At 67.0% G+C, this 57671-nt stretch carries 47 protein-coding genes (2 of these 47 cut by a window edge); 22 read left to right on the forward strand and 25 right to left on the reverse strand.

Going from position 1 to position 57671, the window contains the following annotated elements; translation table 11 throughout:
- Positions 1-509 carry the start of an ABC transporter ATP-binding protein gene (locus VH569_RS21020; RefSeq protein ID WP_109096235.1) on the reverse strand. It extends 559 nt beyond the left edge of the window, so the window shows 509 of its 1068 coding nt (coding positions 1-509); it begins with the start codon at positions 507-509; its stop codon lies off the left edge, out of view.
- A gap of 112 nt (positions 510-621) precedes the next feature.
- Positions 622-1812 (reverse strand): extracellular solute-binding protein, encoded by a 1191-nt coding sequence (locus tag VH569_RS21025; RefSeq protein ID WP_174470668.1) that lies wholly within the window; start codon positions 1810-1812, stop codon positions 622-624.
- 632 nt (positions 1813-2444) lie between these two features.
- On the opposite strand from VH569_RS21025, the gene VH569_RS21030 reads away from it, so the two are divergent.
- Both VH569_RS21030 and VH569_RS21035 read left to right on the forward strand, forming a co-directional pair.
- Positions 2445-3506 (forward strand): hypothetical protein, encoded by a 1062-nt coding sequence (locus VH569_RS21030; RefSeq protein WP_423317609.1) that lies wholly within the window; start codon positions 2445-2447, stop codon positions 3504-3506.
- Positions 3507-3654: 148 nt separating this feature from the next.
- Positions 3655-4539 carry a hypothetical protein gene (locus VH569_RS21035; protein ID WP_423317610.1) on the forward strand — a complete coding sequence of 295 codons (885 nt, stop codon included), beginning with the start codon at positions 3655-3657 and terminating at the stop codon, positions 4537-4539.
- A gap of 332 nt (positions 4540-4871) precedes the next feature.
- On the opposite strand, the gene VH569_RS21040 is transcribed toward VH569_RS21035, so the two are convergent.
- Both VH569_RS21040 and VH569_RS21045 read right to left on the reverse strand, forming a co-directional pair.
- Complete coding sequence (locus VH569_RS21040; RefSeq protein ID WP_423317612.1) at positions 4872-5693, reverse strand: hypothetical protein; 822 nt, start codon at positions 5691-5693, stop codon at positions 4872-4874.
- A 179-nt stretch (positions 5694-5872) separates the two neighbouring features.
- Entirely contained in the window at positions 5873-6064 is a 192-nt protein-coding gene (locus VH569_RS21045; RefSeq protein ID WP_423317614.1) for a hypothetical protein, read from the reverse strand.
- Between VH569_RS21045 and ppc the strand changes: the two genes are divergently transcribed.
- Both ppc and VH569_RS21055 read left to right on the forward strand, forming a co-directional pair.
- Entirely contained in the window at positions 6063-8834 is a 2772-nt protein-coding gene (gene ppc / locus VH569_RS21050; RefSeq protein WP_423317616.1) for a phosphoenolpyruvate carboxylase, read from the forward strand. The two genes, VH569_RS21045 and ppc, sit on opposite strands and share 2 nt — an antisense overlap.
- A 293-nt stretch (positions 8835-9127) precedes the next feature.
- Positions 9128-9319 (forward strand): hypothetical protein, encoded by a 192-nt coding sequence (locus tag VH569_RS21055; RefSeq protein WP_423317618.1) that lies wholly within the window; start codon positions 9128-9130, stop codon positions 9317-9319.
- A gap of 102 nt (positions 9320-9421) precedes the next feature.
- Here the strand turns inward: VH569_RS21055 and VH569_RS21060 are convergent, their stop codons facing one another.
- Positions 9422-12058: a methyl-accepting chemotaxis protein gene (locus VH569_RS21060; protein ID WP_423317620.1), complete on the reverse strand. Its 2637-nt coding sequence runs from the start codon at positions 12056-12058 to the stop codon at positions 9422-9424.
- Between the two features lie 336 nt (positions 12059-12394).
- Between VH569_RS21060 and VH569_RS21065 the strand changes: the two genes are divergently transcribed.
- The 3 genes from VH569_RS21065 to VH569_RS21075 are packed head-to-tail and all read left to right on the forward strand — an operon-like array spanning position 12395 to position 18634.
- The gene (locus VH569_RS21065) at positions 12395-13567 is read left to right on the forward strand and encodes an FIST signal transduction protein (protein ID WP_423317621.1); all 1173 of its coding nucleotides are present in this window, start codon (positions 12395-12397) and stop codon (positions 13565-13567) included.
- 4 nt (positions 13568-13571) lie between these two features.
- Positions 13572-17507, forward strand: coding sequence for a PAS domain S-box protein (locus tag VH569_RS21070; protein WP_423317623.1), 3936 nt, complete (start codon positions 13572-13574; stop codon positions 17505-17507).
- A complete protein-coding gene (locus VH569_RS21075; RefSeq protein ID WP_423317625.1) occupies positions 17504-18634 on the forward strand; it encodes an HD-GYP domain-containing protein in 1131 nt (376 codons plus the stop codon). The genes VH569_RS21070 and VH569_RS21075 overlap by 4 nt, the downstream gene beginning before the upstream one ends.
- Before the next feature lie 27 nt (positions 18635-18661).
- Here the strand turns inward: VH569_RS21075 and VH569_RS21080 are convergent, their stop codons facing one another.
- The gene (locus VH569_RS21080; protein ID WP_423317627.1) at positions 18662-18859 is read right to left on the reverse strand and encodes a hypothetical protein; all 198 of its coding nucleotides are present in this window, start codon (positions 18857-18859) and stop codon (positions 18662-18664) included.
- A 384-nt stretch (positions 18860-19243) separates the two neighbouring features.
- Positions 19244-20056, reverse strand: a complete 813-nt coding sequence (locus VH569_RS21085; RefSeq protein WP_423317629.1) for a DUF2076 domain-containing protein — start codon at positions 20054-20056, stop codon at positions 19244-19246.
- Between the two features lie 377 nt (positions 20057-20433).
- Here VH569_RS21085 and VH569_RS21090 point away from each other — a divergent pair, with 377 nt between their 5' ends.
- Genes VH569_RS21090 through VH569_RS21100 form a run of 3 tightly spaced genes read left to right on the forward strand, consistent with a single transcriptional unit; the run spans position 20434 to position 23388 of the window.
- Entirely contained in the window at positions 20434-21114 is a 681-nt protein-coding gene (locus VH569_RS21090; RefSeq protein WP_423317631.1) for a chemotaxis protein CheX, read from the forward strand.
- A complete protein-coding gene (locus tag VH569_RS21095; protein WP_423317632.1) occupies positions 21095-22990 on the forward strand; it encodes a PAS domain S-box protein in 1896 nt (631 codons plus the stop codon). The genes VH569_RS21090 and VH569_RS21095 overlap by 20 nt, the downstream gene beginning before the upstream one ends.
- Positions 22987-23388 carry a response regulator gene (locus VH569_RS21100; RefSeq protein WP_423317634.1) on the forward strand — a complete coding sequence of 134 codons (402 nt, stop codon included), beginning with the start codon at positions 22987-22989 and terminating at the stop codon, positions 23386-23388. The genes VH569_RS21095 and VH569_RS21100 overlap by 4 nt, the downstream gene beginning before the upstream one ends.
- A gap of 48 nt (positions 23389-23436) precedes the next feature.
- Here VH569_RS21100 and VH569_RS21105 read toward each other — a convergent pair whose 3' ends face one another.
- The 3 genes from VH569_RS21105 to VH569_RS21115 all read right to left on the reverse strand — a co-directional run bounded on the left by VH569_RS21105 (position 23437) and on the right by VH569_RS21115 (position 29129).
- A complete protein-coding gene (locus tag VH569_RS21105; protein WP_423317636.1) occupies positions 23437-25245 on the reverse strand; it encodes an ABC transporter ATP-binding protein in 1809 nt (602 codons plus the stop codon).
- A 294-nt stretch (positions 25246-25539) separates the two neighbouring features.
- Positions 25540-27654, reverse strand: coding sequence for a YgiQ family radical SAM protein (locus VH569_RS21110; RefSeq protein ID WP_423317638.1), 2115 nt, complete (start codon positions 27652-27654; stop codon positions 25540-25542).
- A 230-nt stretch (positions 27655-27884) separates the two neighbouring features.
- Positions 27885-29129, reverse strand: coding sequence for a TCR/Tet family MFS transporter (locus VH569_RS21115; RefSeq protein WP_423317640.1), 1245 nt, complete (start codon positions 29127-29129; stop codon positions 27885-27887).
- A gap of 248 nt (positions 29130-29377) precedes the next feature.
- Between VH569_RS21115 and VH569_RS21120 the strand changes: the two genes are divergently transcribed.
- Entirely contained in the window at positions 29378-30817 is a 1440-nt protein-coding gene (locus VH569_RS21120) for a ferredoxin reductase family protein (protein ID WP_423317642.1), read from the forward strand.
- A gap of 254 nt (positions 30818-31071) precedes the next feature.
- Here the strand turns inward: VH569_RS21120 and pstB are convergent, their stop codons facing one another.
- The 7 genes from pstB to gloB form a co-directional block, all read right to left on the reverse strand.
- On the reverse strand, positions 31072-31869 hold the full coding sequence (gene pstB, locus VH569_RS21125; protein ID WP_423317692.1) for a phosphate ABC transporter ATP-binding protein PstB: 798 nt from the start codon (positions 31867-31869) through the stop codon (positions 31072-31074).
- 68 nt (positions 31870-31937) lie between these two features.
- Positions 31938-32819: a phosphate ABC transporter permease PstA gene (gene pstA, locus VH569_RS21130; protein WP_423317644.1), complete on the reverse strand. Its 882-nt coding sequence runs from the start codon at positions 32817-32819 to the stop codon at positions 31938-31940.
- Between the two features lie 5 nt (positions 32820-32824).
- Positions 32825-33808 carry a phosphate ABC transporter permease subunit PstC gene (gene pstC / locus VH569_RS21135; RefSeq protein WP_098735253.1) on the reverse strand — a complete coding sequence of 328 codons (984 nt, stop codon included), beginning with the start codon at positions 33806-33808 and terminating at the stop codon, positions 32825-32827.
- 108 nt (positions 33809-33916) lie between these two features.
- Positions 33917-34984 (reverse strand): phosphate ABC transporter substrate-binding protein PstS, encoded by a 1068-nt coding sequence (pstS, locus tag VH569_RS21140; RefSeq protein ID WP_423317694.1) that lies wholly within the window; start codon positions 34982-34984, stop codon positions 33917-33919.
- A 200-nt stretch (positions 34985-35184) separates the two neighbouring features.
- Positions 35185-37794 carry a methyl-accepting chemotaxis protein gene (locus tag VH569_RS21145; protein ID WP_423317646.1) on the reverse strand — a complete coding sequence of 870 codons (2610 nt, stop codon included), beginning with the start codon at positions 37792-37794 and terminating at the stop codon, positions 35185-35187.
- Between the two features lie 283 nt (positions 37795-38077).
- Positions 38078-38683 carry a glutathione S-transferase N-terminal domain-containing protein gene (locus tag VH569_RS21150; RefSeq protein WP_423317648.1) on the reverse strand — a complete coding sequence of 202 codons (606 nt, stop codon included), beginning with the start codon at positions 38681-38683 and terminating at the stop codon, positions 38078-38080.
- A 38-nt stretch (positions 38684-38721) separates the two neighbouring features.
- The gene (gene gloB, locus VH569_RS21155; RefSeq protein WP_109051237.1) at positions 38722-39489 is read right to left on the reverse strand and encodes a hydroxyacylglutathione hydrolase; all 768 of its coding nucleotides are present in this window, start codon (positions 39487-39489) and stop codon (positions 38722-38724) included.
- A 54-nt stretch (positions 39490-39543) separates the two neighbouring features.
- Here gloB and VH569_RS21160 point away from each other — a divergent pair, with 54 nt between their 5' ends.
- Complete coding sequence (locus VH569_RS21160; RefSeq protein ID WP_423317651.1) at positions 39544-40353, forward strand: class I SAM-dependent methyltransferase; 810 nt, start codon at positions 39544-39546, stop codon at positions 40351-40353.
- Here the strand turns inward: VH569_RS21160 and VH569_RS21165 are convergent.
- Entirely contained in the window at positions 40338-41564 is a 1227-nt protein-coding gene (locus tag VH569_RS21165) for a methyl-accepting chemotaxis protein (RefSeq protein ID WP_423317652.1), read from the reverse strand. The genes VH569_RS21160 and VH569_RS21165 overlap by 16 nt on opposite strands.
- 168 nt (positions 41565-41732) lie before the next feature.
- Between VH569_RS21165 and VH569_RS21170 the strand changes: the two genes are divergently transcribed.
- Together VH569_RS21170 and VH569_RS21175 are read left to right on the forward strand one after the other, a co-directional pair.
- Positions 41733-42296, forward strand: a complete 564-nt coding sequence (locus VH569_RS21170) for an RBBP9/YdeN family alpha/beta hydrolase (RefSeq protein ID WP_423317654.1) — start codon at positions 41733-41735, stop codon at positions 42294-42296.
- 74 nt (positions 42297-42370) lie between these two features.
- On the forward strand, positions 42371-43411 hold the full coding sequence (locus tag VH569_RS21175; RefSeq protein WP_423317656.1) for a 4-(cytidine 5'-diphospho)-2-C-methyl-D-erythritol kinase: 1041 nt from the start codon (positions 42371-42373) through the stop codon (positions 43409-43411).
- A 28-nt stretch (positions 43412-43439) separates the two neighbouring features.
- On the opposite strand, the gene VH569_RS21180 is transcribed toward VH569_RS21175, so the two are convergent.
- The 3 genes from VH569_RS21180 to VH569_RS21190 all read right to left on the reverse strand — a co-directional run bounded on the left by VH569_RS21180 (position 43440) and on the right by VH569_RS21190 (position 46181).
- Positions 43440-43757 (reverse strand): hypothetical protein, encoded by a 318-nt coding sequence (locus tag VH569_RS21180; protein ID WP_423317658.1) that lies wholly within the window; start codon positions 43755-43757, stop codon positions 43440-43442.
- Between the two features lie 5 nt (positions 43758-43762).
- On the reverse strand, positions 43763-44845 hold the full coding sequence (locus VH569_RS21185; protein WP_423317659.1) for an ABC transporter substrate-binding protein: 1083 nt from the start codon (positions 44843-44845) through the stop codon (positions 43763-43765).
- 109 nt (positions 44846-44954) lie between these two features.
- The gene (locus VH569_RS21190) at positions 44955-46181 is read right to left on the reverse strand and encodes a Bcr/CflA family multidrug efflux MFS transporter (RefSeq protein WP_109051242.1); all 1227 of its coding nucleotides are present in this window, start codon (positions 46179-46181) and stop codon (positions 44955-44957) included.
- A gap of 260 nt (positions 46182-46441) precedes the next feature.
- Between VH569_RS21190 and VH569_RS21195 the strand changes: the two genes are divergently transcribed.
- A complete protein-coding gene (locus tag VH569_RS21195; protein WP_423317662.1) occupies positions 46442-47449 on the forward strand; it encodes a BMP family lipoprotein in 1008 nt (335 codons plus the stop codon).
- 7 nt (positions 47450-47456) lie between these two features.
- On the opposite strand, the gene VH569_RS21200 is transcribed toward VH569_RS21195, so the two are convergent.
- Positions 47457-48650 (reverse strand): pentapeptide repeat-containing protein, encoded by a 1194-nt coding sequence (locus VH569_RS21200; RefSeq protein ID WP_423317664.1) that lies wholly within the window; start codon positions 48648-48650, stop codon positions 47457-47459.
- A 281-nt stretch (positions 48651-48931) separates the two neighbouring features.
- Between VH569_RS21200 and msrB the strand changes: the two genes are divergently transcribed.
- The 4 genes from msrB (at position 48932) to VH569_RS21220 (ending at position 51782) form a co-directional block, all read left to right on the forward strand.
- Positions 48932-49348: a peptide-methionine (R)-S-oxide reductase MsrB gene (gene msrB, locus VH569_RS21205; RefSeq protein ID WP_423317666.1), complete on the forward strand. Its 417-nt coding sequence runs from the start codon at positions 48932-48934 to the stop codon at positions 49346-49348.
- A 268-nt stretch (positions 49349-49616) separates the two neighbouring features.
- Complete coding sequence (locus tag VH569_RS21210; RefSeq protein ID WP_423317668.1) at positions 49617-50153, forward strand: hypothetical protein; 537 nt, start codon at positions 49617-49619, stop codon at positions 50151-50153.
- A 28-nt stretch (positions 50154-50181) separates the two neighbouring features.
- On the forward strand, positions 50182-50811 hold the full coding sequence (locus VH569_RS21215; protein ID WP_423317670.1) for a hypothetical protein: 630 nt from the start codon (positions 50182-50184) through the stop codon (positions 50809-50811).
- A 140-nt stretch (positions 50812-50951) separates the two neighbouring features.
- Positions 50952-51782, forward strand: a complete 831-nt coding sequence (locus tag VH569_RS21220) for an alpha/beta hydrolase (protein WP_423317672.1) — start codon at positions 50952-50954, stop codon at positions 51780-51782.
- Here VH569_RS21220 and VH569_RS21225 read toward each other — a convergent pair whose 3' ends face one another.
- Positions 51783-52478 (reverse strand): response regulator, encoded by a 696-nt coding sequence (locus VH569_RS21225; RefSeq protein WP_109051248.1) that lies wholly within the window; start codon positions 52476-52478, stop codon positions 51783-51785.
- Positions 52479-52682: 204 nt separating this feature from the next.
- Here VH569_RS21225 and VH569_RS21230 point away from each other — a divergent pair, with 204 nt between their 5' ends.
- Together VH569_RS21230 and VH569_RS21235 are read left to right on the forward strand one after the other, a co-directional pair.
- Complete coding sequence (locus VH569_RS21230) at positions 52683-54089, forward strand: PLP-dependent aminotransferase family protein (RefSeq protein ID WP_423317674.1); 1407 nt, start codon at positions 52683-52685, stop codon at positions 54087-54089.
- A 197-nt stretch (positions 54090-54286) separates the two neighbouring features.
- Positions 54287-55006 (forward strand): hypothetical protein, encoded by a 720-nt coding sequence (locus VH569_RS21235; protein ID WP_377807800.1) that lies wholly within the window; start codon positions 54287-54289, stop codon positions 55004-55006.
- Between the two features lie 12 nt (positions 55007-55018).
- Here the strand turns inward: VH569_RS21235 and VH569_RS21240 are convergent, their stop codons facing one another.
- Both VH569_RS21240 and VH569_RS21245 read right to left on the reverse strand, forming a co-directional pair.
- The gene (locus tag VH569_RS21240; protein ID WP_376965414.1) at positions 55019-55687 is read right to left on the reverse strand and encodes a LuxR C-terminal-related transcriptional regulator; all 669 of its coding nucleotides are present in this window, start codon (positions 55685-55687) and stop codon (positions 55019-55021) included.
- 167 nt (positions 55688-55854) lie between these two features.
- Positions 55855-56892 carry an OmpA family protein gene (locus tag VH569_RS21245; protein ID WP_423317677.1) on the reverse strand — a complete coding sequence of 346 codons (1038 nt, stop codon included), beginning with the start codon at positions 56890-56892 and terminating at the stop codon, positions 55855-55857.
- 218 nt (positions 56893-57110) lie between these two features.
- Between VH569_RS21245 and VH569_RS21250 the strand changes: the two genes are divergently transcribed.
- Positions 57111-57671, forward strand: the 5' portion of a protein-coding gene (locus VH569_RS21250) for an MBL fold metallo-hydrolase (protein WP_423317679.1). The gene runs 531 nt beyond the window's last position; only the first 561 of its 1092 coding nucleotides appear in the window; the start codon lies at positions 57111-57113; its stop codon lies beyond the right edge, outside the window.

The raw sequence follows: 57671 nt of genomic DNA on the forward strand, positions 1-57671 counted from the left end.
TTGGACAGCGGTTCGTCCATCAGCACCAGCGGCGGCTCGACCACGATGGCGCGGGCGATGGCGACGCGCTGCTGCTGGCCGCCCGACAGCTGGCCCGGCAGCTTTTCCGCCTGCGATTCCAGCCGCACCGCCGCCAGGGCGGCGTCGACCCGTTTCTCCAGTTCCGGCTTCGGCACGCCGCGCATGCGCAGGCCGAAACCGATGTTCTTGCGCACGGTCATGTGCGGGAAGAGGGCGTAATTCTGGAAGACCATGCCGAAGCCGCGTTCTTCCGGCCGCAGCACGTCGACCCGCCGGTCGTCCAGCATGATGCGCCCGCCACTGACCGGCAGCAGGCCGGCGATGCAGTTCAGCGCGGTTGTCTTGCCGCATCCCGACGGGCCGAGCAGGGCGATGAACTCGCCCCGCTCGATGGTGAGGTCCAGCCCTTTCAGCGCCGTGAAGGCGTCGAACTCCCGCCTCACTCCCTGAAGGTGCAGTTGCTTGAAGGTGGTGGCTCCGACGGTCATTCCGGGGTCCTGTGGCTGGATGGGGCGCTGTCTTCGGAGGGTCCCGTCGCCCGGTGCCGGGCGGAGGGACCCTCCGTTTCACGTCGTCGGCGGGTGCGCGGTCACTTGCCCGTCACTTGCCCTTGCGCGCGCCGATCTCCTCGTCCCAGCGGCGGAAGGCCTGCACCAGCTTGTCGGCGGCGAGCGGCAGTTCGATGGGGTGGTCGGCGATCAGCTTGTCGTAGGTCGGGCGGCCGAACTCGGCGATGGCGTCCTGGCTCTCCTTCGGCGCCATGGCGAGCGTCACGCCCTTCACCGCCGGGCCCGGATAGAAATAGCCCTCGTCATAGGTGTAGGCCTGCTGCGCCGGTGTCAGCAGATGGTTCATCAGGTCCAGGAGGACGGCGAGCTTTTCCGCCGACACGCCCTTGGGGATGCACATGTAATGGGCGTCGGCGACCCAGCGGAAATTCTCCACCGCGAAGACCTCGGCCGACTTCGGCACCACGCCGAGCACCCGCGGATTGATGTCCCAGCCGGTGGTCGACACGATGATGTCGAGCGACCCTTCGCCCAGCGCCTTCATGGTCGGCGTGGTGCCGCCCGGATAGGCCTCGATGGTCTCGCCCAGTTCGCGCAGGTAAGCCCAGGTCTTTTCCCAGCCATTGACCGGATCCTTGGGATCTTTGTCGCCCAGGATGTAGGGCAGCCCCATCAGGAAGGTGCGGCCGGGACCGGAGTTGGCCGGGCGGGCATAAGCGAAGCGCTTCGGATTGGCCTTCGCCCAGGCCAGCAGCTCCGCCGCCGTCTTCGGCACCTGCTTCACCCGTTCAGGCGCATATTCGAACAGCGGGCCCGACGGGTAGTAGGTGACGACCACGCCCTGGCCTTCGGCGAGACCCTGCATGCGGGCGGCCGGCTCCAGATAGATGTCGGACAGCTTCGGCAGGTCGCCGGCGCGGTCCGGCAGCAGATTGACCCACAGCTTCTGGTCGATGCCGGCGGACAGCACGTCGGTGCCGGTCAGCACCAGATCGATGTCGACCCGGTTGGCGTCCTGCTGCGCCTTCAGCTTGCCGGGGAGTTCCGGCGCCGGCGCCTTGGAGAAGACGATGCGCGAAGCCCAGTCGGGCTTGGCCTTGCGGTAATTCTCGATGGCCTTCTGGGTCAGCGCCAGATTGCCGGCGACGTCCACCACATTCAGCGTGACCGGGCTCGCCGGCTTCGGCAGGGCCGCGAACACCGGCCGGCCGGTCGCCAGAAGCCCGGCGGTCCCGGCGGACGCCGCGAGGAAGCCGCGTCGTGAAATCCCGTGGTCGATCATAGGTTTCCTCCCGTTTCTACGTATTTTCAAATTGCGGTGGTTCGAGCTGCGGCGGACATACTGAAGCGGCCGGGAAGCCATGGCGGTTTGCCTGACGGGACCGGTCGGAAAGCTGGATAGCGGAAGATGCGGATAATTTGTTCCTAGTCCGAATGCTAGTATGGTAGTACCGGCTCCGCAAGCGGAAACTCGTATGGTAGTAGCTTGTCGTGTCGGGTGCGGCGGGGGAGAGCGCAACTCCCGTCCGATGGCCGTTGAGTGCCGCCGCCTCCTGCAATGGACCGCCGCCGCAATGTCAAGCTGTGGAAACAATTGCGGATTGGCGTATGAGCGCTCCAAATTCGTCTGCTGGTGTGCTATGGCTTGATATCGGTCGAATTTCTGTATCGCTTCGATGACAGAGTCTAAATCCCAGAAGGTTTGTCTGGTGAAACTATACAGCAAAGATAAATTTATCCTTTGGATAAGTCCGTCAAAATACGAATGAAGTAAGAGAAGATTTTAGATTTTGATTTCCGGTTTTGCCAAAAATCAAGGCGATTGTTCATGCTGCGATAGAGCTTGTATCTTTCTATGCGATTCCCATTCCATTTGTGGTGCAGATCGGATCTTGATGGTTTGGATATGGATAAATGACAACGATTCCGAAAATATTTAAAGAAAAAATAGATGGTTCTCTTGGAAAATTGAAGGCCATTCTTGAAAGAAAAGAACCAAAAATCCTTTTCTTCACGGAGAATGATTTTTTATTTCCCAAAGATTTTGATATAGATTTTTGTGACTCTTATTGCGGGGCGGCAATTTCATCTAATCAATCAATTTTCGACGATCAAAATTTTGATTTTGATATCGTAATTTTGTGCAGCCACCTAAAGAGTGAAGAGATACTCGCCTGGAAGCTGCAAAGCATGCCGGGGCAGCCTTTTATCGCCCTGTGGGCATGGGACAATCATCATGAGCCCACCCTCAACAGCCGGGCGGCTATGATCGCCGATGCGGTGTTTCCCGCCCATTGGTTCGCACATAAAGACATGGCAAATGCAGCCACCCTCATAGCGCCGCACCTTCCGCTTTGTGTAACGCAATGGAGCAGCGTCTTCCTGGCGTCGATGGAGGAGAGAATCGTTGCTGCCGGGCGATGCGACAAATTATATGGCGGTTTCTTCAACCATGCGGATGCAAAAGAAAGGAACGGCTTGATCGCGTCGTATCGGGAACGATATCCCAATGAGCACGTATTCACTCTCGGACTCGATAAAAGACCAGCGTATTTTTCATTTAGCCAGGAGCAAAGATTGCTCGATTGGTCCTCCTACAAGGTCAGTGTGATTCTTCCCTTGAGAAACGACATTTCACAACGGCTGTTCGATGCTCTGGCATGTGGTCTGATTCCCATCGTTCCGCCTGAATTTCCCGATCTTGATCTGGTGATTTCACGACACGACCAGCACTCTCTGCCGATCATCCGGATGGAAAGCTATTCCGTCGAAGGCATTGCGGATGCCCATACCCGCGCATTGAAGCTGTTCGATCGGGACGGCAAACAAGGTGTGATGCGCAGGCATCGGTTCGCCCGCGACAATCACGGATTGCGCAACAGAATAGATCGATTGGTCAGCCTGTTCCGCCAGGGCACGGCGTTTTCAAGAGTTCAAATCAGCTTCGAAAATGGAATCCATATATACTTGAAATGAATTTGGTAAGTCCCCACGAAAATCGACATGATGCTTGGCAGTATGATTGGCAGCATGGTGTTAATGTACGGTCTTCGGCTCGAAGAGTACGTAATTGCCGTGGCATCATGATTCTAGACAGCCTTCCGCACGCGGCGATGGACTTTCCATGATCATTCTCCTGACGACCCCGGAACACCAATACACACTTCGCAGCATTGCCGAAGGCCAGTTCGGCGTGCCGGTTCCGGACATCAGGAGCCTGACTTACGATCAGGTTCTTGCGGCATCCACGTTGCCGAGAGTCACCTATGTTTTCGCGGATCTCGAACGGCTTTCGACATCCCGCCTGAGACGGGCCGCCGGCCTGTACCGGAAATTGCGGGATCTTGGCGTGCGCTGCTTGAACGACCCGGCCTGCGCGATGAGCCGCGTGGAACTCCTGACCAATCTCAGCGAGAAAACCGGCAATCCCATCGAGGTCCATCGGGCGGACATGCGTCCCAGGCCATCGCGTTTTCCCGTCTTCCTGCGCCTTGAAGACGAGCATGAGATGCCGTCGGACACGCTCTATTACAGCCAGAGCGAACTCGACGAGGCTCTTGCCGCCCAACGCCGGGATGGAGTGCCTTTGCGGGGCCTTCTCGTCCTGGAAAAGGTCGATGCAACGTACAATGGCACCCTGTGGGCCAAATGGGGCAGTTGGCGGATCGGGGACCGGATCGTCGTGGAGCATATTGCCGTCGAAGACCGGTGGATGGTCAAGTATGGCCGGCACGATTGTCTTACGGAAGATATCGTCTCCGACGAGTTCGACGCCGTATCGACCAATCGGTTCGAACCCCTGCTCAAGCCGGCGTTCGAGACCGCCGGGATCGAGTATGGTCGCGCGGACCATGCCGCCACACCGGATGGAGCGGTGGTGTTCGAGATCAACACCAACCCGTTTCTCGGCAACTATGTGCCGGACCCCTGGCTGAAACGTCGTGACACTCAGATGCTGGCGAGACAGCGCTGGAGCGAGGCGATGCAAGTGATCGACACGCCGTGCTGACTGCCCGCTGAGGAGGCTTCCATGATGGACGGTCATTGCGGAGCCATGGCGAGCCATGGCCCACAACTTCAACCTGTATGCGCGAGGCGAAGCAGGTCAGAAGACGGTATTATCAAGAAAAAAGCGGCGAAGGGGGCGGCGGCGGCGGGGGCGGGCCAAGAGGCAGATCGGTCTCGATGGAGAAAGACATGCTTTCCATTCCTAAGTTATAGGGTCATTTCAAACGAAGGCTGAGCAGGAACATCCTTCGAGACGACGATAATCATTGCTCCAGACGTTCCCGTCAAGATTGTGTATTCTGGATTGGACGGAAATTTGTTGTCGCGTTCTCGTTACGCAGGCGCGTCCCAATCCGCAACGTCCGGCTTTACCGGATGATGGATCATGTTGCTCTGGCCGAAGCCGCTCGGGTCCTCGGCAAAATAGCGCGGGCGGGAGGGGCGCCATATCAGGGTGCCCGGTTGCAGGCATTCGTCCTGCGGGGTGTTCTCGTAATTGGTTCCGCGCCGGTCGGGCGGACAGAGCGGACCCTGCCCGCCGATGTCTTCGACGGTGAACCCGCCGGCGAGCGCGACGGTCGGCAGGGTGAACTCGTAATGGCCGCGCCAGCCGGCGACGGACATGATCAGCCCATAGGTCCGCGCGAAATGGCGGGACAGGCGCATGATCGGGTGAAACGCCCGGTGGGCGAGGTCAGGGCTGACCGACGCCGGCATCGCTGCCGACTGCCAATAGTACCAATCGCGACTTGCGGCGAGCGGCTGGACGGTCGTCGTCAGGAGATCGGACGCGTTCCGGCTGAACTGGTCGAAAAGCTGCATCCAGTCGCCGGAATAATCGACGTCGTATTCGACGACCCAGACGAAATCGGCGTCGAGGGACAGGACGCAGGGAATGATCGCCACATCCAGGTAGCCCCGCTGAACGCCGCCATGCGCCGCCATCTCCCGATAACGGGCCGGCATGCAGGAGTCCGGCGGCCGATAGGCGAAATCGATCTGCGGTTCCGCCCGGTTGTCCGGATTGAACATGAAATGCCAGTCGATCATGTGCCCGGTCTGATCGACGAGGTGCCGGAAATGCCGCTCGATCCGTTCGGAACGGACATGACAGACGAACAACCCGGCGACCTTGAAGGGAGGAACGGGCTTCATCGCTTGCCTTGGTTCTCCGGTCTGTGAATCGGCGGAATCCCGCCGGCTCATAGTATGGGTCGGACGCCGGCCATTGGAAGGAAATCATGGGCTTGGTGCCGGCACACTGCCCAACCGAGCCGTGTCCCCAGGCAGGGAAGAGAGGTGGAGCGGACATGGGATATGCGACGTCGCATTTCTCAGCGCTGCGACTTATGGAAATTATCTCGCACCAGCACACGGACGGTTGAAACTTCCGACAGAATCGGCATGCTGTCGCCGATGGTCTGACCACTTCGCGTGCAGGGGATGCCTCCTGCCCGAAAAATGATCATCCTCGTTCGCGCATCGACCCGTATCCGTCCATCCTCGACCAGGAAACCGTCGCCCATGTCCGCCATCCTGCTGCAGGAAAGTTCCGAGACGAAGGACCAGCCGCTCCGCGAAGACATCCGCCTGCTGGGGCGCATCCTGGGCGACACCGTCCGCAGCCAGGAAGGGGAGGCGGTGTTCGACATCGTCGAGCGCATCCGCCAGACCTCGATCCGCTTTCACCGTGAAGAGGACCAGGGCGCCCGCAAGGAGCTGGAGGCGATCCTGAACAGCCTGTCGCCGCCGCAGACGGCGCGGGTGGTGCGGGCCTACAGCTTCTTCTCGCACCTCGCCAACATCGCGGAGGACCAGCACCACATCCGCCGCACCCGCGCCCATGCGCTTGCCGGGTCGGCGCCGCGCGAAGGCACGATGGACCATGCGCTGGACGAGGCGGCGAAGGCCGGCATCACCACCCAGCAGCTGAAGGAGTTCTTCGACGGCGCGCTGGTCAGCCCGGTGCTGACCGCCCACCCGACCGAGGTGCAGCGCAAGAGCATCCTGACCGTGCAGATGCAGGTCGCCAAGCTGCTGGCCGAGCGCGACCATGGACCGATGACGCCGGAGGAGGAGGACACCAACCTCGAATCGCTCCAGCGCGCCGTGCTGACCCTGTGGCAGACCGCGATCCTGCGCGCCACCAAGCTGGCGGTGACGGACGAGGTGGCCAACGGCCTGACCTTCTACGACTACACCTTCCTGCGCGAGATGCCGCGCTTCTACGCCCAGCTGGAAGACCACCTGCGCAAGACCGACCCGTCCTGGACGACGACGGAGCTGCCGTCCTTCCTGCGGATGGGCAGCTGGATCGGCGGCGACCGCGACGGCAACCCCTTCGTCACCGCCCCCGTGCTGCGCCAGGCGATGCGGATGCAGAGCACCCGCGCCCTGCAATTCTATCTGGACGAGCTGCACACGCTGGGGTCGGAGCTGTCGCTCAGCACCCGCGTCATCGACGTGTCGGAGCCGCTGCGCCAGCTGGCCGAGCGTTCGCCCGACTCGTCGCCGCACCGCAAGATGGAGCCCTACCGCCGCGCGATTTCCGGCATCTATGCGCGGGTCGCCGCGACGCTGCGGACGCTGGACGGGCTGGAGGCGCCGCGCCACGCCGTGGGCGACGCGCCGCCCTACCAGACCCCCGCGGAATTCCGCGCCGACCTCGACATCATCGACCGCTCGTTGACCGTCAACGGCTCGGCGGCACTGGCGAAGGGCCGGCTGCGTCACCTGCGCCGCGCCGTCGACCTGTTCGGCTTCCATCTCGCCAGCATCGACCTGCGCCAGAACTCCGACGTGCATGAGCGTTCGGTGGCGGAGCTGCTGTCCTTCGCCGACGCCGGCGTCGATTACACGGCGCTGTCGGAGGACGAGCGGATCGAGGTCCTGGTGCGCGAGCTGGACACCAACCGCCCGCTGGCCTCCAGCTACGCCGACTATTCCGAAGAGACCAGTTCCGAACTGGACATCCTGCGCACCGCCGCCGAAGCCCGCGTCCGCTTCGGCACCGATGCGGTGGTGAACTGCGTCATCTCCAAGACCGACGGCGTGTCGGACATCCTGGAGGTTGCCGTCCTGCTGAAGGAAGCCGGGCTGCTGCGGCCGAAGGACAAGGCGCTGGACCTGAACATCGCCCCGCTGTTCGAGACCATCGGCGACCTGCGCAACTGTGCCGCCACCATGGACCGGCTGCTGTCGATCCCGGCCTACCGGCGCTTCCTGGAGAGCCGCGGCAATCTGCAGGAGGTGATGCTCGGCTATTCGGACAGCAACAAGGACGGCGGGTTCATGACCTCCGGCTGGGAGCTGTACAAGGCCGAGATCGCGCTGGTCGAGGTGTTCGCCAAGCATGGCGTGCGTCTGCGGCTGTTCCACGGTCGCGGCGGCTCGGTCGGTCGCGGCGGCGGCCCCAGCTATCAGGCGATCCTGGCCCAGCCGGCCGGCGCCGTGCAGGGCGCCATCCGCATCACCGAGCAGGGCGAGGTCATCGCCGGCAAATATTCCAACCCGGAGGTCGGCCGCCGCAACCTGGAAACGCTGGCCGCGGCGACGCTGGAAGCCACGCTGCTACATCCGGAATCGGCCGCCCCCTGCACCGACCTGTTCCTCCAGACCATGGAAGAGCTGTCGGAGCACGCCTTCAAGGCCTATCGCGGGCTGGTCTACGAGACTGAGGGCTTCGAAAAGTATTTCTGGGAATCGACGGTGATCGGCGAGATCGCCAACCTCAACATCGGCAGCCGCCCGGCCTCGCGCAAGAAATCGACCAGCATCGAGGATCTGCGCGCCATTCCCTGGGTGTTCAGCTGGGCGCAGTGCCGCCTGATGCTGCCGGGCTGGTACGGCTTCGGGTCGGCGGTGAAGGCCTATCTGGCCCAGCATCCCGACGGGATGGAGCGGCTGCGCGCCATGCACCGCGATTGGGGCTTCTTCAGCACGCTGCTGTCCAACATGGACATGGTGCTGTCCAAGTCGAACATCGCCATCGCATCGCGCTATGCCGGGCTGGTGTCGGACCCGGCACTGCGCGACGCCATCTTCACCCGCATCCGGGCGGAGTGGCAGGACAGCATCGACGCCCTGCTGGCGATCACCGAGCAATCGGCCCTGCTGGAAAAGAACCCGCTGCTGGCGCGGTCGATCCGCAACCGCTTCCCCTATCTGGACCCGCTGAACCACGTCCAGGTCGAGCTGCTGAAGCGTCACCGCACCAGCGACAGCGGCGAGCAGATCGCCCGCGGCATCCATCTCACCATCAACGGCATCGCCGCCGGCCTGCGCAACAGCGGCTGATCTCCCCGCCGTTTTCTTGCCGCAGCGCAGCGGCGGGCGACGTTCCGCCGCATGGTTGCCGACAAAAACGCCCTTCCTCCACCGCGAGGAAGGGCGTTTTATGTTTGCGGACGAACGGCTTGGTCCGTCTTGTCCTTTTCTTGTGCGATGCACGATCAACTCTTCGGCATCGCAAAACAAAGCTCGGTTTTCGGTGTTGAGGCCAAAATAAGTCACGACAGATCTGCCTAAAATCACAGTTGATCGTCGATGAGTATTTTGATACCTCATGCCTCCCCGAGAGGAGAAATGGTATGACCACTCAGTCCCAGCAGCAGCAAATGGCCCAGCCGCCTCAAGAGCGGGCGACCACCGGCACCCAGGGCAACCGCAACACCCAGGGCGGCGGCACCGACACCCATGAGGAATTCTGCGGCGGCGCCTGCGGTGCCGGTGCCGGTGCCGCGGTGATCTGGCGCCCGATCACGGTCGAGACCCGGCGCTGACCAGCGACGGTCTTCGCATGAGAAAAGCCCCTCTCCGCTGACGGGAGAGGGGCTTTTCTCTTTCGGTTCTGTTTTTGGTTTTCGGCGGCCCCGGCGGCCCGATCAGCCCGCCCGCATGCGGTTGACCAGACTGTCGACCTGCGAGCCCAGCGAGCGCACCTCGTCCGCGACGGTGGAGGAGGCGGTCAGCACACGGGTGGCGGACTCGCCCGACTCCGCGGCGGCGCGGGCGACGCTGTCGATGTTGCGCCGGACATGCTGGGTGCCGTCTGCCGCCTCGCCGACATTGCGGGCGATCTCGCGGGTGGCCGCACTCTGCTGTTCGACCGCGGCGGCGACGGTGGCGGCGATCTCGTTGATCTCGCGGATGGTGCCGGCGATGGAGCGGATCGCGTCCACCGCATCCTGGGTCACCGCCTGCATCGCCTGGATCTGGCTGGAGATCTCCTCCGTCGCCTTGCCGGTCTGGTTGGCGAGGCTCTTCACTTCACTCGCCACCACGGCGAAGCCCTTGCCGGCTTCACCGGCGCGGGCAGCCTCGATGGTGGCGTTCAGCGCCAGCAGGTTGGTCTGGCTGGCGATGTCGTTGATCAGTTGCACCACCTCGCCGATCTTGTTGGCCGACTGCGACAGGCCCTCCACCGTGCGGTCGGTGCGCTCCGCCTCGGTCGCCGCCTTGCGGGCGATCTGGCTGGAGGCGTGAACCTGGCTGCCGATCTCCTGGATCGAGGCCGACAGCTCCTCGGTCGCGGCGGCGACCGCCTTGACGCTGCCTTCGGCCTGCTGGGACGTGCTGGCGGCGGTCGCCGCCTCGCCGGTGGTGGCCTCGGCGTTGCGGCTCATCCGCTGCGCCATATCCTGCATCTCGCCGGCGGCGCGGGCGACGCGGTCCAGCACGCCGCGCACGCTGCTTTCGAAATTCTCAGCCATCTCGACCATGGCGCGACGGCGCTCGCCGGCGGCACGGCCGCGTTCGGCCTCGGCCCGCGCATTGGCGGCATTCGCCTCGTTGGCGGTGTCGCGGAAGACCATTAGGGCGCGGGTCATGTCGCCGATCTCATCCGAACCGGCGGCGGGGATCGGCGCGTTCAGGTTGCCGGCGGCAATCGCCCGCATGGCATCGGACAGCTGGCTGAGGCGCGCGACGATGTTGCGGCCGACCACGAACCAAGCCAGTGCCGCGGCGCCGATCAGGCTGCCGACCGCGAACAGGATCAGCATCTTGCGGCTGGCCGACAGCGCATCGGTGGCTCCGGCGGCGGCGGTGTCCGCCTCCTGCTTCATCGCGGCGATCTGGCCGTCGACCATGCCGGCGAACTGCTTGGCGATCTGGCGGTTCTCCGCCAGCACCTTCTCGTTCTCCGCAGCGGCGTCGAGTTCGGAGCGGCGCAGCTTGAACAGGCTGTTGTCGCCCTTGCCGAAGCCGGCCAGCAGTTCGGCACTCTTCACCAGCTTCGGCAGCCCGTCGTCGCCGGCGGCCTGGAGCGCCTTCAACCGCTCCTCCATCGCCTTGGCGGCGGTGGTGAAGCGGGTTTCCAGCATGGCCAGCCGGTCGGCGCTGGGCGCCTGCGTCGCCTCGTTCAGCGCGCCGACGGTGGCGGCGGCGTAGGTCGACAGTTCCAGATATGTGCGGAAGCGGGCCAGACCGTCGCCCAGCAGATCCTGCATCGAGTCCCGGGTCTGCGAACGGATGTTGACGCTCGACAGCTTGATCTCGGCCTTCAGCCGCATCAGCGGCGATTCCATCTGGTCCAGCAGAGTGGCCTGCCGGCGGGCGGCATCGGCCAGGACCTCGGTCGTCTTCTGGCGGATGGCGTCGCGCTCGGCGCTGCCGGCCGGCAATTCCAGCGCCTTGCGGCGCATGTCGAAGACGCCGTCAGCACCGTCGCCCAGCAGGAAGAAGGCATCCAGCCCGTCCGAGGTCTCCTTGCTCAGCCGGCTGCCGATCTGGGCGGTGGCGCTGACCATGCGGGCGGCCGCTTCCAGATAGTTCTGCTGGAACTGGGTGACGGCGAAAGCAGTTTCAGCGCCACCTGTGCGCGTCAGTGCTTCCGATGCAAGGCCGAGATCGCCGCGCACCTCGTACATGGTGATCAGCGAGCGGATGGCGTCGCCCAGCGAATTCATGTCGCGCTCGGTGCTGCTGTCCAGCGTCTCACCCTTGCTGCGCAGCGTGGCGCCGGCCCGCTCGGTCAGCGGGGCGAGGTTGGCGAGGAAGGCGTCGTAGGACTTGGCCAGATCGACCGCCATCGTCTCGCGCGTGCCGCGGACGGACAGGCGCAGGTTGGCGGCGGCGTTGCCGCGCTCCAGCGTCGCGATCAGCCCCTGGGTCTTGGTGCGCAGGTCGCCGATCCGCGGATCGCCGGACCGGTGGCTCGCCAGTTCCTCCACGAGGGCGCCCAGCGCCTTGCCGTTGCCCATGATCTCGCCATAGACACGCTCGCGCTCGCTCTGGCTTTCGGCGGCGGCGAGCACCGGAGCGGCGGCGGCGATGCCGCTGCTCTCACCGGACAGGCGCTTCGCCAGCTCCATCTCCGGCAGGCCGGTGCCGACGATCTGCGTCAGCGGCCGTTCCACCGCCGAGAAGGAGGTCAGCCCGACCATGCTGGCGGCGACCGTCATGCCGGCCATGCCGGCGAAGGCGAGCAGAAGCTTGCCGCGCACGCCCAGCCTGCGGCCGCCTGCGGCACCGGTTGGGTGGTGGGGCATCGAGGTGTCGTCGCGCGCGTTCATCGTCATATGCGTCCTGCTCCCCGGAAAGTGCGTCCGCTCTGGGCTTTTTTGCCCGTTTTGTTCGTTGCTGCCGGCTGCAAACCGCTCCCCCGCTCCCAGGGACTGTTCCGATCCACACTGCTTGGCAGGTCAACCATACCGCAGTGTGGTTGACAGATCCTTACGTGGGAACTCTCATTTTCTGCCTTCGCCGGTCATAATCCGATCGTCACACCCTGTTCGGATGGTGACTTCGGCGTGCGTCATTATGACCATCCGCAGCCCACGAACGTTATAGGGCCTCTTCCCGTTCCCAGCCGCATGATAGTCTCTGACTGGAAGTGATCGACGATGGGGAGAGGCATGCGGGTCTGGCAGTCGGCGTTTGCACCTCCCGGGGCGGAGCTGTCTCCGCAGTCCGCCGATCTCGTCCTGGTTTTCGGTTCCGTCGACATCTTCGACAGTCCAGGCTTTGCCAGCCGGCTGACCGCCGCCTACCCCGACGCGATAACGGTGGGATGCAGCACGGCGGGTGAGATCGCCGGGGACAGCGTCCTCGACGGTTCCTGCATCGCCACCGCCATCCGCTTCGGCAAGGGCACCGCCGTCACCGCCACGGAGGCCGGCATCGCATCCGCCGACGACAGCCAGCGCGCGGGCGAGGCGCTCGGGGAGGCGCTGACCGCCCGGCCGGGCCTGTCGGGGGTGCTGCTGTTCGCCCGCGGCGTCGGGGTCAACGGAAGTGCGCTGATCGACGGGCTGTCGTCGCGCCTGCCGTCCGGCGTGCCGGTATCGGGCGGGCTGGCCGGCGACGGCGGTGCTTTCGTTCGCACGCTGGTGCTGGGGCCGTCCGGCGTGTCCGACGGGCGGGCGGTGGCGGTCGGGCTGTATGGCGATGCCGTGCATCTGGGCCTCGGGTCCGTCGGCGGCTGGGAGCCGTTCGGGCCGGCGCGCAAGGTGACCAAGGCGGTCGATAACCTGCTGCTCCAGCTGGACGGCGAGCCGGCGCTGAACGTCTACAAGCGCTATCTCGGCGATTATGCCCGCGACCTGCCGGCATCCGGCCTGCTGTTCCCCTTCGAGCTGCTGAACGGAAACCATGATTCGGTCGGGTTGATCCGCACCATCCTCGGCATCGACGAGGCGGCCGGCGGGCTGATCCTGGCCGGCACGGTGGAGGAGGGCTTCTATCTGCGGCTGATGCATGCCAGCACCGACGGGCTGGTCGACGGGGCGGAACAGGCCGGCGCCATCGCCGCCGCCGCCAGTGCCAGCGCCATGACGATCGACGCGACTGCCGAAATGGCCGCCAACATGGCAGGAGACCGGCTCGCCCTGCTGACCAGCTGCGTCGGGCGCAAGCTGGTGATGGGCGACCGGGTGGAGGAGGAGGTGCAGGCGGTGGCCGACCGGATGAGGCCCGGCACCGTGCTGGCCGGCTTCTACTCCTATGGGGAGATCGGACCGATGCGCGATCTGGTCGATTGCCGGCTGCACAACCAGACGATGACGGTCGCCCTGCTGACGGAACGCTGACCGCATGCATCGCCTGCTGCAAAGCCAGTTCAAGCGGGTGCTGGGCCTGCCGACCGCCGAGGCGGCGGACTCCGTCCTGGCGGAGTTGAAGGCGCTCGCCGGCACCGCCGGCCTGTCGGCGGAGGCGGCGCGGATGCTGGAGACGCTGCCGGCGCTGTTCACCCGCATCGGCCAGAGCTATGAGCAGGCCGACCGCGACCTGACGCTCCGGGCGCGCAGCCTGCAGCTGAGTTCGGAGGAACTGGCCGACACCAACGAGCGCCTGCGGCGCGAGGCGGCGGCGCAGGCCCATGCCATCCGCCGGCTGCGCGGCATCGCCAACAGCCTGCTGCGGGCGGACGGCCATCCCGAACTGCCGGATGCGGCCGACAGCAGCCCGACCGACAGCCTGGAACGGCTGAGCCAGCTGATGGCGGGGCTGGTGGAGGAACGCTCCGCTGCGCAGCGGGCGCTGGAACAGCAGAAATTCGCGCTCGACCAGCATGCCATCGTCAGCATCACCGACCACCGCGGCATCATCACCTACGCCAACGACAAATTCTGCCAGATCAGCGGCTTCCCCCGCGAAGAGCTGCTGGGCCGGTCGCATCGCATCGTCAATTCCGGCCACCACCCCTCCGGCTTCTTCGCGGAGATGTGGCACACCGTCATGGACGGGCAGGTCTGGCACGGCGAGATCTGCAACCGCACCAAGGCGGGCGAGGAATATTGGGTGGCGGCGACCATCGTCCCGCAGCTGACCGCCGACGGCCAGCCGCACCAGTACATCGCCATCCGCACCGACATCACCGAGCGCAAGCGGATGGAGGCGGAGCTTGAGGACAGCCGCCGCTTCCTGCAAAGCATCACCGACAGCATGGGCGAGGGCGTCTTCTCGCTGGACCGCAACGGCTTCTGCACCTTCCTGAATCCGGAAGCCGAGCGGCTGCTCGGCTGGTCGCTGGAGGAGCTGCGCGGCATCACCCTGCATGATGCCGTGCATTACAAGGACGGGCAGGGGCGGCCGGTCGCCGGCAAGGACTGCACCGTCCTCAACAGCGTCCGGCTCGGCGAGATCCACCGCTCGGAAACCGATCATTTCGTCCGGCGCGACGGCACGATTTTCCCCATCGCCATCACCGCGGTGCCGCTGCGCGAGGATGGCCGCATCGTCGGCTCGGTCACCGTCTTCCAGGACATCACCGAGCGCCAGCGCATGCTGACCGCCTTGCAGGAGAGCGAGGAGCGGCTGACGGTGGCGCTGGACGCGTCCATCACCGGGCTGTGGGACTGGAACCCGGTGACGGACCATGCCTATTTCTCCGACCTCTGGCTCGGCATGCTCGGCTATGCGCCCGGCGAACTGCCGGGCAGGGGCGCCACCTGGCTGGCGCTGCTGCACGAGGGCGACCGCGACCGCGTGCTGGCGACGCTGGAGGATCATGTGGCCGGTCGCGCCCCGGTCTATGAGGTCGAGTTCCGCATGCGCCACAAATCGGGCGCCTGGGTCTGGATCCTGTCGGCCGGCAAGGTGACGGATCGCGACGCCGACGGGTTGCCGACCCGCATCACCGGCATCCACAAGGATGTGACCGACCGCAAGCGGACCGAGGACGAGCTTGCCCGCGCCAAGGAGGAGGCCGACCGCGCCAACCGGCAGAAGAGCGATTTCCTGGCCAACATGAGCCACGAGATCCGCACGCCGATGAACGCGGTGATCGGCCTCAGCCACCTGATGATGAAGACGGAGCTGACGCCGCGCCAGCGCGATTACCTCGACAAGATCCACGCCTCCTCGCGCAGCCTGCTCGGCATCATCAACGACATCCTCGACTTCTCGAAGGTCGAGGCCGGCAAGCTGACGATCGAGACGATCCCGTTCCACATCGGCGACGTGTTGCAGGAGGTGGCGACCGTCGTCCTGCCCAAGGTGCGGGAAAAGGGGCTGGAACTGATCGTCGACCTGCATGGCGGCGTGCCGGGCACCCTGGTCGGCGACCCGCTGCGGCTGGGTCAGGTCATCCTGAACCTCGTCTCCAACGCCGTGAAGTTCACCGAACGGGGCGAGGTGGCGGTGACGGTCGGCGGGCGCATCGGCACCGCCGACGATTACCGGCTGGAGGTGGAGGTCTGCGACACCGGCATCGGCATGTCGCCGGAACAGGCCGCCGCCCTGTTCCGCCCCTTCACCCAGGCCGACAGCTCCACCACGCGGCGTTTCGGCGGCACCGGGCTGGGGCTGGCGATCTGCCGGCAGCTGGTGGAGCTGATGGGCGGCACCGTGTCGGTGGAAAGCCGGCCGGGCGAGGGCAGCATCTTCCGCTTCTCCATCCGCTGCCGGGTCGCGGCCGGCGACACCACCGACGACCGGCTGCCGTCCGACCTGATGGACCGCCGCGTGCTGGTGGTCGACGACAGCGACGCCGTCCGCTCGATTTTGACCGACATGCTGGAACGCTTCGGCCTGACCGTCGAATCGGTCGGCGACGGCTTGGCGGCGCTGCGCCGGGTTGAAGAGGGGCAGACCGGCATCGGGCCGCCGGTGGAGCTGGTGGTGCTGGACTGGCGCATGCCGGAACTGGACGGGGTGGAGACGCTGCGCCGCCTGCGCGCGTTGCCGGGCGCCCAGCCGCCTGTGGTGATGACCACCGCCTACGGCGCCGACGGGGTGCAGGGGGCGCTGGACTGCGCGCTGGAGAACAATGGCGCGGCCGGTCCCGACCGGCCGGTCACCGCCGTGCTGGAAAAGCCGGTGACGCCGTCCGCCATGTTCGATTCGGTGATGATGGCCTTGGGCGGGGCTGCGGCCCGGCCCGCCGAGTCCGCGCGCCGCGTGCATGATCCGGCCCAATCGACGGAGCTGTCGGCGCTGGTCGGCCGCAGCGTGCTGCTGGTGGAGGACAATCTGGTCAACCAGCAGGTCGCCTGCGGCCTGCTGGAACTGGTCGGCATCGAGGCCACCGTCGTCGGCAGCGGCGAGGAGGCCCTGCAATGCCTGCGCGAGGTGAAGTTCGACCTCGTGCTGATGGATGTGCAGATGCCGGGCCTCGACGGCTACGAGACGACGCGGCTGATCCGGCGAAAGCTGGAGTTGTCGAGCCTGCCCATCGTCGCCATGACCGCCCACGCCATGGCCGGCGACCGCGAGCGCTGCCTCGATTCCGGTATGAACGACCACGTCTCCAAGCCGATCGACCCGGAGACACTCTATGCCGCACTCGCCCGTTGGCTGAAGCCGGTGCGCGGACTCGGCGGCGGCGCGGCGGCGGCCACCGGAAATGCCGCGATGCCGGCGGTCTCCGCGGTGTCGGCCGCCCAGGCGCTGCCCGACAGCCTGCCGGCCCTCGACCTCGCGGTCGCCCGGCGCAATGTGAACGGCAACCTTGCCCTGCTGCGCCGGATCCTGATCGATTTCGCCGCCACCCACGAGGGAGAGGCGGTGCGGCTGTCCACCGCCGTTTGCGAGGGCCGCTGGAAGGACGTACTGCGGCTATCCCACACCTTGAAGGGCACCGCGGCCACCATCGGCGCCATGGAGCTGTCCGAACTGGCCGGCCGGGTGGAAGCCGGCGCGATGACGGTGCCGCCGGCCGTCGAGGACGGCCTGCTCGACCGGCTTGCCGACGCCCTTGCGCGGGTGGTGAAGGGAATCGGCACCCTCGGCCGGCCGACTGCGGACATCACCCCGCAGCCCGAACCGACGACACCGGCCGGCCTTCCGCACGACATGCTGCGCGCGGCGCAATCGCTGTCCGACCGGCTGGGCGGCCTGCTGATCGCCGGAGATCCGGAAGCGGGCGATCTGGCCGATGCGCTTGCCCGTATGCTGGCCGGCAGCCCGGTGACGGCCCTGGCCGAGCGGGTGAACCGCCATGCCGGCGCCTTCGATTTCGACGACGCCTCCACTGCCCTGACCGAACTGCGCGACCGCCTGCGCGATTTGAGAGAGACCGCGACATGAGCCTGCCGCACCCGGTCGGACAGCCGAACGGCGACAAGCCGCGCATCCTGATCGTCGACGACGAGCCGATCAACCTGAAGGTCATGGCCGATCTGTTGCGCGACAGCTACAGCCTGATTGTGGCGAAGGATGGCCCGCAGGCACTTGCCCGTCTGGCCGGCGACCCGCTGCCCGACCTGATCCTGCTGGACGTGATGATGCCGGGCATGGACGGGGTCGAGGTTTGCCGGAGGCTGAAGGGTGACGCCCGTACCCGCGGCGTGCCGGTGATCTTCATCACCGCCATGGGGCAGGTCCATGACGAGACCCGCGGGTTCGAGGTGGGTGCGGTCGATTACATCACCAAGCCGATCTCCCCGCCGGTGATGCTGGCGCGCGTCCGCACCCACATCGCGCTCCGCGAGGCACAACGCGCGCTTGCCGACCAGAACCGGCAGCTGGAGGATCGTGTGGCGGAACGCACCCGCGACCTGCTGCGCGCCCAGGACGCCACCATCCGCGCCATGGCCTCTCTGGCGGAAACCCGCGACAACGAGACCGGCAACCACATCCGCCGGACCCAGAACTATGTGCTGGCGCTCGCCCTCCATCTCAGCCGCGACCCGCGCTATGCCGGCCAGCTGGACGAGGAAACCATCGAGCTGCTCTACAAATCGGCGCCGCTGCACGATGTCGGCAAGGTCGGCATCCCGGACTCGATCCTGCTGAAGCCGGGCAAGCTCAGCGACGACGAGTTCCATGTGATGAAGACCCACGCGGCCCTGGGGCACGACGCCATCTTCGCCGCCGAGGGGCAGGCCGACCTCGCCATCGCCGGCGGAAGCTCGTTCCTGCGCATCGCCCGCGAGATCGCCCACGGCCATCACGAACGCTGGGACGGCACCGGCTATCCCCAGGGCCTGGCGGGGGAGGCGATCCCGCTGTCGGCCCGCCTGATGGCGGTCGCCGACGTGTACGATGCGCTGATCAGCCGCCGCTGCTACAAGCCGCCCTTCCCGCACGAAAAGGCGGCCTCGATCATCCGCGAAGGCAGCGGCAGCCATTTCGATCCCGCCGTCGTCGCCGCCTTCAACGCCCTGGAGGACGAGTTCACGGACATCGCCAGCCGCTATAAAGACGAGGAATGAGAATCGGGCGCTGTGCGGCGCCCATCCTCAGAACAGTTCGATCTCGACGTCGCGCCGGCCGATCACCGCAGCCTCCTGGCCGTCCGAGTCCAGAATGTGGATCGGATCCCCGTCGCAATCGTCCGACATCGCCTGGGCGATCTCAAGCAGTTGAATCGGCAGCCGCATACGGCCATTCGGCAACCGGTCGGCGCGGCAGGGGGCGATGGTGACGGTGATGGCCATGGAGGGTGTTTCCGTTTGAACTGAACCGCGACCAAGGGAGCAAGGCTCATACCAAAGTAGGACGGTAAAGCTCTCGATCAGGGAAAGACCTTATGCGTGCGGAAGGCTGGGCAGCCACGCCGCCATGATCGGCCCCTTCCACCGCTCACGGATCGTGTGCCTGTTAACCATGGCTCTGATCGTCAGGAGAAGGCCGTCGCCCGACACTGCATTCTGCGACGCAACAGGCAATCGCAGACTGCAGAATCGCGAGCCGGACCGGACCTGCCCGTAGCCCTAGAGTTTGTCTGATGCTTATTGAAGCACCAGACAAACTCTAAGCTTTTGGTTTTCCGTGTGATTCACGCTTCAAGCGATTCCGCTTGAACCGATCACACTCTAGGCTCAGACCCAGGAATCGTCCCCGCCGCTACCGCCATCGTCAAAGGACGGATCGTCGTACGATACATCGTCGGCCGGCGGCGGATCAGGCGCATAGGCGGCGTCCTGCGCCGTGTCGCCGCCCGCATCGCTTTGCGGGCCCTGCTCGTCGCCGTAGTAGTTGTTGGTGATTACCGTCTCGTTGATCGTCTCACCGGCCATGGGCTGGGCCATCGCCGTGCCGAAGGGTCCGGGCGAGTGGTGCAGCAGGGAGGAGATGGCGCTCGCCGCCAGCATTCCGCCGGCCACGCCCGCCGCGGTCTGCGCCGCACCGGCGAAGAATCCGCCGCCGCGCGGGGCCATGCCCGGCTGCGGGAAGGGGGAGGGGCTGTATTGCTGCTGCGGATAGGCGGCACCCGGCGCCGCACCCCAGGGGCTGCGCCCGGCGGCCGGCTGTTGCTGTGGCTGCCCTTGGGGCTGCCCCTGGGGTGCCTGCGGATAGGAGGGGGCAGGGGGAGGTTCGGCCCCACGGCCCCACGGGCTGCGTCCGATGCCGAGCGCGTTGGACAGGAAGCTGCCGCCGGACTGGGCCGGCTGGGCCGGACGCTCGCGCAACTGGCGCTCCAGTTCCTCGATCCGGGTCTGTGCCGCGGTCAGCGCCTGCTGCTGCACCAGGACGGTCTGCGCCATGTAGTAGGACGACAGCGGCTGGTCCTGAACCGACCGGCGGATGAAGTCCTCCGCTTCGGTGTCGCGCGGCTGGGAGGCCTGCTGGGACTCCACATCGCGCAGGCGGCGGAACAGGTCGGACAGAAGCGTGCGTTCCTCGGGGGTCATCGACGTCTCCTAAGACATGGCGCCCATCGCAAGGGGACGCCGCCCCTATATGTGGAGCCGCCATCCCCCGCAGGACAAGTCCCTTGTGAGATGTTCCCGCCTTGAGAGACCGTCCCGCCCCACAACACCGCACCGGTCAGTTAATTTCGCGTCTCAAGCAATATTGCGCAAAAATTCCAGCGACTTGCCAAAGGTTCCGCTCTTGGGTCTTTGGATGGTGGATTGTCAGGCTGACCATTGTGGGAAGTGGACGGCTATATCGGCTATGGCGTCGCGGGATTAACATATGACATTGACGGGGGTGCCTTTTTTCCCATCGATAGGCCACATTTGTGATGCGTCCGCCCGGCGGCGCCGGTTGAGAAGCCGAGACCAAGATGAACAGGCGCCGAGAGATGGTGGAACTGACCGACCTGGAGCGCGATGCGCTGACCGAGTTGGTGAATATGGGGGTCGGCCGCGCCGCCACCCATCTCAGCCGCATGGTCAACGACCAGGTTCTGCTGTCCGTGCCGACCGTGGACATCGTCAGCCGGCAGGAGGCGTCCGATTTCCTGGCCGCGCGCGAGCGCAACGGGCTGGTGGCGGTGGAGCAGCAGTTCCAGGGCTCCTTCGACGGCCGCGCCATGCTGATCTTTCCGGAGGCCAACAGCCTGGAACTGGCCCGCGCGGTCCTGGGCGGCGACCTGACCCTGGCGGAAATCGTCGATCTGGAGCAGGACGCCCTGGCGGAGATCGGCAACATCATCCTGAACGGTTGCCTGGTGGTGGTCGCCAACGCGCTGAAGGACCGGCTGACCATCTCGCTGCCGGCGGTGCTGCGCGGCGACGGCGCCAACATCCTCAAGGACAAGGTCGGCGGCGGCGATGAGCTGGTGCTGTTCCTCTACATCGATTTCACCATCCGCAGCCGCAGCATCCGCGGCTACATCGCCCTGCTGATGGGGGTTTCGTCCCTGCAGTCCCTGAAGCAACTGATCCACGCCTTCATCGAAGGCATCGCCGCCGAAGAACCCACATCCGCTGGAACGTCGTCTCATGGCTCCCAGATTGCCTGAACAACCCACCTGGGCACTGGATGTCCTCGGCGCGCTGGATGCCGGCATCCTGCTTCTGGACCGCCATTGCCGCGTTCTCTACTGGAACGGCTGGATGGAGCAGGCCTCCACCCTGACGGCCAGGGAGATCCTCGGGCACGACCTGTTCGACGCCTTGCCCAACCTGCGGGAATCGCGCCTGCACATCGCCGTGCGCGACACGCTGGCCACCGGCGCGCCCGGCGTCCTGTCGCACACGCTGAACCCGATGCTGTTCCCGCTGCGCCTGCCGGATGGGCGGCGGATGGTCCACAATGTGGTGATCCGTCCCCTGCCGTCGCACGCACCCTCGCCTCATTCGCAATCCGCGGGCAACGAGGCGCGCTGCCTGATCCAGGTGACCGATGTCACCGCGTCGGTGAACCGCGAACGGGTTCTGCGCGAACAGCGCGACGCGCGCTATCGCGCCATCGTCGACACCGCCCCCGACGCCATCATCACCACCGACACCCGCGGCATGGTGCAATGGATGAACGGCACCGCCACGCGTCAGTTCGACTATCGCCCGGACGAGCTGATCGGACAGAGCGTCGCCGTGCTGCTGGGCGAGGATGCTCCCGACTGGATCGCCATGGCGGAGGGCAGCGGGCCGGGTGCTGCCGGCATGGATACCGCAGCCCAGCCGGTGGAGCTGTCCGGCCGGCGCCGCGACGGCAGCCACATCGACCTGGAACTGTCGATGGCGCGCTGGGAATCGGAAGGGCGCAGCTTCATCACCGGCATCCTGCGCGACATCACCGAACGTCGCCGCACCCGGGAGGAGCTGCGGACCAGCGCGCTTGCCATGCGCCAGCTGGCCGAGCAGACCAAGGCGACGCTGGACGCGCTGCCGGCCTTCATCGCGGTGCTCGACCGCTCCGGCCACATCGTCTCGGTCAACCGCGCCTGGGCCGAAGCCGGGCCGGAAACGACCTTCCTCGGCCAGGGCTGCATCGTCGGCGACGATTATCTCGACCATTGCGGCCGGGGCGAGACCGCCGACCCGCGCGCCGACACCGTGATGGACAGCCTGCGCAGGCTGCTGAGCGAAGGCGGGCCGCCGGTGTCGGCGGAATATGTCACCAACAACCAGCACTGGTTCCGCTGCCTCGCCGCCCCGATGCCGGCGGGGCCCTTCGGCGGCACCGTGCTGATGCACATCGACGTGACGGAGATCAAGTCGATGGAGGCGGCGCTGCGCAAGCTGGTCGGCCAGAAATCGACCCTGCTGCGCGAGGTCAACCACCGCGTCAAGAACAGCCTGCAGCTGGTATCCAGCCTGCTGACCCTGCAGACGCTGAGCCTGCCCGACGAGGGGGTGCGGGTGCATTTCCAGGATGCCCGCAGCCGCATCGAGGCGATTGCCCGCGTCCACAACCGGCTCTATCAGGCCGACCAGTTCCAGACCATCGAGTTCGGCACCTACCTGAACGAGCTGTGCGAGGATCTGGCACGCGCATCCGGCGGCGACAGCATGTGCGACATCGTGGTGCGGTCGGACGTGATCGACCTGCCGATCGACCATGCCGCCCCGCTCGGCCTGATCGCCAACGAACTGATCACCAACGCGGTCAAGCATCGCGGCAAAAGTGCGGCGCGGGTGACGGTCACCTTCCGGCGCGAAGACGAGAAGCTCGCCCTGACCGTTTCGGACCGCGGTCCCGGCCTGCCGTCCAACTTCGACATCCGCAAGAGCCGCAGCCTGGGCATGCGCCTGATCTCCAGCCTCGCCGGTCAGATCCGGGCCAGCGTCGACATCGACACCACCACGCAAGGCACCACCTTCCGCATCGAGCTTCCGGTGCCGGACGAGGTGCCGCTGCTGGAGACCTCTTCGCCAGAGGAGATCTCGGGATGAAGATCCTGCTGGTTGAAGACGAGGTGCTGATCGCGCTCGAACAGCAGCTCTATCTGGAGAATGTCGGCCACACTGTCATCGGCCCGGCAGTCACTGCCGTGGAGGCGGTGGAAATCGCCGCGGACGACAAGCCGGATCTCGCCCTGGTCGACGTACATCTGGGCATGGGTACCAACGGCATCGACGCCGCACGGGGATTGACCAGGCTGGGCGTGCCCTGCCTGTTCATCACCTCCTTCCGCGACGAGCTGAAGAAGGACGGCCCGCTGACCGGCATCGGCTGCCTGCCCAAGCCCTTCACCGAAAGCGGCCTGCTCGCCGCCGTCGACGTCGCCCGCGCCATCCTGGCGGGGGAGACGCCGCGCAACGTGCCGCAGACGATGGAACTGTTCGTGTGAGGGGAACGTAGCAGTCCGTCCGGTGCCCGTAGAGGCGCCGATCACACTCTAGCCCCCGATCCGCCGGACCGGCTCCGGCGCCGATTGCTGTTCGAACAGGCGGCGATAGAGCCCGCCCGGCCGGTGGAGCAGGACAGCATGGCTGCCTTCCTCCACAACCCGGCCCTGCTTGAAGACCAGGATGCGGTCCAGCGTGCGCACGGTGGACAGGCGGTGGGCGATGATGATGGCGGTGCGGCCCTGCATCAGCCGCTCGATGGCCTCCTGGATCAGCGCCTCCGATTCCGAATCGAGGCTGGAGGTCGCCTCGTCCAGGATCAGGATCGGCGCGTCGGCCAGGAAGGCGCGGGCCAGCGCCACCCGCTGCCGCTCGCCGCCCGACAGCTTGACGCCGCGCTCGCCGACTAGCGTCGCATAGCCCTTCGGCAGGCGGACGATGAAGTCATGGGCGTTGGCGAGCTTGGCGGCCCGCTCGATCTCCGCCATCGACGCGCCGGGGCGGCCATAGGCGATGTTCTCCGCGAGCGTGCGGTGGAACAGGATCGGCTCCTGCGGGACGATGGCGATCTGCGAGCGCAGGGAGTGCTGCGTCGCCCCCGCCACCTCCTGCCCGTCGATCAGGACCCGGCCGCCGGTCACGTCATAGAGGCGCTGGATCAGCTTGACGAAGGTGGTCTTGCCCGACCCCGACGGCCCGACCAGCCCGACCCGCTCCCCCGCCTCGATGGTCAGCGACAGGTCGCGGTAGAGCGGCGTGGTGTGGCCGCCATACTGGAAGGTGACGAGGTCGAAGCGCACCTCGCCCGCCCCGATGCGGATCGGGATGGCGTCCGGCCGGTCCTCCACCCCCAGCGGCTCGGCATGGATCGCCACCAGCTCCTCCATCTCGTTGACGGAGCGCTGGAGGTGGTTGATGTGCATGCCGATGTCGCGCAGATAGCCATGCACGACGAAATAGGTGGTCAGCACATAAGCCACGTCGCCCGGCGTCGCCTGCCCGCGCCACCACAGCCACAGCGCCGTCGCGACCACGGCACTGCGGATCAGCAGCAGCAGCACCAGTTGCACGGTGCTGTGGCGGGTGTGGCGGGTCCAGGTGCGGTGGGTTCGGCGGCTCCATTTGCCGACGACGGTGGACAGACGGTCGTCCTCGCGCGGCTCGGCGCCGAAGGCCTTGACCACGGCGTTGCAGCCGATGGCGTCGGCCAGCGTCCCGCCGAGCTTGGTGTCCCAGGCGTTCGACAGCCGGGCGGCTGGCGCGATGTAGAGGGTGGAGAACAGCACCGTCATCGCGATGTAGATTGCGGTGCCGAGCGCGATGACCAGCCCCATCGCCGGCCAGTGCAGCCCCAGCGTCACCATTGTGCCGATCAGCACAACCAGCGACGGCCACAGCGCCAGCAGCAGCGTGTCGTCCAGCGTGTCGAGCGCCCACATGCCGCGGGTGATCTTGCGCACCACCGATCCGGCAAAGCTGTTGGCGTGCCAGTCGGTGGAGAAGCGCTGAATGCGGTGGAAACTGTCCTGGCCGACATCCGCCATGATGCGCAGGGTGAAGGGGATGACGCTGCTCCAGGCGATGTGGCGCATCACCACCATGCCGACGCCGAGCGCCACCATGGCACCGAAGGCGGTCAGCGCCGCATGCAGCGCCGCGTCGCGGTCGCCCGGCAGCATGGTGAGGGCATCGACCAGCCGGCCGGCGAACAGCGGCATGAAGACGTCGGCCAGCGTCGACAGGGCGATGGCGCCTGCGATGCCGACGGCCAGCGGGGTCTGGCGGCTCCAGTGACGGAAAGTGAAGGCCAGAACGCTGCGGATGGCGTTCGGGCGCGGGGTGCGTTTCGATTGTGCCATGGGAATCCAACCGGGGCAGGGGCCGGCCATGCGGGCGGCGGCCCCGCCAAAGGAGCCATTGGGAAATGCAGCAATGAGCGCCCTCTCTCCCCCGGGGAGAGGGAGGGGACCCACGAAGTGGGGAGGGTGAGGGGGATGCGTGGCGGGACGTTGCGAGAATCCTCGCCACGAATCCCCCTCACCCTGACCCTCTCCCCACTTTCGGCGGACCCATGGTCCGCCTGTCGCGTCAGCGCAAACTTCGTTTGCGCGAGAGCAGGGGGGAGAGGGGAATAGGCCGTGTGCGCTTTAGCGTCACCGGCCCTTCAAATTGGTCTGGCGCGGCTTCATGCCGGACGGCTTGCCGCCAGCCCCGGCTGCCGGCTTCGCCACCGGCGCCTTGCCCACCGGCGGCACCACGCGGCGGCCCTGGCCGGCCTGCTGGGTCAGGAAGGTCTTGCCCCCCTTTTCCCGCGGCTTGGCGGTGGCGCCGACCGGTTGCCAGCCCGGAATCAGATGCTCCTCGCCCGGGCCGATCAGGTCCTCGCGGCCCAGGCGCTTCAGCGCCTCGCGCAGGATCGGCCAGTTCTCCGGATCGTGGTAGCGCAGGAAGGCCTTGTGCAGGCGGCGCTGCTTCAACCCCTTCGCCGACGAAACGATTTCCGATCCGACGCGGCGGACCGGGCGCAACGGATTGCGCTCGCTGTGGTACATCGCGGTCGCCAGCGACATCGGCGAGGGCAGGAAGGTCTGCACCTGATCCGCCTTGAAGCCGTTCCGCTTCAGCCACAAGGCGAGGTTCATCATGTCCTCGTCCGTGGTGCCGGGGTGGGCGGCGATGAAGTAGGGGATGAGGTAGAGCTTCTTCCCGGCCTCCTTCGCGGCCTTGTCGAACATCCGCTTGAACTCGTCGTAGGCCCCCATGCCGGGCTTCATCATCTTGCCCAGCGGCCCCGGCTCGGTGTGTTCCGGCGCGATCTTCAGGTAACCGCCGACATGGTGGGTCACCAGCTCCTTCACATATTCCGGATTGCGGACGGCGAGGTCGTAGCGCAGGCCGGACGCGATGTGGATCTTCTTCACCCCCGGCACGGCGCGGGCCTTGCGGTAGAGCTGGACCAGCGAGGAATGGTCGGTGTTCAGGTTCTTGCAGATGTCGGGGAAGACGCAGGACGGACGCCGGCAGACCGACTCCGTCTCCTTGTCCTTGCAGGCGAGGCGATACATGTTGGCGGTCGGCCCGCCCATGTCGGAGATGACGCCGGTGAAGCCCTTGGTCTTGTCGCGGATATGCTCGATCTCGCGCAGGATCGACCCTTCCGACCGGCTCTGGATGATGCGCCCCTCATGCTCGGTGATCGAGCAGAAGGAACAGCCGCCGAAGCAGCCGCGCATGATGTTCACCGAGAAGCGGATCATCTCCCACGCCGGGATGCGCGCATCGCCGTAGGACGGATGCGGCGCGCGGGCATAGGACAGGTCGTAGACGCCGTCCATCTCGTTGGTTTCGAGCGGGATCGGCGGCGGGTTCAGCCAGACGTCGCGGTCGCCGTGGCGCTGGACCAGCGCGCGGGCGTTGCCGGGGTTGCTTTCCTGATGCAGCACGCGGCTGGCATGGGCGTAGAGCACCTTGTCGGCCGTCACCTGCTCGAAGCTCGGCAACCGCACCGCCATGCGGTCGGCACCGGCGGCGCGCGGCGAGACCGGAGCGGACGGATCGTCGATGGAGCTGCTGTCCACCACCGTCCAGCCGTCCGGCAGGGACGAGCGCATGATGGCGGTGCCGCGGATGTCGGTCATCGCCTTGGGCGACTCCCCGTTCAGCGCACGCTGGGCGATCTCGATGATGGCGCGTTCGGCGTTGCCGTAGACCAGCATGTCCGCCTTGGAATCGACCAGGACGGAGCGGCGGATCTTCTCGCTCCAATGATCGTACTGGGCGATGCGGCGCAAGCTGGCCTCGATGCCGCCGAGGACGATGGGCACGTCCTTGAAGGCTTCGCGGCAGCGCTGGGAATAGACGATGACGGCGCGGTCCGGCCGCTTGCCGCCCTCGTCGTTCGGCGTGTAGCTGTCATTGTGGCGCAGGCGACGGTCAGCCGTGTAGTGGTTGACCATCGAATCCATGTTGCCGCCGGTCACCCCCCAGAACAGCCGCGGCTTGCCCAGGATCTTGAACGGCTCCGCACTGCTCCAGTCCGGCTGGGCGATGATGCCGACACGCAGGCCCTGCGATTCCAGAAGCCGACCGATGATCGCCATGCCGAAGCTGGGATGGTCGATATAGGCGTCGCCGGTGACGACGATCACGTCGCACTGGTCCCAGCCCAGCCGGTCCATTTCCGCGCGCGACATCGGCAGGAAGGGCGCCGCCTTGGGGCGCACGCTCCGGTCCGGGCGGTGGGCGAACAGGTTGGGGGCCGCGAGCATCGCGTTCTCCGGGTCTCAATCAACAATGCGGATGGATAAGCCGACAGTCTTACCTTGTCGGCCGACAAATTCCCACCGCTGATAACGCAGCGGAGCAATGGGACATTGTGCGGCGTGGCGCGACAGCTATGTGGGACGCCCCACAGCCGGTGCAAGGGCCGGCCAGGGAGACAGGCCAGGAGGGGCTGACCAGCAGACAGGGCACGGGAGAGGGGCAGGGCGGCGAAGAGTCAGGCCGCAACGCCGCCCGCTTCTCCCGCCCGGCCGTTGCGCCGCGCCACCACCCAGCCGATCACCGCACCAGCCAGCATCACCAGGGCCGCGATCAGGAAGGCGGCGCCCGGATGGGGGAACAGCGGATCGATGCCCACCGAGGCGGAATAGACCGTGCCGAAGAAGACTGGCGACAGGATGCCGGCGACGCTCGCCACGCTCATGTTGGCGCCCTGAAGCTGGCCCTGTTCGGACGAGCCGACCCGCTGCGTCATCAGCGACTGGATGGTCGGCATCGCCAGCCCCCACAGCGCGTTCGGCACGATGGCGAAGGCGAACCAGCCGCCATCCGGCGCCAGCCCCATGCAGGCCAGCCCGACCGCCCCGCCGAACAGGCCGACGATCATCGTGCCGCGGTCGCCCAGCCATTTCACCACGCGTGACACCACCAGCCCCTGCACGAGCATGTCGAGCGCACCGACCATCGACAGCAGAAGCCCCACATCCCACGCACTCCAGCCATAGCGGTGCGCTGCATAAAGCACGAAGACGGCGGGGAAGACCTGGTGGGAGACGTGCAACATGAAATTGACCATCGCCAGACCCGACAGTTCCGGGTGCGAGCGCAGCAGCTGGAACGCTCCGAACGGGTTGGCCCGGCGCCAGGAAAAGGCCATGCGGCTTTCCTGCGGAAGCGATTCCGGCAGCACCGCCAGACCATAGAGGAAGGCAAGCCCGCTGAGCAGGCCGGCACCCCAGAAGGGTGCCCGCGGCGAGATCTCGCCCAGCACTCCGCCCAGCAGCGGTCCGGCGATGAAGCCGGCGCTGAAGGCGGCACCGATCAGGCCATAGGCACGCGCCCGCTGCTCCGGCGGCGTCACGTCGGCCATATAGGCGAAGACCGTGGTGAAGCTGGAGGAGGTGATGCCGGCAACGGCACGGCCGAGCACCAGCCACCACAAATTCGGCGCCACCGCCATCAGCACATAGTCCGCCGCCAGCCCCAGCGCCGACAGCAGGATCACCGGCCGCCGGCCGAAACGGTCCGACAGCGACCCGATCACCGGCGAGGAGAAGAACTGCATCAGCGCCCACAGCGCCACCAGCGCGCCGTTGATGGTGCCGGCCTGCGCATCGGCCCCGGCGAACTCCTCGATGAGCGCCGGCAGCACCGGAATGACGATGCCCATCGCAACGATGTCGAGTGCGGCGGTGACGAGAATGAAGGCTATCGCGGCCTTGCGCGGACGAACGGACGACATGGAAAACCTTTGGAATCAAAAGATGTAAGCGTCCAAAAGGGGCGCGGGCGTGCCCCGGCCGGAATGGGCGGACCGGACGGCATCGCGAAGGTGGGGTGGATCATAGGCTGCATGCGGCCTGTTGTGAAGCGAAATATTTCCGATAGCGGATATGTTTTGCCGGGTGAGCGTGCGCCCCTATTCATCATGAGCCACGACGGACTCCGCACCTGCTCCGGCTGCGGATGGCTGTATTTCATGAAATCGGCTTGTTCACCGTCGCCATCGGTAAAATCATTCATGCACTGCCGCTTCCTCGGCGGCACAGCAGGAGGAAGGTCGCCATGCAGAGGATCAAGCTATCCTTTTGGGGGCTTCTAGCGCTGTTGAGCGTGCTGTGGCTCGCCGCCGACCCCTCGATCCTGCAATGGACCGGCTACTTCGCGTTCCGCGCCGCCATGGTCCAGCACAGTGGCGTGATCGCCATCGGCTGCATGAGCGTCGCCATGATCCTGGCTTTGCGCCCGCGCTGGCCCGAAACATGGTTCGGCGGTCTGGACAAGATGTACTGCCTGCACAAATGGCTGGGCATCGGCGCCCTCGCGTTCGCGGTCGTCCATTGGTTTTGGGCGCAGGGAACGAAATGGGCGGTGGGTTGGGGCTGGCTGGACCGGCCTCGGCGCGGTCCGCGTGCAGCACTAGGTGCAGCATCGGGTGCAACGCCGGACAACCCGGTCGCCCAATCGTTCATGGATCTGCGCGGCATCGCGGAAGCGGTGGGTGAATGGGCATTCTATGCCATTCTGCTGCTGATCGTGCTCGCACTGATCAATAGCTTCCCATACCGGCTGTTCCTTCGGACTCACCGCCTGCTGCCGATCGCCTATCTGGTGCTGGCCTTCCACACCGTCATCCTCACCAAATTCGCTTACTGGACCGCGCCCATCGGCTGGGTTCTCGGAGCGTTGCTCGCCAGCGGCACATGGGCCGCCGTCCTGTCCCTGCTGGGCCGCGTCGGTGCCGGCCGGCGGATTCCGGGCACCATCTGTGCCCTCCACACCTATCCGGGCCTGCGCGTGCTGGAGGCGGAGATCGACGTGCCGCGGGGATGGCCCGGTCACAAGGCGGGCCAGTTCGCCTTTGCCATGTCGGACGCCGCGGAGGGCGCGCATCCCTATACCATTGCCTCCGCCTGGAACGAGGCCGAGCACCGCATCGTCTTCATCATCAAGGAACTGGGGGACCATACGCAGCGCCTGCCGAGCACGCTGCAGGTCGGTCAGGCGGTGACGGTCGAGGGGCCGTACGGCTGTTTCACCTTCGACGACGAATGCCCTCATCAGATCTGGGTTGGCGGCGGTATCGGCGTGACGCCCTTCATCGCCCGCATGAAGTATCTGGCAATGCATCCGGAGCGGCCTCCGCAAGCCATCCACTTCTTCCACACCACACGCGATTATGACGAGGACGCCATCACCAGACTGACCGCCGACGCCGCTGCCGCGGGCGTGTGCCTGCACGTGCTGGTCGATGGCCGCGATGGCCAGCTGACCGGGGAGCGCATCCGCGCAGCCGTCCCAGGATGGCGCGACGCCAGCATCTGGTTCTGCGGCCCGACGGGATTCGGGCAGGCGCTGCGGCAGGATTTTGCGGCTCAAGGAATGCCGGTGGAACAGCGCTTCCACCAGGAGCTTTTCGAAATGCGATGAGCGTCGCAGGGGGAGTGGGGGAAGCCAGACCCTGACGGCGCGTGAACCTGCCGTACAAGAAAGTTGCACTTCAGAATAGAACCCACCGCCCAAGCGGCAAGAAACACATAAGGATGATTATGGAAATTTATAAAACCAGAGAAGCCTCCGCTGCTTCATAGCCTGCCGAATCCTGATCGAGGAAAAAAACAAAAGGCTCCCGCCACCGGATGGCAGCGGGAGCCTTTTGCTTCACTGGGCTTGGCGCAAACGTATCAGCCGAAACGGCCGGTGATGTATTCGGAGGTCTTTTCCTTGGTCGGGTTGGTGAAGATCTCTTCCGTGTTCCCGAACTCGATCAGTTCGCCCAGATACATGAAGGCGGTGAAGTTGGAGATGCGGGCAGCCTGCTGCATGTTGTGGGTCACGATGGCGATGCAGTAGTCGGACCGCAGCTCGTCGATCAGCTCCTCGCACTTGGCGGTGGAGATCGGATCGAGCGCCGAGGTCGGCTCGTCCAGCAGCAGAACCGACGGCTTCACCGCAATGGCTCGGGCGATGCAGAGGCGCTGCTGCTGGCCGCCGGACAGGCTCATGCCGTTCTGGCGCAGCTTGTCCTTCACCTCGTCCCACAATGCTGCGCGGCGCAGCGAGAATTCAATCCGCTCGTCCATATCGGCGCGGGACAGCTTCTCGTACAGCTTCACGCCGAAGGCGATGTTGTCGTAGATCGACATCGGGAACGGCGTCGGCTTCTGGAACACCATGCCGACGCGGGCACGCAGCAGGTTCAGGTCCTGCTTGGGCGACAGGATGTTGACGCCGTCCAGCATGACCTCGCCGGTGGCGACCTGCTTGGGATAGAGGTCGTACATCCGGTTCAGGATGCGCAGCAGGGTCGACTTGCCGCAGCCCGACGGGCCGATGAAGGCGGTGACCTGACGGTCGTAGAGCGGCAGCGAGATGCTCTTCAGCGCGCGATAGCCGTCATAGAAGAAGTCCAGGTTGCGGACGGTGATCTTCTCGGGCAGGCCGGCACCGGCGATGGCACGGTCGGCGGCGGCTCCGGCCATCATGCCGGGGGGCATCGGGTGGCTGCCGTGGGCGTGGCTGTTGGCGTCCATGTGGGTCATCGTCATGGTTACTTTCTCGTCGTGCCGAGACCGGCCAGCAGCCGGGCGCCGATGTTGAGGAGCAGGATGGCGACCGTGATCAGCAGCGCTCCGCCCCAGGCCAGCTGGCGCCAGTCCTCATAGGGCGACATCGCGTACTGGAATATGACCACCGGCAGGTTGGCCATCGGCGCGTTCATGTCCGCGCTCCAGAACTGGTTGTTCAGGGCGGTGAACAGCAGCGGTGCGGTTTCGCCGCTGATGCGGGCAACGGCCAGCAGCACACCGGTGATCATACCGTTGCGGGCGGCGCGGTAGGCCACCATGGTGATGACCTTCCACTGCGGAGCGCCGAGCGCGGCGGCGGCCTCGCGCAGGCTGTTGGGCACCAGCTTCAGCATGTCCTCGGTCGTGCGGACGACGACCGGGATGACCAGCACCGCCAGCGCCATGGCGCCGGCCCAGGCCGAGAAATGGCCCATGCGGATCACCAGCACCTCGTAGACGAACAGGCCTACCATGATCGACGGCGCGCTCAGCAGCACGTCGTTGATGAAGCGGACCACCTCGGCCAGCTTGGTACCGCGGCCGAACTCCGCCAGATAGGTGCCGGCCAGCACGCCGACCGGCGTTCCGACCAGGGTGGCGACCGACGTCATGACGACGCTGCCGAAGATGGCGTTCAACAGGCCGCCCTCGCCGCCCGGCGGCGGGGTGTTCTCGGTGAACAGGCTGAGGTTGATGGCCGACAGCCCGTTGTAGAGCAGCGTCCACAGGATGGCGACCAGCCAGAACAGGCCGAAGCCGGCGGCTCCGAGCGCCAGGGACAGCGCCAGCTTGTTGGCGATGCGCCGGCGGTGATAGAGCCCGCCGATGGGCGTCGCCAGCGTCGCGGAATTGGACATCGTCATGGGCCTCAGACTCCGGCCTTGCGCTGCAGGCGCAGCAGCATCAGCTTGGCGATCGACAGGACGGCGAAGGTGATCAGGAACAGGATCAGACCGAGCGCCACCAGCGACGAGGTGTAGACGTCGCCCACCGCCTCGGTGAACTCGTTGGCGATGGAGGCCGAGATCGTCGTGCCCGGTGCCATGATCGAGGAGCTGATGCGGTGCGCGTTGCCGATGACGAAGGTCACCGCCATCGTCTCGCCCAGCGCGCGGCCCAGCCCCAGCATCACGCCGCCGACGACGCCGGTGCGGGTGTAGGGCAGCACCACGTTCCACACCACCTCCCAGGTGGTGGCCCCCAGCCCGTAGGCGGATTCACGCACCATCGGCGGCACCGTCTCGAAGACGTCGCGGGTGATGGAGGTGATGAAGGGCAGAACCATGATGCCCAGGATCAGGCCGGCGGTCAGGATGCCGATGCCGTAGGGCGGGCCCATGAACAGGTTGCCGATGCCGGGGATCTGGCCCAGCGTATTGATCAGGAAGGGCTGGATGGTCGACTGCATGAAGGGGGCGAAGACGAACAGGCCCCAGATGCCGTAGATGATGCTGGGGATGCCGGCGAGCAGCTCGATGGCGACGCCGAGCGGGCGCTTCAGCCAGGCGGGGCACATCTCGGTGATGAACAGGGCGATGCCGAAGCTGACGGGGATGCCGACAGCCATGGCGATGACCGACGTTATCAGCGTGCCGTAAATGGGGGCGAGCGCGCCGAATTCCTCCGACACCGGGTTCCAGACTTCGGTTGCGACGAATCCGAAGCCGAACGCGCGGAGTGCCGGCAGCGCGCCGTCGATCAGGGAAACCGTGACGCCGCCCAGGATCAGCAGGACGAGCAGCGCGAATGCGAGGGTGGCGTTGCGGAAAGCCGCATCCTGCAGGCGCTGGCGGCGGGCCCGGCGGGCGGTGGAGGCGTGTGCGTCGGTCAAGGTCAGCGCGATCTCGGTCATGGCCGCTCCGTGAGGCGTGCGGGGGGGACGGCGCAATTTCCGTCCCCTCCGGCGATCATGCCCTCGGGCGAGCCGGCCGGCGGCCCGCCCGAGGTCGGTTGGCCGTCGTTACTTGGCCGACGCGGTCCAGACCGGCTTGCCGTCGGCCTGGATGGTCTGCGACCAGGTCTTCTGGACCAGCGACACCACGGCTTCCGGCATCGGGACATAGTCCAGATCGGTGGCCATCTTGCCGCCGTTCTTGTAGGCCCAGTCGAAGAACTTCAGCGCTTCGGCCGAAGACGCCACGTCCTGCGGGGCCTTGTACATCAGGATGAAGCTGGCGCCGGTGATCGGCCAGCTGTCAGCACCCGGCTCGTCGGTCAGCAGGACGTAGTAGCCCCTGGCATTGGCCCAGTCGGCGTTGGCGGCGGCAGCCTGGAAGGCCTCGATCTTCGGGGAGACGGTCTTGCCGTCCTTGTTCTGCAGGTCGAGGTGGGTGATGTTGTTCTGCTTGGCGTAGGCGTATTCGACGTAGCCGATCGAGCCGTCCGTCTGCTTGACCATGTTGGCCACGCCTTCGTTGCCCTTGGCGCCGATGCCGGCCGGCCACTGGACGGAGGTGTTGGCGCCGATCTGGGTCTTGAACTTCGGGCTGGTCTTCGACAGGTAGTCGGTGAACAGGAAGTTGGTGCCCGACCCGTCAGAGCGGTAGACCGGGGCGATGGCGGTGTTCGGCAGGTTGACGTTGGGGTTCAGCGCCTTGATCTGCGCGTCGTTCCACTTGGTGATCTCGCCCATGTAGATGTTGGCGAGAACGGTGCCCGACAGCTTGACCTCGCCGGCCTTGATGCCCTTCAGGTTCACGACCGGAACCACGCCGCCCATGATCATCGGGAACTGGATCAGACCGGCCTGCTCCAGCTCTTCCGGCTTCAGCGGCATGTCCGACGCGCCGAAGGTGACCGTCTTGGCCTTGATCTGCTTGATGCCGCCGCCCGAACCGATCGACTGGTAGTTCAGGCCCGTGCCCGTCTCCTTCTTGTAGGCGTCGGCCCACTTGGCATAGATCGGATACGGGAAGGTGGCGCCGGCGCCGGAGATGTCGGCGGCCGAAGCGACCGAAATCGGGGCGACCGACACGGACAGGACGGCCAGGGCACCGAAGGCAGCGCAGCGAACGAACGCCGAGGTCATGGTTTTCACGGCTAAACTCCCGATAGGTTTGGACGGTTTGGTTGGGTTCTTCGGAAAAGCCCGGCCTTGGCCGGATGTCGTAACCCGCCTTCTTCGTCGCGGTGACCATAGCCGCCGCCGGTGACGGGTTTGTTTTGTTTACGTGTCAGTTTTATGAAACCGACCCGTTCGCGACCGGGAACGCGGAGTCCTGGGAAGGCTCATCGCGCGGCCCGGATTTCCTGGAGGAACAGATGCACGGCGGAGCCGAGGCTGGTCGCCTCGTGCGACAGGCCTTCCGCCACCAGCAGCACGTCGCCGGCTTGAGCGCGCACCTTGGCCGCGGCCTCGGAAAGGCCGGCGACATGGTCCGACGCCGCCTGGGTGCCGACCGCCACGCGGTGGGAGCTGTCGACGATGCTCGACGTGATGGTCGCCTGCTCCTCCACCGCCGCGGCGATGGCCGAGGCGTTGGATTCGATGCGCTGGACGCTGCCGGCCATGGCCGCCACCACCTCCGCCGTCTCGCGGCTGGCGGCCTGGGTCGCGGCGATCTGGCGGGCGATCTCGGCGGTGGCCTGGGCGGTCTGGCCGGCAAGGGCCTTCACCTCTCCGGCGACCACGGCGAAACCGCGGCCCATCTCCCCTGCCCGCGCCGCCTCGATGGTGGCGTTCAGCGCCAGCAGGTTGGTCTGGCCGGCGATCTCGTCGATCAGCCCGACGACGGTGCCGATCTCTCCCGCCGTGCTCGACAGGTCGGCGACGGTGGCCTTCACCTGCTCGGCGCCTGCGGCGGTGTCGCCGATGATGCGGGCCGATTCGCCGGTGCGCTTGCTGATCTCGGCGATGGACTGGGAGATTTCCGAGGCGGCGGTCGCCACCTGCTGGATCCCCGCCGCCATCTCGCCGGACAGTTGCATCGCGGCATCGGCGCGGTCGTTGGCGTTGGCGGCGATGTCGGTCAGCGAGCGGGCGCGGGCGGCCATCTGGCGCGCGGCCTCGGCCAGCGTCTCGACGCTGCTCAGCACGTTGCGTTCGAACTGGTCGGCGATCTCCAGCATGCTGGTGCGGCGGGCCGACGCGGCGTTGCGGCGCTCGATCTCCACCTTCTCGTGCGCCTCTTCCATGGCGCGGGCGTTGGCGATGAAGACGAACAGCGCGCGGGCCATGTCGGTGATCTCGTCATTGCCGTCGGCCTTCTGCTCCACCGTCAGGTCGCCGTCGGCAACCCGGCGCATGGCATCGGCGAGCGTCTCCATCCGGCCGACGACGCGGCGGCCGACATAGAGCGAGACGATCAGACCGGCCAGCAGCACGCCGGCGGTCGCCAGCAGGATTTGAACCTGATTGGTGCGCTCCAGCGCCTCGTGGGCGGCGGCGGCCCCGTCGGCGGTCGCCCTTTCCGCAGCCTGGACCAGCCCGTCGACCATGGCGGTCAGGGCGGCGCCGGTGCTGCGGTTGCTGTCGATCAGCGTGGCATTCTCGGCATAGGCCGCCAGTTCGCCGGTCCGCAGCGCCAGGATGCCGTCGTTGCCGAAGCCGAGAGCCAGCAGCCGCTCCGCCAGCCGGCGCACCTCGGCCCCCAGATCGTCGCCGGAGGCGGTCAAGGTGCCGCGGATCGTTGCCGCCAGCGGGTCCAGCATGCGGCGGGCGGCAGCCAGACGGGCCGGCGTCTCGGCGTTGCCGGCTTCCGCCAGCTTGCCGGCCAGCAAATTGGCGTCGGCCATCAGGCCGCTCAGCACGGTGTAGCGCTGCTGCGCCGCCGGGACCGTGTTTGTGGACAGATCCTGCATCCGCTCGGCGATCGCGTTGCCGGCCTCGGCGATGCGGCCACGCGAATTCAGCATCAGCGGCAGCATGCGGGCGTTGGCATCGCGGTCCAGCCGGACGATGTCGTCGACGCTGGCGTTCAGCGACTCGGTCAGCTTCTGCCCTTCCGCTTCCGGAATGCCGGGGGTGAGCTGGCGGACGCGGCGGGTGTAGACGCTGGCATCGCCGTCGCCGAAGGCGGCAAGCTCGTTGATCGTCGCAACGACCGGAGCCGCCGCCTCGCTTTTCGCCAACGGACGCAGCGCGCCCTGAAGGTCGGACAGGGCGGAGTCGAAGTCGGTGGACAGCGACATCACCTTGGACCGGTTGGTCTCAAAGGCGCCGATCAGCAGCGATTTGGCAAGGGCCGCCTCGGCACCGCGCAGTTGGAACAGCGGGATCACCGTCTGCCCCAGCTCGGCGCCGATCACCGCGGAGGATTCGGAGGTCGCCTGCACCATCGCGGAAATCGCCTGGGCCAGCTGCTCTCGCGAGGCCTGCATGTCCGGCTTCAGCGCAGCGAGCAGCCGGGCGTGGGCATCGCTCAACTCCGCCAGCCGGCCGCTGCGCTGTTCCTGCAAGGTCAGCCGCCGGCCGGTCGCCGTCTCCAGCGCATCGATGGTGCCCAGCAGCGAGCGCGCGGTGCCGGTCAGTTCGGCGACGCGGGCCGCATCGCCACCGGTATGGCCATGTCCGACGGCCAGCTGGGCGAGCTGACCGTCCAGCGCCCGGCGCTGCTCGCCCGCTGCGTTGCGCAGCCGGACCAGATCCTCTTCCGACGATGCGGCGTCGATCAGCGGCCCCAGCGCCAGCACCCGCGCCGTGGTGGTGGCAAGGCCGTGGGCGGCGCTGAGCACCGGCACCTGGGTGCCGGTGATGTCGGCGACATGGCCGCGGACAGCGCCGTAGGACATCCAACCGACCACCGCCGCGATGCAGGGCAGTGCCGCCACGGTTCCGAAGGCGATCAGCATCTTCGACTTGATGCCGGACCGCCGACGCTGGTCGATAGGCTTTGCCATATGGGCCACCCGTGGCTTGGAGGTTGTCCGTACCGCGCCTGCGGTTCTCCGCAAGCCGGCCGGTGCCATGGGTAGCCCTTCTGGTTGGATGAATCGGTGACGGTTGGATGAAGTTTTCGCTAAGCACAATCGAAAGATTGCTGCGCGCCGGAAATCATCGGTCGCGCAGGCGGTCATGGTGAATCGAACGTAAACAGCGCGTGAAACGAATAGCGGCGCCCGACTGGGCCGGGCGCCGCGTTACTGCACGCATACCGCGTAAAATCTGGACGGAGCGCCGACGTTACACCGGCGGTGCCGTCCGCCGCAGGCTGTCACGGTCAGAGGCATTGGTGAACCAGCCGGTCAGCGCCGGGCGACCCACGCGCCAATCCTCGTGTCCAAAGCGGAAATCGAGGTAACCGAGCGCCACCAGCACCGACAGGCTGCCGATGGTGGCCTCCCCCTCCAGCGACGCGGCCTCCGCCTCCAGCAGGTCGAGCGAACGGGCCACCGCCTTGCGCTGGCGCTCCATCCAGTTGGCCGATTTCTCGCCATCCGGACGCATGGATTCCAGCCGGCGCAGGATGGCGGCGTCGCAGATGCCGTCAGCGATGGCCTGCTGACGCAGCGCCATCCAGCGCGCCGGTCCGGCCGGCGGGAACAGCGGCGCCCGGTCGCCCAGCGAATCGAGATACTCGACGATCACCGGGCTGTCGAACAGCGTGATGCCGTCCTCCAACGTCAGGGCAGGCACCTTGCCCAGCGGATTGTCCTGCGGCAGGTCGGTGTCGGCAGACCAGGGGTCGGTCGTCACCCGCTCCACCCGGTCCTCCAGCCCGCGTTCGATCAGGACCATCATCACCTTCCGCACGTAGGGCGAGGTGGGGCTCCAGCGCAGCTTCAACATAGACGCTCCTTCCGCATTCGATTGGTTGTCGGCAAGCTTCACCCGCGGAAATGGTCCTTGCGCCGGCGCAGTTCGGCGAACACCTCCACCGACGGGGCGCCGGCCATGCCGATGGCGGCCTGGACACCGGGATCGTCGGCGCGCAGGAAGGGGTTGGTCCGCCGTTCCATGCCTATGGTGGTGGGAAGCGTCGGCCGGTTCCGCTCGCGCAGTTCCGCAACCTCCTCCATCCGCTGATGCAGGGCGGCGTTGGCGGGATCGACGGTCAGGGCGAAGCGGCCATTCGACAGGGTGTATTCGTGACCGCAATAGACCAGGGTCCGGTCGGTCAGCGCCCGCAGGCTTTGCAGCGAGTCCCACATCTGCGCCGGCGTGCCTTCGAACAGCCGGCCGCAGCCCAGCGAGAACAGCGTGTCGCCGCTGAACAGGGTTTCCGCCGCCTCGAACCAGAAGGCGATGTGGCCGCTGGTGTGGCCGGGCACGGCGAAGACGCGGGCGGTCTGCTCGCCGAACACCGTCCGGTCGCCGTCGCTGAGCGCCACGTCCATGCCGGGAATGCGGTGGGCGTCGGCACGGGCGCCGACCACGCTGGCGCGATAGCGCTCCTTCAGCGCCGCCGCCCCGCCGATATGGTCGTCGTGATGGTGGGTCAGGAAAATATGGGTCAGGGACCAGCCGCGCCGGTCCAGCTCGGCCTGCACCGGGGCTGCGTCGCCGGGATCGACCACACCGACCTTGCCGGATGCCGCGTCGCGCAGCACATAGATATAGTTGTCGGCGAAAGCCGGAACGAGAATGACCTCCACGGCAGCGGACTCCCTGCTGTTGCGATACGAAACCCGTGTTACGCTTGGGATACCATGTACACAGATATCGTCGATCTGAGGGAGTTCTACGAGTCCGGATTGGGGCAGACGGCCCAGCGGATGATCCGCCGCCGCATCCGAACCATCTGGCCGGACGTGCGCGACCAGATCGTGCTCGGCGTCGGCTACACCACGCCCTACCTGCGCCCCTTCATGGGCGAGGCCGACCGGGTGGTGGCGGTGATGCCGGCCAGCCAGGGCGTCAGCTTCTGGCCGGCGGAGGGGCCGGGCATGGTGGCGCTGGGCGACGAGGCCGACCTGCCCTTCGGCGACAACACCATCGACCGCGTGCTTCTGGTCCATGGGCTTGAGGGCACCGAGCAGCTGCGTCCGATGATGCGCGAAATCTGGCGCGTGCTGGCCGGCGGCGGCCGGGTGCTGGCGGTGGTGCCGAACCGCCGCGGCCTGTGGGCGCGCGCCGACTGGACGCCCTTCGGCCACGGTTTCCCCTATTCCGCCTCGCAGCTGAAGCAGGTGCTGCGCGACACCATGTTCGTGCCGGAACGCACCCGCCACGCCCTGTTCATGCCGCCCCTGCGCTCGCACTTCCTGCAAAAGACGGCACCCGCCTGGGAAGAGGTTGGCGGGCGCTGGTTCAAGGCCTTTGCCGGGGTGACGATGATCGAGGCGTCGAAACAGATCTTCGCCGGCGTGTCGCGCCGGGCGGCACAGCAGCCGGTGAAGCGCCGGCTGATCGTGCCGCTGCCGGGCGGCGCGGCCCCCGCCGCCCGAAGCGGCAGTCCCCGCACCACCATCGTCGGCGGCGACTCCGTCGATTGCCAGCAGCCTTATCCGCGCGTCTGACGCAGCACGTCCGTGACGCGGCCGGCAAGACCGCTGCCCAGGCTGCCGGCCCGCTCCGCGATGCTGCGGCTCAGCGCCGTCAGCTCCTCCAGATTGCGGGTCACGCCCCCCAGCGTCTGTTCGGCGTCGCCGATCCGCTGCTCCGCCGCCATGGCGTCCTGACGCGAGCGGTCGAGCGACCGCGCGACGTCCGAGGTCAGGGTCGCCTGCTCGTCGATGGCGGCGGCGACGGTTCCGTTGATCGCCTGGATCGAACCGATAGTGGAGTGGATGCGGCCCAGCGCCTCGTCCACCGCAGCGGTTTCCTTTTGCAGATTGGCGACCTGATCGGCGATCTGCTTGGTGGCGTCGGCGGTCTGGCGCGACAGCGCCTTCACCTCGTTGGCGACGACGGCGAAGCCGCGCCCGGCCTCCCCCGCCCGTGCCGCCTCGATGGTGGCATTCAGCGCCAGCAGGTTGGTCTGGCTGGCGATGGCGTTGATCAGCTTGACCACGCTGGCGATCTGCTCCGCGGCGGAGCGCAGCGAGTTCATCACCGTGGTGGCGCGGTCGCTGTCCGACGCCGCGGCAAGGCTGATCTCCCGCGCCTTGCTGGTGTCGCCGGAAATCTGGTCGGAGGTGGAGGCCAGCCTGTCGAGCATGCCGGCAATGGCGCTGACCGAGCCGTCCACGGCACGCGCCGCCCCCGCGGCGTCGGCGGCCTGCCGCAACCCATCCGTCCCGGCGGAGCGGACGGCCGCGACCGCCGATTCCAGCCTGCGCCCGGCATCGGCCAGTTCGGTGGCGAACCCGCCGACTTCGCGCTCGACCCGTTCCGACAAGTCGCGCATCAGGGCGACCCGGCGCGTTTCCGCCGTTTCGGCCCGCAGGGTCGCCAGCACCCAATGGCGCGCGAGGCGGGCGAACCGGCGGGCCTGATCGGCCGGGGCCGCGATGGCGAGCGCCCCGACCCGCTCTCCGTCCAGCTCGATGGCAATGGCATAGCCTTCCCGCATCGCACCGCCCGACTTGGCGGCCTCATCGCGGGTGACCGCTCGCTCGTCCAGCCGGCGGGCCACGATGTCGCCGGCGACCGGATGGCTGGTGCCGATGCGCTCCCGCGCGGTGGAGGCGATGACGGCACCGCTTTTGCCGGCGATGGAGACGACGGAGTCCAGTTCCCGGCCGATGGAGTCGCAGAGATCCTGTGCGATGGTGGCGCTGATGTCCAAGACGCTTCTCCCCTTCTTCCCGATTATGGTTTTCAATTGGATTCTTACGGCACCACCCGCCATGACGGGATATGCCGGCCGTCCAACTACCGCGTGGAGAGCATCTCTTTCGCCCGCACGCAATCTCCAGACAGTACACACAACATTTACGAACGAAGAGTTGAAAGAATGACGCAGCCGACCGTTCTGGTGCTTCCCGGTCTGGGCAACTCCGGCCCCGATCACTGGCAGAGCTGGCTGGAAGGCCGTCTGCCGGCCCTGACCCGCGTCGATCTGGGCGATTGGGACGCGCCGGAGCCGGACCGCTGGGTGGAGCGGCTCGACGCCGCGGTCCGTGCCGCCCCCGGTCCGGTGGTTCTGGTCGCGCACAGCCTTGCCTGCATCCTCGTCGCCCGCTGGGCCGCCACCGGCGGCGGGACGGAGACGGTCGCCGCCGCCCTGCTGGTCGCCCCGCCCGACGTCGGATCGTCAGATGTCGAATCGCCCCGGACCGTGCCGGCCGAGGCCTGCCGCTTCGCCCCGGTGCCGACCGATCCCCTGCCTTTCCCGGCGGTGGTGGTCGGCAGCCGCAGCGATCCCTACTGCATCGCCGCCCGCGCCTGCGGCTTCGCCGCGCTGTGGGGCGCCGACTTCATCGATGCGGGCGAGGTCGGTCACATCAACGGCGCCAGCGGCCATGGCCCCTGGCCGATGGGAGAAACGCTGCTGAAGGACATGCTGGCCCAGCTCTAACCTCCCCTTGCCGCTGCGGGCGAAAGGGTGCGACACAGGAGCGTCGTCGCGCGCCCGCCAGCGGATTGGAGCTTATGACCGGTCTTCCCATCGTCGAGGCCGCCCCGGCCAAGCTGAACCTCTACCTGCATGTCACCGGCCGGCGCGCCGATGGCTATCACGAGCTGGACAGTCTCGTCGCCTTCGCCGAGTTCGGCGACAGCATCGCCCTGACGCCGGCTGCGGCACGGGTGGCCCTGCGCGGTGCCGACCTGCCGCCGGCCGGCCCGCGTCTGGCCATCGCCGGTCCTTTCGGCCCGGCCCTGATGGGCGAGAACCCCGCCAGCAATCTGGTGATGCGCGCCGCCCATGCCCTGGCCGTCCGGCTGGGGCGCGAGGCCGACGTGATGATCGCCCTGACCAAGGCGCTGCCGGTCGCATCGGGAATCGGCGGCGGATCGGCGGACGCCGCCGCCTGCCTGCGGGCGCTCGCCCGGCTGTGGGGGGTGGCGCAGGACGACGCGGTACTGTTCGCGGTGGCCGCCGGGCTGGGCGCCGACGTGCCGGTCTGCGTCGCCGGGCGAAGCTGCTATTTCGGCGGCATCGGCGATGAGCTGGACGAGGCGCCGGACCTGCCGGAAACCCATGTGGTCCTGGTCAACCCGAATGTCCCGGTGCCGACCCCGGCGGTGTTCAAGGCGATGGCCGCCGCCCGCGCCGAAAGCGGCAGCGCCTTCTCCGCCCCGGCCCGCTTTACCCGCAAACCGGCCGACGCAGCCGACCTCGCGGCCCTGCTGCTGGAGCGCAGCAACGACCTGACCGCCCCGGCCCTGACGGTGGCGCCGGTGATCGCCGACGTGCTGGCGGCGCTGGAGCGCAGCGCCGGCTGCCTGCTGTCCCGCCTGTCCGGCAGCGGCGCCACCTGCTTCGGCCTCTACGCCACGGCGGCGGCGGCCGACTCCGCGGCCAAATCCATCGCCGCGGCATCGCCCGGCTGGTGGGTCAAACCGACCCGCCTGCTCCCGCGCCCGGCCGGCGCTCCTGCCCTGCCGCGCGGCATCGTCGCCGATCCGGCGGCAGCCGTCCCGCCGCCGCCGGTCCCCTTTCCGGACACCGGCGGCTGGGGCGTGGGCTGAGAAGGGCTCCCCCAGGGCTCCCGATGGCTTACGCCCGCATGTAGCCCCAGCCGTCCGCCTGCGCCTCGGCGATGTCGAGGACACCGGCGGCGACCACCGTCAGCCCCTCCGCGGTCCGGCCGGTCTTCGCCAGCGTGTTGCCGCAGACCCGCAGGAGCCGGTCGGTCTCCGCATCCGGGCTGTCGAGGGCTGCCGCGACCGCACCGGCATTGACGACGATGCGCACCTCCGCATCCGGCCGCGCCTTCAGCAGGTTGCGGGCATTGTTCCGCGCCCGCTCCAGCGCGGCCGGGGTGGGGGCATGGATGACCAGCCGCAGGGGAGACGCCATGTCCGGAGACGCCATGTCCGTCACTTCCTCTTCGCCGCGTCATGGAAGGTGAAGTCGAACAGCGCGTCGACATCCACCGGTTCGGTGATCTGGGCCAGCGATTGCTGGAAGGCCTGCATCTGCTTGGTGGAGTCCAGGATCACCCGCGGATCGTCGACGAAGGTCGTCGCGTCGGAGGTCAGCGCCGCCCGCATCACGTCACGTTCGACCAGCCCCTTGCCGATGATGTCGGTCACCAGTTCCGCCGTACGGTCCGGGTTGGATTTGGCGAAGGCGGTGGCGCGGATGTGCAGCTTGACCAGTTCGGCCACCGCGTCGCGGTTTTTGGCGATGGCATCCTCCGTCACCACCAGCACCGCACCCGGCTGCTTGGGGAACATGCTGCCGGCCTTGGCGATGATCGCGGCATCCTGAAGACGCGACTGCACCAGCGTCAGGATCGGCTCCAGGATCGACGCGCCGTCGATGGCACCGGTCAGGAGCGCCTGCTGCAGGGGCTGTTCGCCCATGCCGACGATCTCGATATCCTCCGAGGGGATGCGGGCGATCTCCGCCATCCAATAGCGCAGCACCGTGTCCGGAACCGATCCGGCGGGCAGCGAGCCGATCTTCGGCCGCCGGCCGTTGGCGGCGCGGAAGGCCTTGATCCCCTCGGCCGGGCTGGCGGCGCCTGCCATCGCCTTCACCAGCGGGCCACGGCCGATCAGCGCCACCTGGTCGATGACGTTGGCGGCGACGACCTTCAGCTTCACCCCCTTCGAGCGGGCGATCATCGCCGGGCCGATGCCGACATAGGCGACGTCCAGCGTCCCGGACGCGAGCGCCTGGATCATCGCCGGCCCCGACTGGAAGCTGGTGGTTTGCAGCGTCAGCCCGGCATCCGCGGCCCAGCCCTCGCCCGTCAGCACATAGAGCTGCGTCATCGGGATGATCGGGATATAGCCGACCCGCAGGCCGGTCGCCGCGAAGGCCGGCAGCGGCAGCGACGCGGCAGCGGCGGCGATGCCCAAGGCCGCCGCGCCCAGCAGAAGCTCGCGCCGGCTGACGTCGGGGGCGGTCGGACGGTCGGAATCGATGAACTGGCTCGGCGGGGTCTGCGGCATCACGGTCTCCTTTTGCCGCGCCAACCTAGTGGGGCTGGCCGCAAATTTCAATTCACGGCCTGTCCCGACAGGAGGAACCCCGATTCAACACTGTACGTTTGTTTTACCATCAGGCCGGCAACCGGCGACGGACCGGGCGGATCAGCCACAGGTTCAGCGCCAGACTGACCAGCGCCGCACCGCCGATCACCCCTGCCATCGGCATGGCGGTGCCGTCGGCCATCAACCCGACCGCCCAGCCCGACAGCGCGCCGGTGCTGAATTGCAGCATGCCGGCAAGCGCCGACGCGGTGCCGGCCATCTGCGGGAAGGACTGCAACGCCCCGGCCATGGAGTTGGCGAAGCAGAATCCGGTCACCGACATGAACAGGAACAGGCAGCCGACCAGGCCCCACAGCCCGCCCCAGCCGCCCAGCACGCAGGCGACGAGCAGGATGCCGGTGGCGGCGGCCAGCCAGACGCCGATCCGCAGCATCACGTCCGAACCGAAGCGCATCACGGCGCGGCTGTTCAGCGTGTTGACGATGATCATGCCGACGATGTTCAGCCCGAACAGGAAGCCGTAATTCTCCGGCCGCACGCCGAACAGCTCGATGTAAACGAAGGGCGAGCCGGAGATGAAGGCGAACATCCCCGCATAGATGAAGGACGATCCCACCGCATAGCCCAGGTAACGGCGGTCGGTCAGCAGCTTGCGGTAGGCCTCTCCCAGCACCATCGGGCGCAGGCTGGTGCGCCGCGAGTCGGGATGGGTTTCCGGCAGGCTGGCAAGCGCCAGCAAGGCGACGATGCCGAAGGCGGCCTGGGCCCAGAAGATCCAGCGCCAGTTCGCCCACACCAGGATCTGGCCGCCGATCAGCGGCGCGATGATCGGGGCGGCCCCCATCACCAGCATCATCATCGACAGCACGCTGGCCGCCCGGTCGCGCTCGAAGACGTCGCGGATCATGGCGCGGACCAGCACCGGCCCGGCACAGGCCCCCACCGCCTGCACGAAGCGCCATGCCGCCAGATGGCCGACATCGACGGTCATCGAACAGCCGACGCAGCCGATGGCGTAAAGCAGGATGCCGGTCGCCACCGGAATCCGCCGGCCGAACCGGTCGCTCAAGGCCCCCCACAGCAACTGCCCGACGCCGAACCCCAGGAAGAAGGCGGACAGCGTCCACTGCACCTGATCCTGCGCCGCATGCAGGTCCCGGCCGATCGCCGGCATGCCGGGCAGATACATGTCGGTGCCCATCGGCCCGAACGACATCAGCACGCCCAGCGCGGCGATGAAGAACGGGCTTTCGGCAGGCGAACGGGAACGGACGGCGGCAAGGCGCGCGAGCATCAGGAAATCCGGATATGAATGAATGGGGGGAGTCGGCCGGACGGAATCCGCAGCTTTTAAGCTGATCCCTTCGCTGCTGGACGCAAAGTCCTGTCTCGGCATGGCAGCCTTGAGCAAGCCGCGACGTAACGCCGCCGCGACAATCTGGGTTCTGGTCAAATCACCGTGGTCACAGCGCAATAAAATTCTGGTTCACCCCAGTAATCCATGCCTAAAATTGAACCCGGATCACAGGCTTCCACCCAGCCAGAGGCCGCGCCATGCAGCACCCCACCCGCCGGTCGGTCCTGTCCCTCGGTGCCGCCGGCACCGCCCTGGCGCTGCTTCCGCACCACGCGCATGCCGCAGCCATCCAGCCCGGACTGGTCCCCGGACTCGTCTATGCCGCCGGGCAGAAATTCGACAAGAGCTTCAACGAGGGCGCCTTCACCGGGGCGGAGCGGTTCAGGAACGCCACCGGCATCGCCGTCACCGAATATCTGCCCTCCACGCCCGTGCAGTTCGATCAGGCGGCGGCCTCGCTGCTGCGGCGCGGGGTGACCGATCTGGTCGCCATCGGCTTCTATTACGCCACACCGCTGGCGCGGCTGGCCCCGGCGCACCCGGCGGTCCGCTTCACGCTGATCGATGCGGTGGCGGAGGGGCCGAACATTCGCTGCGTCACCTTCAAGGAGCAGGAAGGATCCTTCCTGGTCGGCGTGCTGGCGGCGCTGGCGTCGAAAAGCGGGACCGTCGGGTTCATCGGCGCGCTCGACATCCCCCTGATCCGCAAATTCATCGCCGGTTACGAGCAGGGCGCCCGCCATGCCCGCGGCGACGTCAAGGTGCTGGTGAATTTCGTCGGCACCACGCCGGCCGCCTTCAACGATCCCACCAGCGGGGCCGAGGTGGCGCGCAGCCAGTTCCAGCGCGGTGCCGACGTGGTGTTCGCCGGGGCCGGCGTCTCCAACTTCGGCATCTTCGCCGCGGCGAACGAGGCAAGGCGGCTGGCCATCGGCGTCGACAGCAACCAGAACTACCTCTATCCCGGCTCCATCCTGACCTCGATGCTGAAGCGGGTCGATCTGGCGGTGGAATCGAGCTTCGAGGCGGCCCGCCAGGGCCGATGGACCGCCGGCACGGTTGCGCTCGGCCTTGCCGAGTCCGCGGTCGATTACGCGCTCGACGAAAACAACCGCGATCTGGTGACGACCGCGATGGTGGAGGCGGTGGAAGCCGCCCGCCGCGGTATCGTCTCCGGCCGCATCCCGGTGGCCGACGGAAGCTGAACCGCGATTATGCCGGTGCTTCGAACGGCTGCCAGCCGCGGGCACCGGTCAGGTCGGCTCCCTTCAGCGTGGCGAAGCTGGTCTTGATCGCGGTCAGGTCGGTGCCGCGCAGCACCACGCCGGCAAGGCTGGCGTCGCGCAGGTCGGCGCCAGTCAGCCGCGCCTTGGCGAAGCTGGTCGGCCACAGCCGGCTGCCGTCGCCGCTGAGGTCCACCTTGCGGAACTTGGCCCGCCACAGCTTCGCTCCGGCCAGATTGGCACCTTCCAGATTGCAGCCGGACAGGTCGGCGCTGGTGAAGTCGGCATCGCGCAGGTCGCTGTAGGACAAATCGGCCATCATCAGCTTGGCGCCCGAGAAATCGGCCCCGCGCAACCCGCAGAACCGCATCACCGCCCCGCACAGCAGCTGGTTGGCAAAGTTGTAGCCGCGCAGATCGACCCGCTGGAGCTGGATGCGGTCGCCGCCCTTGCCGAGCTTGTCGACCCAGATCTGATGCTCGGCGATCAGCTCGCTCATCCGCGCCGCCGTGGTGGTCAGGCCGGTGCCGTCGACATCGATGCCGTGCCGCTCCAGCGCCGTACGCAGCTCGTCGTTCAGCCGGGCGCCGCACATCAGCACGCCGTCCAGTGTCGTCTTGCGCATGGTCGCCCCGGTCAGGTCGGCCCCGATCAGGATGGCGCCGCTGAGGTCGCTGCCGGTGAGGTCGGCGCCGGACAGGTCGCTGCCGCTGAAATCGCACTGCGCCATCCGGCAATCGGTCAGCACCGCCTCGGACAGGGTGCAGCCGACGAAGGTGGTGGTGCCGTCCGTATTGCCGGCGGCCCGGAACTCGCCGCTGTCCAGAACCATGCCGCGGCGGAGGTCGGCGCCCTGGAGGTTGGCATTCTGCAGACGGGCACCGTCCACCCTGGCGCCGCGCAAATCCGCCCCCTGCAACTGCGCCCCGGTCAGGTCGGCCTTCGACAGGTCGGCGCCATACAGATCCGCCTTGGACAGCAGGGTGCCGACCAGCCGCGCCCGTGTCAGGCTGGCGCCGGTCAGCTTGGCGCCCGACAGGTTGACGCGGTTGAGGCCGAGCCCGGTCAGATCGTAGAAACTGAGGTTGGCGCGCCGCCCCTTCCCTGCCGGGTCGCGCAGAAGCCACTGCTGGTGGCGCACCAGCGCATCGCGAACCGCCCGGAGGTAGCGTTCATCCATCATGCGGCGCGTCGTTGCCCCGGCATTTCCGTCCCGGACACGCTGTCCCGGACTGTTGGCATGCTGGATGTTACCGAAATCGGTTCAATTCCGGAAGATGCCAGCCGTCGAACCTTGGGCGGATCGGCAAGAATCTTTGGTTACAGGGGACATTTCCGGTCCGGCATAGGCCGGCCCGCCGGTCACGACCGCGTGATCGATGCCTCCTCCGGCTTGGGTAGGGGGAATGGCGACCCAATATAATGGGCTCAGAACACCGACCATCTGCATGGGAGACCGGCGGCATGCCCGAATCGGACAAGACAGCATCGGCCAAAAGCGAACAGGAGTGGAAGCAGGACCTGTCGCCCAACCAGTTCAAGGTCCTGCGCGAGCACGCCACCGAATATCCGGGCACCAGCCCGCTGAACGACGAGAAGCGCCACGGCGTCTACCGCTGTGCCGGCTGCGGCCAGCCGCTGTACGCCAGCGACACCAAATACGAAAGCGGGTCGGGCTGGCCCAGCTTCTGGGAGCCGCTGCCGGGAGCGGTCGAAACCTCCACCGACTACAAGCTGGCCTATCCGCGCACCGAAGTTCATTGCGCATCCTGCAAAGGCCATCTCGGCCATGTCTTCGACGACGGGCCGCGGCCGACAGGCAAGCGCTATTGCATGAATGGCGTCGCCATGAGCTTCGAGCCCGAAGGAAAGTCCGACTGACCGGCAGAACTATGACCGGCCGCCGGCTTTCCTTCGCCTGTTCGGCGTTCGGTCATAAACCCTAACAAAAAAGGCGGGTTTGCCCCTATTTCGGCTAAAAATGACAACCCCGGCACGGAGCGCGATGGTATGATCCGCCCCGTGCGACGGGTTGTCGCGAGGGCATCGCCGCCCTTCGCCGGTCGTGGCACCATGCGTCGATGGACCGGCGCAGGCATTCGGTGCGGCTGGCGGAGGGCGAATGGTCATTTCGGCCGAATTCCTGGGGATGCTGCTTCTGATTGCCAGCGCCGCCGCGCTCGGACTTTCCATCGTCGTCGATGTCGGCCGCGTCAGCGCGGAAAAGACCCGCGAGGCGATGAACCAGCGCCAGTACGACAAGAAACGCGCCGCACTCGCCGAATGGCGCCAGAAGACGGAGCGCAAGCGCGTTGACCTGACGACCCTGCAAGCCCGCCTGACCGAATTCAACGGCCGGCGCCAGAAGGCGTTGACCGAGCTGCGCGCCCTGGAATTTTCCAAGATCGAACTGGTCCACGAGCTGGGCGAGCAGGACAGCGACGGCGACATCTATTGGGCGCAGCTGGCGGTCGGTCCCAATTTCAACGAGCTGGACCGCAAGGACATCGTCTTCTCGCGCCAGATTTGGGAATACCGCAACGTCGCCCACATCACCGCTCCGTCCACCGAACAGGCCCATGGCACGGTGCGGGCCAGCTTTTCCCAGCGCAACGGCGTGATCTGCTCACCCGTGGTCCCCCTGGCGCTCGCTCCCGACCCCGAGGTCGAGGCTGACGCGGCATGATCGAGGGATACATGAGGGGGACGGCGCCATGACCGGCATGATGCTGTATTTCGCGCTGGGCCTGATGGTGCTGACTGTCCTGTCCAACCGCTACTGGCGCCGCCAGCTGGTCGTGACGCGGATCGCCATGTCCAAGCTGAAGGACAAGGTGGAGGACGTGACCAAGGAGGTCGCCGACGTCGCCTCCGACTATGCCCAGCTGGCGCACCACTATGCGGACATGGAAAAGCGCGTCCAGAAGGCGGAGATCGACATGCAGGCCGCCATTCTGGAGCTGGACCAGAAGAAGTCGGCTCCGATGCAGCGCTATGTCGTCTTCGACCGGAACGAGCCGCGCCCCGGCCGTTTCTGGGAGGTCGCGGTGCGCTGCCACCCCATCGGCGTCAGCCTGTCCGACCAGCGCGGATATCGCGGCTGGACCGGGGTGCGCCGCTTCCTGCTGATCGCCGATGGCGAGCGCGAGGCCCGCGAACGGGTCGCCGCCCGCTATCCACGCAAGGCCGGTTTCGAAATCGTCGAGGTCGCCGGCTGCCGCCTCAACGGCCTGACCGTCAACCGCATTTCCGAACTCAGCACCTTCCGCAAGCCGGCCAAGCCCGAGGAGGACGGCGCAGCCGCCGCCCGCCCACAACGCCGGACCTCGCCCGCGCAGTCCTGAGTCCGCCTCCCCTTTCCAGCCTTGCCTTTTTCAGTCCCCTTTCCCGTCGCCGGCCGCGCCCTATCTGCTGTCGGGCCATGCCAAGACGTGCCCTGAAACGACCAGGACTGAACCCCTGGGTTTTCGCCCCTCTCCTGCTCATGCCGCTTCTGGGCGCCTGTTCCGGCCCGCAGATCGTCGATGCGCTCACCCCACGGTCGGGCTACACGGTCGCCACCGACCTGCCCTTCGCCGACGATCCGCGCCTGCGGCTTGATCTCTACCGGCCCGTCCGGCCGGCGCCGGGGGCGCCGACGGTGGTGTTCTTCTATGGCGGCAATTGGGAGACCGGCGACAAGGGCATGTACCGCTTCGTCGCCCAGGCGCTGACCAGCCGCGGCTACAGCGTCGCCATCCCTGACTATCGGCTCTATCCGCAGGTGCGCTATCCGGAGTTCCTGCGCGATTCCGCCGCCGCGGTGGCCTGGGTCCGGCGCCATGGTGCCGAACATGGCGCCCAGCCCGGGCCGGTGGCGGTGATGGGCCATTCGGCCGGGGCCTACAATGCCCTGATGCTGGCGATGGATCGCCGCTGGCTCGCCGAACAGGAACTCGACCCCGCCCGCGACCTGCGCGCCGCGGTGGGACTGGCCGGTCCCTACGACTTCCTGCCCCTGCAGAGCGACATGCTGAAGGACCTGTTCGGCCCGGAGAAGACGCGGCCGGACACCCAGCCGATCACCCATGTCGCCGCCCCGCTGCCGCCCCTGTTCCTCGCCACCGGCACCGCCGACGAGACGGTCCTGCCCCGCAACAGCCGGAATCTGGCGGCCAAGGCCCGCGAGGTCGGCGGAAGCGTGCGCACGGTGGAGTATGACGATATCGGCCACATCCGCATCGTCGCCGCGCTGGCCGCACCCTTGCGCTGGCTGAACCCGGTGCTGGACGATGTCGATGGTTTCCTGAAATCGCTGCCGCAAATCGGAAGCTGATCAATCCACCGCAGCCTGGAACATGTATCCCATGCCATGGACGGTGACGATGCGGGTGGGGTCGGCGGGGTCGTGCTCCACCACCCGGCGCAGGCGGCGGACCAACCGGTCGATGGAGCGGTCGTACGGCACCGAATCGCCGCGCAAGGTCAGGTCGAGAAGGTCGTCGCGGCTCAGCACCCGCCCCGGATTCTCGACGAAGGCGGCGAGCAGCTCGAATTCGGCGGAGGTCAGACGCGCGTCCTCCCCATCGGGACCGCGCAGCCGGCGCTTGTCCAGATGCAGTTCCCATCCGTCGAACCGCTTCACCCGCCCGCCCGCCGGCCTGGTCGGCTTGACGATGCGGCGCAGCAGGCTGCGGGTGCGCGCCAGGATCTCGCGGGGTTCGAACGGCTTGGTGATGTAGTCGTCGGCGCCCAGTTCCAGCCCGATCAGCCGGTCCATGCGGTCGGACCGCCCGGTGATCAGGATGATGCCGATGTTGGAGGCCGCCCGCAGTTCCCGCGTCACCGCCAGACCGTCCTTGCCGGGCAGCCGGATATCCAGCAGCAGCAGGTCGATGCGCCCCCGCGCCAGCAGCGCCGACAGCTGGTCGCCGTCCCGCGCCAGCATCACCCGATAGCCCTCCCCTTCCAGGTAGGCCTTCAGGGTCTCGCGGGTGATGGGATCGTCGTCGACCACCGCGATGGTGTGCATTGTCCCCCGTACCGGATTGAGACGGGTGGCGGATTGTCTGCCACACCCAGCACCGAAACTATCGGTTCCGGCAATTTGACACAAGCTGGAGTGTAACGGAACTGCGACAGGGATTGGCAGATTGTTCCGCCCCGCCACAGCGGCCGATAGGGACAATCGCAGGCGATCTTGCCAGCGGGTCGGGACAATGCCACATTTGTCCCCATGACAAACTGGACCCCGAACCTGGAGGGCCGTCCCGGCCCGCTCTATCGCGTCATCGCCGACGCGCTGGCCGACGACATCGCGGAGGGCGTGCTGCCGACCGGCACGCGGCTGCCGACGCACCGCGACCTCGCCTTCCGCCTCGGCGTGACGGTGGGAACGGTGACGCGCGCCTATACCGAGGCCGAGAAGCGTGGGCTGATCGGCGGCGAGGTCGGCCGCGGGACCTTCGTCCAGGGGCAGCGTCCGCCAACCACCCCCCTGCCGCTCGGCTGGCCGCCTGCCGGGGAGATCTCGGCGGGTCCCGCCATCGTCAACATGACCACGGTCCATCCCGAACATGCCGTGGCGGTGCAGACCTTCGGCCAGACGCTGTCCGCCATCGCGGCATCGGGACATGCGGCGAAACTGATCGGCTACGGCCCTCATGCCGGCCTGCCCGACCACCGTGCCGCCGCGGCATCCTGGCTGGAGCGCCAGCACCGGGTAAAGGCGACGCCAGAGTCGGTGCTGCTGACCACCGGGGCGCAGAACGCGCTGGCGGTGGCGCTGGCCGCCGTTGCCCGTCCCGGCGACGTCATCCTGGCGGAGCGGCTGACCAACATCGGCACCAAGGCGCTGGCCGCCACCCAGGGCTATCATCTGGAAGGCGTCGCCATCGACGAGCATGGTCTGGTGCCGGACGCCTTCGACAGCGCCTGCCGCCGGCTGGGGCCGAAGGCGGCCTATCTGGTGCCGACCCTGCAGAATCCGACGGCGGTCGTCATGCCCGCCGCCCGCCGGCGCGAGATCGTAGAGATCGCCCGCCGCTATGGCGTGATCCTGATCGAGGACGACGTGTTCGGTTTCATGGTGCCGGATGCCGTGCCGATCCAGACCATGGCCCCCGACATCACGCTCTATGTGTCCAGCGTGTCGAAGAGCCTCGCCGCCGGCCTGCGGCTGGGCTTCGTCGTCGCTCCGGCGGAACTGCGCACCCGTGTCGAGACCGCAATCCGGGCCCTGCAATATTCCGCTCCCGCCCTGCCGGCGGAGGTGGCCGCACGCTGGATTCAGGACGGCACCGCCGACCGCATCGTCGCCACCCAGCGGGAGGAGGATCTGGCTCGCCAGCGTCTCGCCCGCTCCATCCTGCCGGCCGAGACCGTCTATGGCCACCCGGCGGCCCAGCATCTGTGGCTGGTCCTGCCCGAACCCTGGCGGCGCGAGGACTTCATCGGAGAAGCGCGCCGCCGCGGAGTGATCGTCACCGGTGCCGACGCCTTCGCCGTCGGCCGCGCCAGTGCCCCCCATGCGGTGCGTGTCGGCCTGTGCATGCCACGCAGCCGCGACGAGGCCGCCCGCGGCCTGCGCGCTCTCGCCGATGCGATCGACGCGCCGGCGGCGGCGATGCTGTCCATCGTCTGACCGGAGTGCCGGGACGGCCGACCCGATATGTCGGCGCCGCTGGGTAAATCCTGCCGCCCCGCCGGTCCAAACCTGCCGCCCGGCACCGATGAGCCTGCCACAACCTTTGTCAAATCAATAGCTTAGCTCTGGCCCACATCCTGCACACCCTTCGATTGTCATTTCCTGACGGGAATGTGGAACGAGGGGAGCGCACCATGGTCAGCCTGTCCAGTTACGCCGATGTCGGCAGCATGGCCCAGAGCCTGCAGCAGTCGATCGACGCCGCGGTCAAGCGCGTGCAGCAGCAGGCAACGGGCAATGGTGGCGCGACCGGCAAAGTCCAGGAGTACGAGCAGACCGTCAACAAGTCGGCGATGAACGCCGCACCGTTCGCGACGAGCATCGGCACCCTGGCGAAGGACACCAGCCGGCTGAACGTCTTCAGTTCGCTGGCCTCCAACGATCCGGCCGATTTCTACAAATTCAACGTGCCCACATCCGGCGCCGTGACGCTGGGGACGGTGGGCGATGCCGGCGTCCGGCTTCAGCTGATGGACCGTGGCGGCAAGGTCGTCGCCGACAGCAACAAGGATGCCGGCGCCAGCTATGACGCCTTCCAGAAGCTGAAATCCGGCCAGATGACGCTGGACAAGGGCGACTACACCCTGCGCGTTGCCCGCGACAAGGATGTCCCGGTCAAGGATGCCAAGAGCTACGGCGTCCAGCTGCGCATGGGCAACTACAGCAAGGATTACGACACCATCGCCAAGCAGCCGGCCAAGGGCGACAACCCCTTCGGCGGCAACACCAAGCTTCAGAGTCTGGCCTCGATCCTGGGCGCGGGCAGCGCCTCGCTCAACCCCTCCGCGATGCTGCTGGGCGGGTCCGGCGGCAGCTATGGCGGGCGCGGATCGCTGCTGAACGCGATCCTGTGATCGCCGCGCGCCTCAGACCAGACGGTCGCGCCCCGACTCCTTGACCAGCAGAACCGCCTGGGTGCGGCTGCCGACGCCCAGCGCCTTGAGCACGCCGGTCACGTGGGTCTTCACGGTGGACAGGTTCAGGCCCAGCCGCTCGCCGATCTCCTGGTTGGACAGGCCCTGGGCCAGCAGGTCCAGAACCTCCAGCTGTCGGCGGGTCAGCCCGTCGAAGATGCTGGGGGCCACGGCACGCGGGGTTCCGGCAGCCGCGTGGGCCGGTGCGCCCGGCATGCCCAGCACCGGCGGCACATAGGATCCGCCGGCCATCACCAGCCGCAGGATGTTCACCACCAGGACGTCGTCGGTTGATTTCGGAATGAAGGCGCGGACGCCGCGCGACAGCACCGCGCGCATTTCGTCGGGTGATTCGATCATCGAGAAGATGGCGACCGGAACCGGCGCGACGCGCTTGACCAGCGCCTCCACATCCTCCAGCCCGCCCAGACCCGGCATGCGCAGATCCATCACGATGAGGTCGAACGCGGTTCCGCCGTCCTGCATCGCGCCGTCGAGGATGGCGTTCAATTGGCTGAAGCTGGTGGCGGCCACCACGGTGGCCTGCTCGTCCAGTTCACCCACCAGATGGGTCAAGCCGCTGCGGACGATGGAATGATCGTCGGCGATCAGAACCTGCATGTAACGTCTCGGACCGAAGATGCCTTGGGTACCGTATGGTCATACGCTGACGCAACGGTCCGCGCTACCTCCTTCGCACGTCCGGCACCTTGGTTCCACTGCCGCGACGCCTGGAAGGATTGCAGGCGCCTGCGGGGAGAGGCGGTCGCCCCTCCCCCCTTTGCCGTTCAGGAGATCTTGATCATGATCTGGGCACGGCGGTTCGACGGCTCGCGCACGTTCGGACCGGTCGGGACCATCAGCTGGTTCTCGCCGACGCCTTCGATGGTGATGATGTTGGCCGGCGTGCCATGCTTGATCATGGCCTGCCGCACCGCCTCGGCGCGGCGGAGCGAGAGCTTCTGGTTGTAGGACGGTGCGCCCGAGGTGTCGGTGTGGCCGATCACCTGGATGCGGACGGCACGCGCCCGGCTGGCGCCGTCGGCGGCATCGGCAATGATCTTGTCGGAGTTCGGCGTGATGACCGCCTTGTCCCAATCGAAGAACACCTGATACTCGCTCTGCGGCTGGGCTGCCATCGGCGGGGCTGCCGGCGCCGGGGCGGCGATGGGCGCCGCACGCTCCGGACCGCCGAAGGTGTAGCGCAGGCCGGCGAGGATCGTGTGGTTGCGGTACTCGCCCTTCGAGGTCACCGGGCCCAGCTCGAACTCCGGATCGACGGTGGCGAAATACCGGTAATCCAGCGTCAGCGCGACATTGTCGTTGATCGCATAGGATGCGCCGACGATGCCCTGATAGGCGAAGACCCAATCGCGGTCGCTGGCGCCGTTCAGCGACTGCTTGACCCCGGCGATACCGGCACCGGCACCGATATAGGGGGTGATCGGCAGGCCGATGTCGATGTCGTACAGCAGGTTGCCCATGAAGGCGACCGAACTCATCCTGCCGCCCAGATTGTTCAGGCCGGGGGTGGCGCTGCTGGTGCCGTCGACGCTGTTGCGCCACCGCCAGGCGGCCTCCAGCTCGGCGCGCAGGCCCATCGCGGTGGCGTAGCCGACCGACAGGTCGCCGATGCCGCCGATCTTGAATTCCTCCTTCAGGCCCAGGCCGGGAGCCGGATAGCTGCTGAGGTCGGCATCCTCGGTCCAGTTCACGCCGGCGCCAGCACCGACGTAGAAGCCTTCCGTACCGGCAAAAGCGGCGGTCGGGGCAGCCAGCGAAGGCAGAGCGACGGTCAGTGCCGTGCCCAGCAAAATCCCACGCATCGTCATGTTCTTGTTCCCATCGTTGACGGCGTTGGTCGATCGGGACATCCCGGCCTGCGGCGAAGTGCGTGACAGAACGGGCTCCGGCCCCGACAATGGATACGGATCCGCAGCTTCCAATCCTGCTGCCGCAGGCCCATTTTTCCTGTTGCAGATCTGCCTCAGCCGGCTCAGGGGCATTTCCTGTCGCGATAACAATAACTTGGACAGACACCTCAATGCCCTCTACCCCGGACGGTTCGGTCGATTACCCCCTCTGCACCACTCCCGATCCCGGCGGCTGGCAGGAGGTGGCGCCCGGTGTGCTGTGGATCCGGCTGTCCCTTCCCTTCCAGCTCGACCACATCAATGTCTGGGCGCTGGACGGTGGCACGGCCGGCTGGACGCTGGTCGATTGCGGGCTCGGCGATCCGCGCAGCCGCGCGGTGTGGGAGGTGCTGCTGCGCGATGCGCTGGGCGGGCGCCCGGTGGAGCGGGTGGTCGTCACCCATTTCCATCCCGACCATATCGGTGCCGCCGCCTGGCTGGTGGAGCGGACCGGTGCCGGCTTCGCGACCTCGTTGACCGAATGGCTGTTCGCCCGCACCCTGTCGGCCGGCAACGATGCCGCCACCGACGCGGTGGTCGAACGGTTCTATCGCCGCTGCGGCCTGGAGGAGGATACGCTGCAATCGCTGCTCGCCCGCAAGGGGGCCTACAGCCGCGGTGTGCCCGCCGTGCCGGCGACGCTGACCCGCCTGCGGGCCGGCGACCGGCTGCCGGTGGGCGACCGCCACTGG

The organism is Azospirillum sp. 11R-A (genome assembly GCF_049472615.1).
In the GTDB taxonomy this organism is placed as follows: domain Bacteria; phylum Pseudomonadota; class Alphaproteobacteria; order Azospirillales; family Azospirillaceae; genus Azospirillum; species Azospirillum palustre.

Excerpts from the sequence above, each read along its gene's own strand:
- VH569_RS21055 (WP_423317618.1), top strand. The coding sequence starts at position 9,128 with ATGACCACTCAGTCCCAGCAGCAGCAAATGGCCCAGCCGCCTCAAGAG.
- VH569_RS21060 (WP_423317620.1), bottom strand. The coding sequence starts at position 12,058 with ATGACGATGAACGCGCGCGACGACACCTCGATGCCCCACCACCCAACC.
- VH569_RS21190 (WP_109051242.1), bottom strand. The coding sequence starts at position 46,181 with ATGCTCGCGCGCCTTGCCGCCGTCCGTTCCCGTTCGCCTGCCGAAAGC.
- VH569_RS21065 (WP_423317621.1), top strand. The coding sequence starts at position 12,395 with ATGCGGGTCTGGCAGTCGGCGTTTGCACCTCCCGGGGCGGAGCTGTCT.
- pstB (WP_423317692.1), bottom strand. The coding sequence starts at position 31,869 with ATGGCCGGAGCCGCCGCCGACCGTGCCATCGCCGGTGCCGGCCTGCCC.
- VH569_RS21105 (WP_423317636.1), bottom strand. The coding sequence starts at position 25,245 with ATGGCACAATCGAAACGCACCCCGCGCCCGAACGCCATCCGCAGCGTT.
- VH569_RS21230 (WP_423317674.1), top strand. The coding sequence starts at position 52,683 with ATGACAAACTGGACCCCGAACCTGGAGGGCCGTCCCGGCCCGCTCTAT.
- VH569_RS21150 (WP_423317648.1), bottom strand. The coding sequence starts at position 38,683 with ATGTTGAAGCTGCGCTGGAGCCCCACCTCGCCCTACGTGCGGAAGGTG.
- ppc (WP_423317616.1), top strand. The coding sequence starts at position 6,063 with ATGTCCGCCATCCTGCTGCAGGAAAGTTCCGAGACGAAGGACCAGCCG.
- VH569_RS21195 (WP_423317662.1), top strand. The coding sequence starts at position 46,442 with ATGCAGCACCCCACCCGCCGGTCGGTCCTGTCCCTCGGTGCCGCCGGC.
- VH569_RS21035 (WP_423317610.1), top strand. The coding sequence starts at position 3,655 with ATGATCATTCTCCTGACGACCCCGGAACACCAATACACACTTCGCAGC.
- VH569_RS21025 (WP_174470668.1), bottom strand. The coding sequence starts at position 1,812 with ATGATCGACCACGGGATTTCACGACGCGGCTTCCTCGCGGCGTCCGCC.
- VH569_RS21210 (WP_423317668.1), top strand. The coding sequence starts at position 49,617 with ATGCTGCTTCTGATTGCCAGCGCCGCCGCGCTCGGACTTTCCATCGTC.
- VH569_RS21145 (WP_423317646.1), bottom strand. The coding sequence starts at position 37,794 with ATGGCAAAGCCTATCGACCAGCGTCGGCGGTCCGGCATCAAGTCGAAG.
- VH569_RS21180 (WP_423317658.1), bottom strand. The coding sequence starts at position 43,757 with ATGGCGTCTCCGGACATGGCGTCTCCCCTGCGGCTGGTCATCCATGCC.
- VH569_RS21245 (WP_423317677.1), bottom strand. The coding sequence starts at position 56,892 with ATGCGTGGGATTTTGCTGGGCACGGCACTGACCGTCGCTCTGCCTTCG.
- VH569_RS21045 (WP_423317614.1), bottom strand. The coding sequence starts at position 6,064 with ATGGGCGACGGTTTCCTGGTCGAGGATGGACGGATACGGGTCGATGCG.
- VH569_RS21220 (WP_423317672.1), top strand. The coding sequence starts at position 50,952 with ATGCCGCTTCTGGGCGCCTGTTCCGGCCCGCAGATCGTCGATGCGCTC.
- VH569_RS21235 (WP_377807800.1), top strand. The coding sequence starts at position 54,287 with ATGGTCAGCCTGTCCAGTTACGCCGATGTCGGCAGCATGGCCCAGAGC.
- VH569_RS21225 (WP_109051248.1), bottom strand. The coding sequence starts at position 52,478 with ATGCACACCATCGCGGTGGTCGACGACGATCCCATCACCCGCGAGACC.
- pstS (WP_423317694.1), bottom strand. The coding sequence starts at position 34,984 with ATGACCTCGGCGTTCGTTCGCTGCGCTGCCTTCGGTGCCCTGGCCGTC.
- VH569_RS21040 (WP_423317612.1), bottom strand. The coding sequence starts at position 5,693 with ATGAAGCCCGTTCCTCCCTTCAAGGTCGCCGGGTTGTTCGTCTGTCAT.
- VH569_RS21080 (WP_423317627.1), bottom strand. The coding sequence starts at position 18,859 with ATGGCCATCACCGTCACCATCGCCCCCTGCCGCGCCGACCGGTTGCCG.
- VH569_RS21110 (WP_423317638.1), bottom strand. The coding sequence starts at position 27,654 with ATGCTCGCGGCCCCCAACCTGTTCGCCCACCGCCCGGACCGGAGCGTG.
- VH569_RS21090 (WP_423317631.1), top strand. The coding sequence starts at position 20,434 with ATGAACAGGCGCCGAGAGATGGTGGAACTGACCGACCTGGAGCGCGAT.
- VH569_RS21175 (WP_423317656.1), top strand. The coding sequence starts at position 42,371 with ATGACCGGTCTTCCCATCGTCGAGGCCGCCCCGGCCAAGCTGAACCTC.
- pstC (WP_098735253.1), bottom strand. The coding sequence starts at position 33,808 with ATGACCGAGATCGCGCTGACCTTGACCGACGCACACGCCTCCACCGCC.
- VH569_RS21160 (WP_423317651.1), top strand. The coding sequence starts at position 39,544 with ATGTACACAGATATCGTCGATCTGAGGGAGTTCTACGAGTCCGGATTG.
- VH569_RS21185 (WP_423317659.1), bottom strand. The coding sequence starts at position 44,845 with ATGCCGCAGACCCCGCCGAGCCAGTTCATCGATTCCGACCGTCCGACC.
- pstA (WP_423317644.1), bottom strand. The coding sequence starts at position 32,819 with ATGACGATGTCCAATTCCGCGACGCTGGCGACGCCCATCGGCGGGCTC.
- VH569_RS21075 (WP_423317625.1), top strand. The coding sequence starts at position 17,504 with ATGAGCCTGCCGCACCCGGTCGGACAGCCGAACGGCGACAAGCCGCGC.
- VH569_RS21215 (WP_423317670.1), top strand. The coding sequence starts at position 50,182 with ATGACCGGCATGATGCTGTATTTCGCGCTGGGCCTGATGGTGCTGACT.
- VH569_RS21070 (WP_423317623.1), top strand. The coding sequence starts at position 13,572 with ATGCATCGCCTGCTGCAAAGCCAGTTCAAGCGGGTGCTGGGCCTGCCG.
- VH569_RS21085 (WP_423317629.1), bottom strand. The coding sequence starts at position 20,056 with ATGACCCCCGAGGAACGCACGCTTCTGTCCGACCTGTTCCGCCGCCTG.
- VH569_RS21030 (WP_423317609.1), top strand. The coding sequence starts at position 2,445 with ATGACAACGATTCCGAAAATATTTAAAGAAAAAATAGATGGTTCTCTT.
- VH569_RS21115 (WP_423317640.1), bottom strand. The coding sequence starts at position 29,129 with ATGTCGTCCGTTCGTCCGCGCAAGGCCGCGATAGCCTTCATTCTCGTC.
- VH569_RS21170 (WP_423317654.1), top strand. The coding sequence starts at position 41,733 with ATGACGCAGCCGACCGTTCTGGTGCTTCCCGGTCTGGGCAACTCCGGC.
- VH569_RS21095 (WP_423317632.1), top strand. The coding sequence starts at position 21,095 with ATGGCTCCCAGATTGCCTGAACAACCCACCTGGGCACTGGATGTCCTC.
- VH569_RS21100 (WP_423317634.1), top strand. The coding sequence starts at position 22,987 with ATGAAGATCCTGCTGGTTGAAGACGAGGTGCTGATCGCGCTCGAACAG.
- VH569_RS21240 (WP_376965414.1), bottom strand. The coding sequence starts at position 55,687 with ATGCAGGTTCTGATCGCCGACGATCATTCCATCGTCCGCAGCGGCTTG.
- VH569_RS21200 (WP_423317664.1), bottom strand. The coding sequence starts at position 48,650 with ATGATGGATGAACGCTACCTCCGGGCGGTTCGCGATGCGCTGGTGCGC.
- msrB (WP_423317666.1), top strand. The coding sequence starts at position 48,932 with ATGCCCGAATCGGACAAGACAGCATCGGCCAAAAGCGAACAGGAGTGG.